The organism is Nonomuraea sp. NPDC049637 (genome assembly GCF_040675235.1).
Classification (GTDB): Bacteria; Actinomycetota; Actinomycetes; order Streptosporangiales; family Streptosporangiaceae; genus Nonomuraea.
The window spans coordinates 111,668-163,136 of the sequence record NZ_JBFAOM010000021.1; the positions used below are offsets into that span (position 1 = coordinate 111,668).

Annotated in this window: 51 protein-coding genes and 1 pseudogene (1 of these 52 only partly in view); 22 read left to right on the forward strand and 30 right to left on the reverse strand. The window is 72.6% G+C overall.

The features are described from left to right. The 3 genes from AB0J71_RS27540 to AB0J71_RS27550 form a co-directional block, all read right to left on the reverse strand. Nucleotides 1-656: the 5' portion of a cytochrome ubiquinol oxidase subunit I gene (locus tag AB0J71_RS27540; protein WP_352328129.1), read on the reverse strand. The gene continues 595 nt to the left of window position 1, outside the view; 656 of the gene's 1,251 nt are visible here — the first part of the coding sequence; its start codon is at nt 654-656; its stop codon lies off the left edge, out of view. A gap of 97 nt (nt 657-753) precedes the next feature. Continuing rightward, nucleotides 754-1,422: a response regulator transcription factor gene (locus tag AB0J71_RS27545; RefSeq protein ID WP_352328128.1), complete on the reverse strand. Its 669-nt coding sequence runs from the start codon at nt 1,420-1,422 to the stop codon at nt 754-756. Continuing rightward, entirely contained in the window at nt 1,419-2,540 is a 1,122-nt protein-coding gene (locus tag AB0J71_RS27550; protein WP_364416682.1) for a sensor histidine kinase, read from the reverse strand. Before AB0J71_RS27550 ends, AB0J71_RS27545 begins: the two co-directional genes overlap by 4 nt. 47 nt (nt 2,541-2,587) lie before the next feature. On the opposite strand from AB0J71_RS27550, the gene AB0J71_RS27555 reads away from it, so the two are divergent. After that, on the forward strand, nt 2,588-2,803 hold the full coding sequence (locus AB0J71_RS27555) for a hypothetical protein (protein ID WP_352328126.1): 216 nt from the start codon (nt 2,588-2,590) through the stop codon (nt 2,801-2,803). Between the two features lie 3 nt (nt 2,804-2,806). Here AB0J71_RS27555 and AB0J71_RS27560 read toward each other — a convergent pair whose 3' ends face one another. The 6 genes from AB0J71_RS27560 to AB0J71_RS27585 form a co-directional block, all read right to left on the reverse strand. Then, nucleotides 2,807-3,823 (reverse strand): acyl-CoA desaturase, encoded by a 1,017-nt coding sequence (locus tag AB0J71_RS27560; protein ID WP_364416684.1) that lies wholly within the window; start codon nt 3,821-3,823, stop codon nt 2,807-2,809. 172 nt (nt 3,824-3,995) lie between these two features. Continuing rightward, complete coding sequence (locus tag AB0J71_RS27565) at nt 3,996-6,941, reverse strand: BTAD domain-containing putative transcriptional regulator (protein WP_364416686.1); 2,946 nt, start codon at nt 6,939-6,941, stop codon at nt 3,996-3,998. 86 nt (nt 6,942-7,027) lie between these two features. Beyond that, the gene (locus tag AB0J71_RS27570) at nt 7,028-7,240 is read right to left on the reverse strand and encodes a hypothetical protein (RefSeq protein WP_352323140.1); all 213 of its coding nucleotides are present in this window, start codon (nt 7,238-7,240) and stop codon (nt 7,028-7,030) included. Nucleotides 7,241-7,322: 82 nt separating this feature from the next. Beyond that, the gene (locus AB0J71_RS27575; protein WP_352323139.1) at nt 7,323-7,640 is read right to left on the reverse strand and encodes a DUF3140 domain-containing protein; all 318 of its coding nucleotides are present in this window, start codon (nt 7,638-7,640) and stop codon (nt 7,323-7,325) included. 29 nt (nt 7,641-7,669) lie between these two features. Continuing rightward, nucleotides 7,670-8,326, reverse strand: coding sequence for a response regulator transcription factor (locus tag AB0J71_RS27580; RefSeq protein ID WP_352323138.1), 657 nt, complete (start codon nt 8,324-8,326; stop codon nt 7,670-7,672). Then, nucleotides 8,323-9,492 carry a histidine kinase gene (locus AB0J71_RS27585; RefSeq protein WP_364416688.1) on the reverse strand — a complete coding sequence of 390 codons (1,170 nt, stop codon included), beginning with the start codon at nt 9,490-9,492 and terminating at the stop codon, nt 8,323-8,325. Before AB0J71_RS27585 ends, AB0J71_RS27580 begins: the two co-directional genes overlap by 4 nt. Nucleotides 9,493-9,823: 331 nt before the next feature. Between AB0J71_RS27585 and AB0J71_RS27590 the strand changes: the two genes are divergently transcribed. Further along, nucleotides 9,824-10,570, forward strand: coding sequence for an SRPBCC domain-containing protein (locus tag AB0J71_RS27590; protein WP_364416690.1), 747 nt, complete (start codon nt 9,824-9,826; stop codon nt 10,568-10,570). A gap of 92 nt (nt 10,571-10,662) precedes the next feature. On the opposite strand, the gene AB0J71_RS27595 is transcribed toward AB0J71_RS27590, so the two are convergent. Together AB0J71_RS27595 and AB0J71_RS27600 are read right to left on the reverse strand one after the other, a co-directional pair. After that, entirely contained in the window at nt 10,663-11,451 is a 789-nt protein-coding gene (locus tag AB0J71_RS27595) for an alpha/beta hydrolase (protein WP_364416692.1), read from the reverse strand. 271 nt (nt 11,452-11,722) lie between these two features. Next, nucleotides 11,723-12,919 (reverse strand): MFS transporter, encoded by a 1,197-nt coding sequence (locus tag AB0J71_RS27600; RefSeq protein ID WP_364416694.1) that lies wholly within the window; start codon nt 12,917-12,919, stop codon nt 11,723-11,725. A gap of 72 nt (nt 12,920-12,991) precedes the next feature. On the opposite strand from AB0J71_RS27600, the gene AB0J71_RS27605 reads away from it, so the two are divergent. Then, nucleotides 12,992-13,963, forward strand: coding sequence for a helix-turn-helix domain-containing protein (locus tag AB0J71_RS27605; protein WP_364416696.1), 972 nt, complete (start codon nt 12,992-12,994; stop codon nt 13,961-13,963). 16 nt (nt 13,964-13,979) lie between these two features. Here AB0J71_RS27605 and AB0J71_RS27610 read toward each other — a convergent pair whose 3' ends face one another. Continuing rightward, a complete protein-coding gene (locus AB0J71_RS27610; RefSeq protein WP_352323132.1) occupies nt 13,980-14,255 on the reverse strand; it encodes a sulfurtransferase TusA family protein in 276 nt (91 codons plus the stop codon). Between the two features lie 163 nt (nt 14,256-14,418). Here AB0J71_RS27610 and AB0J71_RS27615 point away from each other — a divergent pair, with 163 nt between their 5' ends. Further along, a complete protein-coding gene (locus tag AB0J71_RS27615) occupies nt 14,419-16,521 on the forward strand; it encodes a sensor histidine kinase (protein ID WP_364416698.1) in 2,103 nt (700 codons plus the stop codon). 115 nt (nt 16,522-16,636) lie between these two features. After that, complete coding sequence (locus AB0J71_RS27620) at nt 16,637-17,443, forward strand: hypothetical protein (RefSeq protein WP_364416700.1); 807 nt, start codon at nt 16,637-16,639, stop codon at nt 17,441-17,443. 22 nt (nt 17,444-17,465) lie between these two features. Here the strand turns inward: AB0J71_RS27620 and AB0J71_RS27625 are convergent, their stop codons facing one another. Then, the gene (locus AB0J71_RS27625) at nt 17,466-18,665 is read right to left on the reverse strand and encodes a hypothetical protein (RefSeq protein ID WP_352323129.1); all 1,200 of its coding nucleotides are present in this window, start codon (nt 18,663-18,665) and stop codon (nt 17,466-17,468) included. Nucleotides 18,666-18,808: 143 nt separating this feature from the next. Here AB0J71_RS27625 and AB0J71_RS27630 point away from each other — a divergent pair, with 143 nt between their 5' ends. Together AB0J71_RS27630 and AB0J71_RS27635 are read left to right on the forward strand one after the other, a co-directional pair. Beyond that, nucleotides 18,809-20,623, forward strand: coding sequence for an ABC transporter ATP-binding protein (locus AB0J71_RS27630; protein ID WP_364416702.1), 1,815 nt, complete (start codon nt 18,809-18,811; stop codon nt 20,621-20,623). Next, nucleotides 20,623-22,446, forward strand: a complete 1,824-nt coding sequence (locus AB0J71_RS27635; RefSeq protein WP_364416704.1) for an ABC transporter ATP-binding protein — start codon at nt 20,623-20,625, stop codon at nt 22,444-22,446. The genes AB0J71_RS27630 and AB0J71_RS27635 overlap by 1 nt, the downstream gene beginning before the upstream one ends. 5 nt (nt 22,447-22,451) lie before the next feature. Here AB0J71_RS27635 and AB0J71_RS27640 read toward each other — a convergent pair whose 3' ends face one another. From AB0J71_RS27640 to AB0J71_RS27655, 4 genes are all read right to left on the reverse strand, one after another. Beyond that, nucleotides 22,452-23,663: a PP2C family protein-serine/threonine phosphatase gene (locus AB0J71_RS27640; RefSeq protein ID WP_364416706.1), complete on the reverse strand. Its 1,212-nt coding sequence runs from the start codon at nt 23,661-23,663 to the stop codon at nt 22,452-22,454. Nucleotides 23,664-23,765: 102 nt separating this feature from the next. Then, nucleotides 23,766-23,894, reverse strand: coding sequence for a hypothetical protein (locus tag AB0J71_RS27645; protein ID WP_364416708.1), 129 nt, complete (start codon nt 23,892-23,894; stop codon nt 23,766-23,768). A gap of 8 nt (nt 23,895-23,902) precedes the next feature. Then, nucleotides 23,903-24,463, reverse strand: coding sequence for a hypothetical protein (locus tag AB0J71_RS27650; RefSeq protein ID WP_364416710.1), 561 nt, complete (start codon nt 24,461-24,463; stop codon nt 23,903-23,905). Between the two features lie 53 nt (nt 24,464-24,516). After that, nucleotides 24,517-25,641: a hypothetical protein gene (locus AB0J71_RS27655; protein ID WP_364416712.1), complete on the reverse strand. Its 1,125-nt coding sequence runs from the start codon at nt 25,639-25,641 to the stop codon at nt 24,517-24,519. A 454-nt stretch (nt 25,642-26,095) separates the two neighbouring features. Between AB0J71_RS27655 and AB0J71_RS27660 the strand changes: the two genes are divergently transcribed. After that, nucleotides 26,096-26,392: a hypothetical protein gene (locus AB0J71_RS27660; RefSeq protein WP_352323122.1), complete on the forward strand. Its 297-nt coding sequence runs from the start codon at nt 26,096-26,098 to the stop codon at nt 26,390-26,392. Nucleotides 26,393-26,584: 192 nt separating this feature from the next. Beyond that, nucleotides 26,585-26,899: a hypothetical protein gene (locus AB0J71_RS27665; protein WP_352323121.1), complete on the forward strand. Its 315-nt coding sequence runs from the start codon at nt 26,585-26,587 to the stop codon at nt 26,897-26,899. 19 nt (nt 26,900-26,918) lie between these two features. Here the strand turns inward: AB0J71_RS27665 and AB0J71_RS27670 are convergent, their stop codons facing one another. After that, nucleotides 26,919-27,782 carry a helix-turn-helix transcriptional regulator gene (locus tag AB0J71_RS27670; protein ID WP_364416713.1) on the reverse strand — a complete coding sequence of 288 codons (864 nt, stop codon included), beginning with the start codon at nt 27,780-27,782 and terminating at the stop codon, nt 26,919-26,921. Between the two features lie 152 nt (nt 27,783-27,934). On the opposite strand from AB0J71_RS27670, the gene AB0J71_RS27675 reads away from it, so the two are divergent. The 7 genes from AB0J71_RS27675 to AB0J71_RS27705 all read left to right on the forward strand — a co-directional run bounded on the left by AB0J71_RS27675 (nt 27,935) and on the right by AB0J71_RS27705 (nt 34,324). Beyond that, nucleotides 27,935-28,996: an aldo/keto reductase gene (locus tag AB0J71_RS27675; protein WP_352323119.1), complete on the forward strand. Its 1,062-nt coding sequence runs from the start codon at nt 27,935-27,937 to the stop codon at nt 28,994-28,996. A 14-nt stretch (nt 28,997-29,010) separates the two neighbouring features. Continuing rightward, entirely contained in the window at nt 29,011-29,319 is a 309-nt protein-coding gene (locus tag AB0J71_RS27680) for a putative quinol monooxygenase (protein WP_352323118.1), read from the forward strand. Between the two features lie 291 nt (nt 29,320-29,610). Continuing rightward, nucleotides 29,611-30,426: a trypsin-like peptidase domain-containing protein gene (locus AB0J71_RS27685; protein ID WP_364416715.1), complete on the forward strand. Its 816-nt coding sequence runs from the start codon at nt 29,611-29,613 to the stop codon at nt 30,424-30,426. A 35-nt stretch (nt 30,427-30,461) separates the two neighbouring features. Continuing rightward, a complete protein-coding gene (locus AB0J71_RS27690) occupies nt 30,462-31,439 on the forward strand; it encodes a MoxR family ATPase (protein WP_364416717.1) in 978 nt (325 codons plus the stop codon). A 6-nt stretch (nt 31,440-31,445) separates the two neighbouring features. Further along, on the forward strand, nt 31,446-32,330 hold the full coding sequence (locus tag AB0J71_RS27695; RefSeq protein ID WP_352323115.1) for a DUF58 domain-containing protein: 885 nt from the start codon (nt 31,446-31,448) through the stop codon (nt 32,328-32,330). After that, complete coding sequence (locus AB0J71_RS27700; protein WP_352323114.1) at nt 32,327-33,277, forward strand: VWA domain-containing protein; 951 nt, start codon at nt 32,327-32,329, stop codon at nt 33,275-33,277. The genes AB0J71_RS27695 and AB0J71_RS27700 overlap by 4 nt, the downstream gene beginning before the upstream one ends. Continuing rightward, on the forward strand, nt 33,278-34,324 hold the full coding sequence (locus AB0J71_RS27705) for a VWA domain-containing protein (protein WP_364416719.1): 1,047 nt from the start codon (nt 33,278-33,280) through the stop codon (nt 34,322-34,324). It begins immediately after the preceding gene. A 15-nt stretch (nt 34,325-34,339) separates the two neighbouring features. On the opposite strand, the gene AB0J71_RS27710 is transcribed toward AB0J71_RS27705, so the two are convergent. Continuing rightward, nucleotides 34,340-34,759: a DNA-binding protein gene (locus tag AB0J71_RS27710; protein WP_352323112.1), complete on the reverse strand. Its 420-nt coding sequence runs from the start codon at nt 34,757-34,759 to the stop codon at nt 34,340-34,342. 154 nt (nt 34,760-34,913) lie between these two features. On the opposite strand from AB0J71_RS27710, the gene AB0J71_RS27715 reads away from it, so the two are divergent. Next, nucleotides 34,914-36,080 carry an erythromycin esterase family protein gene (locus AB0J71_RS27715; RefSeq protein WP_352323111.1) on the forward strand — a complete coding sequence of 389 codons (1,167 nt, stop codon included), beginning with the start codon at nt 34,914-34,916 and terminating at the stop codon, nt 36,078-36,080. 80 nt (nt 36,081-36,160) lie between these two features. On the opposite strand, the gene AB0J71_RS27720 is transcribed toward AB0J71_RS27715, so the two are convergent. The 3 genes from AB0J71_RS27720 to AB0J71_RS27730 form a co-directional block, all read right to left on the reverse strand. Beyond that, nucleotides 36,161-38,548: a hypothetical protein gene (locus AB0J71_RS27720; protein ID WP_364416721.1), complete on the reverse strand. Its 2,388-nt coding sequence runs from the start codon at nt 38,546-38,548 to the stop codon at nt 36,161-36,163. A 215-nt stretch (nt 38,549-38,763) separates the two neighbouring features. Further along, nucleotides 38,764-40,371 (reverse strand): beta-N-acetylhexosaminidase, encoded by a 1,608-nt coding sequence (locus AB0J71_RS27725; protein ID WP_364416723.1) that lies wholly within the window; start codon nt 40,369-40,371, stop codon nt 38,764-38,766. After that, nucleotides 40,368-41,612, reverse strand: coding sequence for a Gfo/Idh/MocA family oxidoreductase (locus AB0J71_RS27730; RefSeq protein WP_364393401.1), 1,245 nt, complete (start codon nt 41,610-41,612; stop codon nt 40,368-40,370). Before AB0J71_RS27730 ends, AB0J71_RS27725 begins: the two co-directional genes overlap by 4 nt. A 141-nt stretch (nt 41,613-41,753) precedes the next feature. Here AB0J71_RS27730 and AB0J71_RS27735 point away from each other — a divergent pair, with 141 nt between their 5' ends. Next, nucleotides 41,754-42,932: an ROK family transcriptional regulator gene (locus AB0J71_RS27735; protein ID WP_364416725.1), complete on the forward strand. Its 1,179-nt coding sequence runs from the start codon at nt 41,754-41,756 to the stop codon at nt 42,930-42,932. 163 nt (nt 42,933-43,095) lie between these two features. Beyond that, nucleotides 43,096-43,608 (forward strand): RICIN domain-containing protein, encoded by a 513-nt coding sequence (locus AB0J71_RS27740; protein WP_352327529.1) that lies wholly within the window; start codon nt 43,096-43,098, stop codon nt 43,606-43,608. Between the two features lie 19 nt (nt 43,609-43,627). Here the strand turns inward: AB0J71_RS27740 and AB0J71_RS27745 are convergent, their stop codons facing one another. Continuing rightward, nucleotides 43,628-44,428 carry a response regulator transcription factor gene (locus tag AB0J71_RS27745; protein ID WP_352327530.1) on the reverse strand — a complete coding sequence of 267 codons (801 nt, stop codon included), beginning with the start codon at nt 44,426-44,428 and terminating at the stop codon, nt 43,628-43,630. Between AB0J71_RS27745 and AB0J71_RS27750 the strand changes: the two genes are divergently transcribed. Next, nucleotides 44,401-44,739: a sterol carrier protein domain-containing protein gene (locus tag AB0J71_RS27750; RefSeq protein WP_364416727.1), complete on the forward strand. Its 339-nt coding sequence runs from the start codon at nt 44,401-44,403 to the stop codon at nt 44,737-44,739. The genes AB0J71_RS27745 and AB0J71_RS27750 overlap by 28 nt on opposite strands. A gap of 115 nt (nt 44,740-44,854) precedes the next feature. On the opposite strand, the gene AB0J71_RS27755 is transcribed toward AB0J71_RS27750, so the two are convergent. Then, a complete protein-coding gene (locus AB0J71_RS27755) occupies nt 44,855-45,592 on the reverse strand; it encodes a DUF305 domain-containing protein (RefSeq protein ID WP_364416729.1) in 738 nt (245 codons plus the stop codon). 136 nt (nt 45,593-45,728) lie between these two features. Between AB0J71_RS27755 and AB0J71_RS27760 the strand changes: the two genes are divergently transcribed. Then, nucleotides 45,729-46,271, forward strand: a complete 543-nt coding sequence (locus AB0J71_RS27760; RefSeq protein WP_364416731.1) for a hypothetical protein — start codon at nt 45,729-45,731, stop codon at nt 46,269-46,271. A gap of 134 nt (nt 46,272-46,405) precedes the next feature. After that, complete coding sequence (locus AB0J71_RS27765; RefSeq protein WP_364416733.1) at nt 46,406-46,873, forward strand: hypothetical protein; 468 nt, start codon at nt 46,406-46,408, stop codon at nt 46,871-46,873. A gap of 87 nt (nt 46,874-46,960) precedes the next feature. Here AB0J71_RS27765 and AB0J71_RS27770 read toward each other — a convergent pair whose 3' ends face one another. The 6 genes and pseudogenes from AB0J71_RS27770 to AB0J71_RS27795 all read right to left on the reverse strand — a co-directional run. Further along, nucleotides 46,961-47,431 carry an RtcB family protein gene (locus tag AB0J71_RS27770; RefSeq protein WP_364416735.1) on the reverse strand — a complete coding sequence of 157 codons (471 nt, stop codon included), beginning with the start codon at nt 47,429-47,431 and terminating at the stop codon, nt 46,961-46,963. Nucleotides 47,432-47,444: 13 nt separating this feature from the next. After that, nucleotides 47,445-47,801: pseudogene (locus tag AB0J71_RS27775) on the reverse strand (RtcB family protein); the annotation flags it as partial. Nucleotides 47,802-48,140: 339 nt separating this feature from the next. Then, the gene (locus AB0J71_RS27780; RefSeq protein WP_352327536.1) at nt 48,141-48,557 is read right to left on the reverse strand and encodes an RNA-binding S4 domain-containing protein; all 417 of its coding nucleotides are present in this window, start codon (nt 48,555-48,557) and stop codon (nt 48,141-48,143) included. Nucleotides 48,558-48,735: 178 nt separating this feature from the next. Further along, on the reverse strand, nt 48,736-49,989 hold the full coding sequence (locus tag AB0J71_RS27785) for a trypsin-like peptidase domain-containing protein (RefSeq protein ID WP_352327537.1): 1,254 nt from the start codon (nt 49,987-49,989) through the stop codon (nt 48,736-48,738). 195 nt (nt 49,990-50,184) lie between these two features. After that, nucleotides 50,185-50,499, reverse strand: a complete 315-nt coding sequence (locus AB0J71_RS27790) for a hypothetical protein (RefSeq protein ID WP_364416737.1) — start codon at nt 50,497-50,499, stop codon at nt 50,185-50,187. A 253-nt stretch (nt 50,500-50,752) separates the two neighbouring features. Further along, on the reverse strand, nt 50,753-51,469 hold a 717-nt coding region (locus AB0J71_RS27795), incomplete at its 5' end, for a cation diffusion facilitator family transporter (protein WP_352327540.1).

Sequence of the window (51,469 nt, forward strand, 5' to 3'; positions counted from 1 at the left end):
CGCAGCGACTTCCTGAACAGGTCGTGCTCGGCCGTGCGCCTACGCAGGTGGTAGGCGCTCACCCCGGCCATGAAGAACCCGCCGACGATCATCGCGCCGCCCATGACGTGCCCGAACGCGATCTGCGCGGCCGGGTTGGCGATCAGCGCCCCGAAGTCGGTGAGCCGCAGCCTGCCGCCCTCGACGGCGTGGCCCACCGGGTTCTGCAGGAAGCCGTTGGAGATCATGATCCAGAACGCCGACGCGTACGCGGTGAGCGTGACGACCCAGATCAGCGCCAGGTGCGCCCAGCGGTTCAGCCGGTTCCAGCCGAAGATCCACAGGCCCAGGAACGTGGCCTCGACGAAGAAGGCCACCAGCGTCTCGATCGCCAGCGAGGCGCCGAAGACGTTGCCCGCGTAGTCGGTCAGCCCGCTCCACGACAGGCCGAGCTGGAACTCCATGACCAGCCCGGTGACGATGCCCATGGCGTAGTTGATGATGTAGAGCTGCCCCCAGAACCTCGTCATCCGCAGGTGGACGGGGTCGCCGCTGAACGTGGCCCGGGTCTGGACGACGGCCACCAGCGTCGCCAGGCCGAGCGTCAGCGCGACGAAGAGGAAGTGCGCGCCCGCGGTGAACGCGAACTGCAGCCGGGCGAGGTCGACGGTGTCCATGCCGAGAGCTTGGCGTCACGGCCTGCTCCGGCGCGTCATGCCCGGGTCTGCAATCGGGCGTACAACCCAGGGCCGAAGATCGCTGAAGTCGTACGACTCAGGTTGTAAGCCAGCCCGGCGTGATCATCCCGGCCTCGTAGGCGACCACCACGAGCTGGGCCCTGTCGCGCACGCCCAGCTTGGTCATGATGCGGCTGACGTGCGTCTTCGCCGTGGCGGGGCTGAGCACGAGCCGGGCGGCGATCTCGTCGTTGGACAGCCCGGCCGCCACCAGGCCCATGACCTCCCGCTCGCGCTCGGTGAGCGCGTTGAGCTCTGGGCCCGGCTCCGGCCGCTTGACCCGGCCGGCGAACTCCGCGATCAGCCGCCGGGTCACCGACGGCGAGATCAGCGCGTCGCCCCTGGCCACGACCCGGATCGCGTGGATCAGCTCGGCCGGCTCGGTGTCCTTGACCAGGAAGCCGCCCGCGCCCGCGCGCAGCGCGCCGTAGACGTAGTCGTCCAGGTCGAAGGTGGTCAGGATGATGACCTTGACGCCGTCGAGCCGCGGGTCGCCGGCGATGCGCCGGGTGGCCTCCAGGCCGTCGAGCTCGGGCATGCGGATGTCCATGAGCACCACGTCGGGCCGGTGCTCGTGGGCGCCCGCCACGGCCGCCACGCCGGTGCCGGCCTCGCCGACGACCTCGATGTCGTCCTCGTCGGAGAGAATCGACCGGAAACCGGCGCGGACCAGGGTCTGGTCGTCGGCGAGCAGGACGCGGATCATCGGTCTCCGTTCAGTGGCAGGCGGGCGGCGACGCGGAAGCCGCCCTCGGGGCGCGGGCCGGCCTCCAGGTCGCCGCCGAGCGCGGCGGCGCGCTCGCGCATGCCCTGCAGGCCGAAGCCGCTGCCTTCGGTGTACGTGGCGCCCGGGCCGTCGTCCTCGACCCGGATCAGGATGTTCCCTGCGGAGTTGCTGACCGAGAGGGTGGCCTTCGTCGTGCCGGAATGGCGGGCGACGTTGGTCAGCGACTCCCTGATGATGCGGGCGGCGGCCAGGTCGACCTCGGTCGGCACGGCGTCCAGCGGCCCGGACGGCTCGACGGCCACCTCCAGCCCCGACGCCGCGACCAGCTCCGGCAGCCGCGCGAGGCTGTCCGCGGGCCTGGTGGGCGCGTCCTCGTCCACCTGGCGCAGCACGCCCAGCGTGGTGCGCAGCTCGCGCAGCGTCTCCTTGCTGGTCTCCTTGATGGTCCGCAGCGCGGCCTCGGCCTTCTCGGGACGCCTGGCCAGCCCGTGCAGCGCGGCCGACGCCTGCACGTTGATCATGGAGATGTTGTGCCCGAGCACGTCGTGCAGCTCCCTGGCGATGCGCAGCCGTTCCTCGCTCTCGCGCCGCCTGGCCTCCTCCTCCTTGGAGTGCTCGGCGTCCAGCGCGCGCCGCTGCGCCTCCAGCAGGTACGCCCGGCGGTTCCTGGTGACCCCGCCGAACGCGATGGCGGCCACCACCCAGCCGGTGATCGCGCCGAACGTGCCGTCGTCCACGTGCCTGGACCCGTGGGCCTCGCCGAACCCCATCGCCAGCAGCACGGCGGCGCCGGTGGCGATCGCGGCGGCCAGCCGTCCCTGGTCGGCGGCGGTGTAGAGGGCCACGAACACCAGCACGACCAGCGGTCCGTCGAACCGGGCGAGCGGGTAGTAGGCGGACACCGCCACGACGACCACGATCAGCGACGTGACGGGAAGGCGCCGCCGCAACATCAGCGCGCCGCACGACACGATCGGCAGCACCACGTCGAGCACGCTGGGAGACTGCTCGCTCCTGAGCCCGGCGACCAGGGTGCCGGCGAGCGCGACGGCGACCACCCCGAGGGACACCGCGGTGCTCGCCGACAATCTACGCATGTGCTCCATTTTGTATGGTCGTGCGAGTCATGGGGTAGTTGACCGAGATGAGTACCAAGGATGAGCTCCGGCAGGTCGAAGAGGACCTGGCCCGGCTGAAGGCGGAGAACCAGGACCTGCGCGACCAGGTGGGCACCATGGGCGCGACCGACCAGATCGAGACCTCGGCCATGATCGCCCAGGCCGACGAGCAGTCCGAGCTGATCGCCGACCTCGAACGACGCCGGGCGGATCTGGAGAGGCGGGTCGAGGAGGAGGGCTGAGGCTCAGCGGCGCAGCGGAGCGCCCACCTCGTGCAGGTGGCGCAGGGCCTGGCCGTAGGAGGCGACGAGCCCGGTCTGCAGGTAGCTGACGCCGACCTCGGCGCAGTAGCTCTCGACGATGGGCTGCGCCTTGCGCAGGTTGGGCGCGGGCATGTTCGGGAACAGGTGGTGCTCGATCTGGTAGTTGAGCTGGCCGAGCGCCACGTCGGTGAACAGGCCGCCCCTGACGTTGCGGGAGGTCAGCACCTGCTTGCGGAGGAAGTCCAGCTTGTCGTCCTTGGTCAGGACGGGCATGCCCTTGTGGTTGGGCGCGAACGTGGAGCCCAGGTAGAGGCCGAACAGCCCCTGATGCACGGCCAGGAACACCAGCGCCTTGCCGAACGGCAGCACGGCGAAGACCGCGCCGAAGTAGAGCACGAAGTGCGTGGTCAGCAGCGCCAGCTCGGCCCACGGCCGCTTGGCCGCCGGCGCGAGCAGCGCCTTGAAGCTGGCGATGTGCAGGTGCCAGGCCTCGAGCGTGAGCAGCGGGAAGAACAGGAACGCCTGGTACTTCGCGACGGTCCGCGGCAGGCCCGCGCTCCGCGCCACCTGGTCGTCCGACCAGACGATGACCGCGGGTGAGACGTCCGGGTCGTGGTCCTCGTGGTTGGGGTTGGCGTGGTGGCGGTTGTGCTTGCTGGTCCACCATCCCCAGCCCAGGCCGATGCCGAGGTTCCCCAGCAGGAGACCGGTCACGTCGCTCGGCCGCCGCGTCCTGAACACCTGGCGGTGGCCGAGGTCGTGGGAGACGAAGCCGATCTGCGCGAAGACCACGGCCAGCGCGACCGCGACGAGCAGTTGCCACCACGAGTCGCCCACCCAGGCGAACAACGCCCAGCAGCCGAGGTACGCGGCGACCACGGCGGTCAGCCGCACCGCGTAATAGACCGGACGCCGGTCGAGGAGACCGGCGTCAGAGATGCGGCGGGCTAGTCGGGCGAAGTCACTGCCCCGGGTGTCGACCACACTTGGACTGGCCACAGATCTCCTCACATTGTGGTGGAAAGTTGCCACAACCCTGGCGTATCCGCTGCGAAACCGGAAGGTTTTCCATGGTCGTCCGGGGAGCGGCGGAGAAGGGGTTCGTCGTCGGTTTCCGTGGCCTCTTCCCTGACCATATGGCCCGGCGCCGGGTGCCGCGTACGCGACGGGCTCAGCCGAGCAGCGACAGTGCGTGCCGCTCCGGGTTCGGCAGCGCCGCTCCGCTGGTCAGAGCCTCGTGGAAGGCGTCGGGGCCGAGGGCGGAGCGGCATCGTCCGTCCAGCGCCGCCAGGGCGGGATCGGCGGAGCCGGCGACGCCGCGCAGCGCGCGGGCCGCGCCCAGCAACTCGGCCGCCGGCCGGGGCGGCAGGTGCTCGGCCACGCCTTCCAGCACGGTGGCGCGGGCCGTCCGGTCGCCGCAGGTCTCCATCAGCTCCAGCGCCGTGCGCAGCGGCGGCCCCGGCTCCGCCACGCGGGCCAGCTCGACCCGCATGAACGCCCTGAACTGCGCGGGCCCGTCCCCGTTGTCGAGGGTCAGCGCGCGGTCGAGCAGCCGGGCCGCCCCCGACCGGTCGCCGGTGCGCCGGGCCAGTTCGGCGCGGGCGTGCAGGACCCTGGCCTGGGTCACCGCGTCCTCGGCCCGCAACGCCGACCGCCACGCCTCCGCCAGCGTGGCGGCGGCCCCCTCGTGGTCGCCCGTCCGCGCCTTGAGCTGCCCGAGCCGGAGCAGGAACGTCATCGGGCCGAACGGCGCGTCCAGCCCCGACAGCTCCGCGGCCAGGCGGCCGGGTTCCTCGGCACGGGCGAGCGCGGCGGCGAAGTCACCGCGGTTCTCGGCGACCAGCGACAACCAGTAGAGGCAGGCCCACTGGCCCCAGCGGTCGCCGGTGCGGCGGAAGCCGTCGAGCGCCGGGCCGAGCAGGTCCTGCGCGCCGGCGACCGGGCCGTACTCGAACCGGACGATGCCGCCGACCAGCAGCGCGGCCGAGCGCGTCCACAGGTCGGGGGAGTCGCGCAGGCGCTCGACGACGTCCTCGGTGAGCTCGACGACGTCGGCGGGCGGGCGTTGCGCGCCGCTCATGGCCCAGAAGTTCAGCGCGGCGGGATGGTCGGAGTCGAGCACCGCCTGGGTCGGCTCGCCGCCCGTGAGCACCCGGCACAGCCCGTGCGCCAGCTCGCGCCCCGGCGGCGGCACGTCCCCGACCCGGCGCAGCACGGCCGCCGCCCGCTCGCTCATCTCGCGCCGCCGTCCGCGCATGATCCAGGGCCAGAACCGGGGCAGGATCAGCCGGAGCGGGTCGTCGGAGTGGCGCAGCGCGGCATCGAGGTTGTCCTGCTCGGCGTCCAGCACCTCCAGCCAGGCGAGCTGCTCGCCGGTACGCAGGAGGGGGTCGGCGGTCTCGGCCAGCCGGGTGTAGTAGCGGGCGTGGGCCTGCCGGAGGCCGGGCAGGTCCGCGGCGGCGTACTGCCTGATGGTGGCCAGCATCGAGTAGCGGTCGCCGGAGACCGAGACGAGCGACTTGTCCACCAGCGAGGCGAGGTCGTCCGGGTCGCCGCCGCACACCTGCGCGACGGCCTCGTACGTCGCGCCGCCGGAGAAGACCGTCAGCCCGCGCAGCAGCTCGCGCTCGGACGCCGACAGCAGGTTCCAGCTCCAGTCGACGACGTCGCGCAACGTACGGTGACGCGGCTCGGACGTGCGCCCCCCACGGAAGGCCAGCCGGTCGCCGAGCTGCCGGACCAGCACGGACACCGGCATCGTGCGCAGCCGGGCGGCGGCCAGCTCGATCGCCAGCGGGATGCCGTCGAGCTCCCGGCAGACGCGCTCGGCGTCGGCCGCGCTCACCTCCAGGCCGGGCCTGGCCGCCGCGGCCCGCGCCAGGAACAGCTCCGCGGCCTCGGGCAGCGGCAGGACGGGATGCAGCACCTCGCCGGGGATGTCGAGCGGCTCCCTGCTGGTGGCCAGGACACGTAGCCCGGCGACCTCCGACAGCAGCCACCGCGCGACCGTGGCGGCCTCCTCCACGACGTGCTCGCAGTTGTCCAGCACGATGAGCGGCGACGTGCCGCGCAGCGCGCGGACCACGTCGGTCGTCCGCAGCACGCTCTCGACCGCGGCCCGCACCCCGGTGGCGGAGGCCAGCTCGACCAGCCACACGCCGTCGGGCACGTCGAGGCCGCGGGCCGCCTCCAGCGCCAGGCGGGTCTTGCCCACGCCGCCGGGCCCGACCAGCGTGACCAGCCGCTCGTCCCGGCCGCCCAGCAGGGCGTGCAGCCGGGCGACGTCGCCGGTCCGGCCGACGAACCCGGTGAGCCGGGCGGGCAGGTTGCCCCTCGGCGCGGGAGCCGGGTCGCGCAACGCCGCCACATGGGCCGCGCGCAGCTCGGGGCCGGGATCGACGCCCAGCTCGTCGGCCAGGTCGGCCCTGATCCGCGCGAAGACCTCCAGCGCCTCGCCGCGCCGCCCGCGCGCCACCAGCGCCCGCATGAGCAGGGCGTGGAACGGCTCCCGCAGCCGGTGCGCCGCGACCAGCTCCTCCAGCTCGGCCACGACCCCCGGGCCGCCGTCACGTCCGCCCCGCGCCTGCTCGGCGGCGAGGGCGGCGGGCACCGACTCGGGGGAGAGGGCGGACTCGGGGGTGAGGGCGGACTCGGGGGTGAGGGCGGACTCGGCCGCCAGGTCGGCGGCGATCGCGGCGGCCAGGGCCGTCAGGCGCAGTTCCTCCAGCCGGGCCGCGGGCGCGGCGGCGAACGCCAGCCCGGCCGCGTCCGCCAGGGCGGGCCCGCGCCACAACGCCAGCGCGCCGCGCGGATCACCGGCCCGCACCAGCCGCTCGAACTCCGACGCGTCCACCTCGCCGGGCGGCACGTCGAGCAGGTAGCCGGCCGGGTGCGAGGAGATCAGCCCCGGCGCCTGCCTGCGGGCCCGCGACACCAGCGACTGGAGTGCCGCGGCCGGATGGGCGGGCGGCTCGCCGGGCCACAGGTCGTCGATCAGCCGGTCGGCGGTCACCACCCGGCCCGGGTCGAGCGCCAGACGGACGAGCAGGGCCCGCACCCGGGCGCCGCCGACCTCGGCCCCAGCCACCTGGAGCGGCCCCAAGACCCCGATCCGCATGCCCCCACCGTACGGGCATGCAGCCATGCCGGGTTCCCGGCGGGACGCCCGCCTTCACCCGGTTCGAGCAGGCCGGCGCAGTGGGCTCAGCTCTCCGAGAGCCGGTCGAAGAGGGTGAGCGCCGCCTGACGCACCTCCTCCGGGGTCAACCCGTCGAGGGCCTGCCGCGCGTCGGCGATGTCACGCGTCGTGGCCAGTGTGATGGCCACGGACGAGGCGGCGGCACGGTCGATCGATCCCGTCGGGGCGGCGTCGGCCAGCTGCTGGGCGCTCGCGGCGAGGTCGAGGTTGTCTCTCAACGGATCTCCTCGGACGAAGTCGGCTTCGCACATTTCATCACTTTGCGTCGCCTCACATCCACCATTTGTTGAATTCGGGGCGTTATGCCCTGAGCGGGTCGTGCCCGACGGACATGAGCTCGCGGCGCGAGTCGTCGTCCGTCCGGTCGCCCATGGTCTCGACCAGCTCGACGACCTGACGCATCACGTCGAGGTCGGCCTTGGTCAGGTCGCCCTTCCGCTTGCTCAGGACGTGCAGCACGCCCCTGCCCAGCTCGTCGATGCCCATGTCGGGGTCGGGAGGGAAGCCCTCCTCGTCCGAGGCGTCGGCGAGCAGGTAGCCGCGCAGCTCCTCCGAGTTCATGTTGACCGCCCGGTGGAACTCGTTCCAGAGCGTGTCAGTGTCGAAACCCTCAGTCATATGGGCCGCCTACCCGCCCAACCCTCGCGTTACGCCCCGGGAACGGTCAGCCCCGACTCGTAGGCCGCGATCACCGCCTGCACGCGGTCCCGCAGCCCCAGTTTGCTCAGCACGTTGCTGACGTGCGTCTTCACGGTGTGCTCGCTGACCACCATGGCCTCGGCTATCTCCGCGTTGGACAGGCCGCGCGCGATCAGCTGCAACGTCTCGCGCTCCCTGGCGGTCAGCGACTCCAGCGTGCGCGCGGGGGCGGCGGTCGTCGCGGGGCGGGAGGTGAACTCGGCGATCAGCCTCCTGGTCACCGTGGGCGCCAGCAGCGACTCGCCGGCGGCCACCACGCGCACCGCGGTCACCAGGTCGTCGCGTCGCACGTCCTTCAGCAGGAACCCGCTCGCGCCCGCGCGCAGCGCGTCGAACACGTAGTCGTCCAGGTCGAACGTGGTCAGCATCAGCACCCGGCAGGCAGTCTCGGCGCACACGATCCTGGCCGCCTCGATGCCGTCCATCCTGGGCATGCGGATGTCGAGCAGCAGCACGTCCGGCTCGTGGGCCCGTACGGCGGCCACGGCCTCGACCCCGTCGCCCGCCTCGGCCACCACCGAGATGTCGGGCTGGGCGTCGAGGATCATCGCGAACCCGCCCCTGACCAGCTCCTGGTCGTCGGCCACCACGACGCGCACGCTCACTGGCCGGCCCCCAGCGGCAGCCGCGCCGACACGGCGAAGCCGGGCCCGTCCGCGCGCGGGCCGGCGGTCGCGCTGCCGCCGCAGGCCGCGGCCCGTTCGCGCATGCCGATCAGGCCGTTGCCGCCCGAGGGCAGCGCGGGGCCGCCGCCGCGCCCGTTGTCCGTGACGTCGATCATCAGGTGGTCGTCCTCCCAGGTGAGCCGGATCTCGGCGCGGTCGGCGCCGGAGTGCTTGACGATGTTGGTGAGCGCTTCCTGCGTGATCCGGTAGGCGGCCAGCGCGCTGTCGGGGCCGATCGGGCGGGGCTCGCCGGACTCGGCGAAGCTCACGTCCAGGCCGGTGCCCGCCACCTGGCCGGCCAGCGCGGGCAGCTCCGCGAGCGTCGGCTGCGGCGCCCGCGGCGCCTGCGGCTCGTCCTCCTTCAGTACGCCGAGCATGCGGCGCAGCTGCACCATCGCGTCCCGGCCGGCGGCGGCGATGGCGTCGAAGGCGGCCTCGGCCCTGGCCGGGTTGCTGCGCACCACGACGGGCCCCGCCTCGGCCTGGACCACCATGAGGCTGACCGCGTGGGCCAGGATGTCGTGCATGTCGCGGGCGATCCTGGCCCGCTCGCGTTCGGCCGCGCGCTCGGCTTCCAACTGACGCTCCCTTTCGAGCCGGGCCGCGCGCTCGGCCAGCTCGGCGGCGTGGGCGCGGGACGTGGCCGCCGCGCGGCCGATGGCGTAGGCGGCGGTGAACAGGGCGACCCCGCGCATCGCGGTCTCCCACGAGCCGACGGAGGCCAGGCCGCCGACGAGGGTCACGACGAGCATGACGACCCTGGGCAGGCGGGGTGAGTACGCGGCGACCGTGTAGAAGGCGACCAGGGCGCCGTACCAGATGGGCTGGCGGGCGACGTTGTCGGCGAAGTCGTAGAGCGCGCCCACGACCAGGCTGGCGATCAGCATGGTCACCGGCCACCGGCGCCGCCAGACGACGGGGAGCGAGGCGCCGATCGCGATCACGTACCCCCACCAGTCCCATCTGCCGCCCTGCGAGTCATGGCTGGAGATCAGCGGCCAGACCTGGACGAGGGCGATCAACAGGGCGAGCGCCCCGTCCACCCAGAGGTGGGGGAGCGCTCGAAGCCGGCGACGAAGGACGTCGACAAGCGTCAGATCGGACACAGGGTCCCATTCTTCCTCACGCATGGACGAGCGAGGGCCGGGCGCCGTCCTGGCCCCGGCGGCGCAGCGGGGCGGCCACGAACGCGGCGCGGGTGTTCATCGGGGGTTCTCCTCAAAGGGGCGGGGCGATGCACTCATCCTGCGGTTTTCCGCTCCGGATGGGATCGCCGGGACGGGCGATCCCGCGCCTCGCTCTCAAGAGGGATGCCCCTCGCTGCCGCGCCCCACCTGCCACGGCGCGCGGGCCGACAACAGGAGTCGGCTTGACAACCGATATTGTCGGTGCGATCGTCGGCCGCACACCGCGCCGGGCCGTGACAGGGAGACCGCCATGCCGCACGAGTTCGAGATCCGCCACGAGATCCCGCTGGACGCCGCCCCCGACGTCGTCTGGCGGGCCATCGCGGAAGGACCGGGCATCGACTCGTGGTTCATGGGCCGCACCGAACTGGAACCGCGCGTGGGCGGCCGGGGCACGCAGACCTTCGGCGAAGACGTCGCCACCGAGTCGGTGGTGACCGCCTGGGAGCCGGGCAGGCGCCTGGCCCACCGGGGCGTGGAGAACCCCGACGGCACCTTCATGGCCTTCGAGTACCTGCTGGAGGCCCGCGGCTCGGGCAGCACCGTGCTCCGCTTCGTCCACAGCGGCTTCCTCGGCGACGACTGGGAGTCGGAGTACGACGACCTTGAGCGCGGCGACCTGCAGTACCTGTACAAGCTGGCCGTCTACCTCAGGCACTTCCCCGGCAGGATCTCTGCCCACAACCTGTTCCTGGCCAGCCCGTGCGCGTCGGAGGAGCGGTTCTGGGCCGCGCTCGGGGCCGCGCTCGGCGTCGCGGGCCGTCCGGTGGCGGGGGAGAAGGTGACGGTCGCGATCGAGGGGCGTTCGCCGGAGCCGGGCGTCGTGGAGTGGGTGACCGCTCCGGGCACGTTCGTGGCGGTCCGTACGGACGACGGCCTGTACATGTTCGTCCAGGGACGCGGCATGGCGGTGGTGGAGCACCACGCCTACGCGCCGGTGGACGGCGAGGCCCTGGAAGCCGCCTGGACCCACTGGCTCGCCACCGTCTCCCCCTGACCGCCGGCCCTCAGGCGAGGAACTCCACGGTGTCCGTCTGACCCGCGGCCCTCAGGCGAGGAACTCCGCCGTCTTCGCCTGACCGCCGGCCCTCAGGCGAAGAACTCCCGGAGCACCGGCGCCAGGGCCTCCGGCTTGACGATGTGGGTCTGCCCGTCGAGCGTGCGGTGGTCGGCCGCGGGCAGCGCCTTCGCCAGCGCGGCCACGGAATTGCGCATCCACGCCGGGCTCTTCCCGCCGTCGGCGACGAGCGTCGGGACGGTCACCGACGCCCACGCCCCCTCCGGGTACGGCAGGCCCCGCTGGTACGGGAAGACGAGCGCGGTGTCGTACGGCAGGGTGTGCGCCACCGCCTTGAGCCTGCCCCACGCCGGCATGAACCGCATCATCGCCACCACGACCGCCGGCAGGCCGACCCCCTCGCGCATGAACATCCTGACCACCTCGGCCCGGCGGCCCGCGGCCACCAGCGCCGCCAGCCGTCGCGGGTAGTCGTCCTTGACCGGGGCGCGGGTGCCGTCCACGACGAACGGCGGCTCGTACAGGGCCAGGCGCTCGACCGGCAGGCCGTTCTGCACCGCCGCCAGGGCGAGGGCGGCGCCGGACGAGGTGCCGTACAGGCGGACCGGGCCGCCGGCCTCCTTGACGAGCGCGGCCAGGTCCTCGACCTCCCGTTCGATGGCGTACGGCCCGGTGTCGCCGCTCTCGCCCCGTCCGCGCCGGTCGTAGGTGTAGACCGTGAAGTCGGGGGCGAGCGCTTCGGCCAGGCCGCCGTTGATGCTGGAGCCGCGGAAGCTGAGTGCGCCGTCCACGAGGATGACCGCCGGGCCCTGGCCTGCGCGTTCGTACGCGATGGGGGTGCCGTCCGCGGAGTTGATCATGCTGCTCATGGTGTTCCTCCCGTTTCGTGGTGCCCACGGTAGCTACCGACAAATAAAATTGTCAAGAAAACTTTGCGGGAGGACGTACTGATACGGGTACCTCTGCGCTCTTGTCTGGTGGAGTCGTCCTGAGCGCGGGGGACGCTGGGGCGGCTCCCACGTCGCGTGCCGCGAAGAGGAGGGGACGGCACGTGCCGCAGACGGGGGCGGACGGTCTGCCAGCCGCCCGCCCCGGCCGCGGCACGTGCCGTGGGCGCCACCCCGGCATCGGTCACGTCGCCGGGACCGTGACCTGCCCGCTCCCGGACGCCTGCGACCTGCGGCCGAGCCGCCGCACCGGCCCGATCACCAGCAGCGCCGTCACCACGCCGACCGTCACCAGGGCGGACACCAGCATGAAGGCGCGCGGCTCGACCAGCGCGGTCACCGGTCCGGCCAGCGCCTGCCCGACCGCCATGCCCGCGACCGACCCGGCCACCTGGTAGGCGTTGACCCGGTTCAGCACGTCCGGCGCGACCTGGGTCTGCACGGCCGTCGACCACATCACCGACCAGAACGCCATCGCGCACCCCCCGGCCAGGTGCCCGGACATCAGCAGCGGCAGCGGCGCCCCGAGCGCGACCGACAGCGGCACGGGCACGTACCCGATCAGCGCCACCGCCCCCGCCGCCAGCGGCCTGCGCGGCTTCAGCCGGATCGCCACCAGCCCGCCCAGCACGGTCCCGAGGCCGAGCGCCGCCATCACCCACCCGTAGTCGGCCCCGATGACCTGGGACGACAGCGGCACGGACGGCCCCACCACCAGCACCCCCCAGAACACCCAGACCAGGATGACCGACCACATCCAGCTCCTGGCCTTGAACTCCTCCCAGCCCCTGCGCAGGTCGCTCAGCACGTCGGACGGCTCCGGCCTGGGCACGGCGACCCGCACCAGCACCAGGCACACCGCGCTGACCAGGAACGTCGCGGCGTCCACGGTGTAGACGAAGACCGGCCCGGTGGCCACGATCAGGACCCCGGCCAGCGCGGGCCCGGCGAGCTGGGTGACCGCCTCGGCGATCTTCAAGGTCGCGTTGGCCCGCTGCGTGTCCTCGGCGACCAGCGGGACCATGCCGTTGACGCACGGCTCGAACACCCCGGCGGCCATGCCCGACAGGAACGCCATCGCCAGCAGCAGGACGAACGGCGGGGCCCCGTCGAGGAAGGCGACGGCCACGACGGCCTGGGTGACCACCCTGACCACGTCCGCGCCGATCATCAGCCGCCGGGGCCCGATCCGGTCGGCGACGACCCCGCCGAACAACATGACCAGTACGGCCGACGCGGTCCAGAGCGCGAGCACGAAGCCGACGCCGGCGATCCCGTAAACTTCGCCGATCGCCAGCGCCGAGGCGACGGGCATCATCGCGTCGCCGAGCAGCGAGATCGTGCGGGCCCCGAAGTAGAGGGCGAAACTCCTCGTCCACATGAGCCCCAATTCTGGATTTCTCCAGATCAAAGCACCGGTGTCCCAAATGACATCATTGGGTACATTTGCGCCATGCCCCTGGACTGCCCGGAGACGCCTCCGGCCCCCGTCAGCCCGCACCGCGTGGTCGCCCTGGTCGCCCCCAACCAGGAGCTCTACCCCGTCACCTCGGCCTCGGCCGTCTTCGGCTACCAGGGCCCCGACATCCCCCAGCACTACAGCTTCACCCTGTGCGCCGAGCGGCCGGGCTCGCTCTCCACCACCCTGGGCGTCCCCATGCAGGTGGACAGCGGTCTGGACGCCATGGACGAGGCCGACACCGTGATCGTCGCGGGCTGGACCCTGGTCCCCTCGCCGGCCGTGCTCGACGCGGTGTCCCGGGCCCATTCCCGCGGGGCGCGGATCGTCGCCGTCTGCGCGGGCATCTTCATCCCCGCCGCCCTGGGCCTGCTGGACGGCCGCCGCGCGTCCGTCCACTGGGAGCTGTCCGGGGGGCTGGCCGCCCGTCACCCGCGCGTCATCCCCGACGACACCGTCATCTACGTGGACCACGGCGACGTCGCCACCGCCGGAGCCTCGGCCGCCACCCTCGACCTCTGCCTGCACCAGGTGCTCCAGGACCACGGCGCGGCCCACGCCATGCGCATCGGCCGTCAGCTCGCCGCCGGGCCGCACCGCGAGGGCTGCCAGCGCCAGTATCCGCCGCTGCCCACCGCGGGGCCCATGCCGGACTCCCTGGCCCCGCTGCTGGAATGGCTGCTCGGCCGCCTGCCCGACCACGTCACCGTCGAGGACATGGCCGCCTACTCGGGGGTCTCCGCGCGTACCCTGACCCGGCAGTTCGCCGACCAGCTCGGCGTGCCGCCCGCCCGCTGGCTGCTGGAACGCCGGCTGGCCGCCACCCGCGCGCTGCTGGAGGAGACCGACCTGCCGGTCGAGACCATCGCCACCCGCGTCGGCCTCTCCTCGGCCGTCAACCTCCGCCGCCGTTTCCACACCGCGCTGCGCACCACTCCGGCCGCCTACCGGCGCTCCTTCCGCTGACGGGCGGCGACCGCCGTCAGGCCGCGTGCCAGGGACGGGTGGGCTCGGTCTCCTTGGCGGCGTCCGCGACGCGCACCGCGTACGTCGGGCGCCCGGCGCCGGGCACCGGCCCGAGGTAGGAGTGGCCGGTCAGGTGGCACCAGGCGGGCAGGTCGACGGGCGCGGCGGGGTCGGTGGCGATCAGGTGGATCACGGCGCCGGGACCGGCGCGCAGCACGTGCCCGCGCAGCTCGATGAGCAGTTGCACGCACATCTTGTCGCCGCCGTCGATCACGAGATCAGGTTCGGGCATGCGTATAGGAAACCACGCGCCGCCGTCGAGTAGGTTGAGGCCTGTCCTGGCCCCGTGAGGGGCCGGAGCAGGCGTCGGACGGTAACGGCCCGGACACAACGGGCGGATTATCCCAGTAAAAAGGTCATAATCCTGTTCAAGTGTTGGGGAAGGCGGTGATGAGATGACCGGGTTCACCGAGATCGCCGAAGAGGCCGGGCCGGCGGAGAGCCGCGGCACCGGGCGCGGCTCCGCGGGCCGGGGTGTGCGGCTCGCGCGCGTCACGGCCGTCGTCCTGGCGGTGGCCTCGCCGGTTCTCACGGTCGCCGCGCTGCTCATCTACGCCCGGCTGCCGGAGGCGTGGACCCCGCTGCGGACCGCCTCGCCCCAGACGGCCGCCGCCCTGACCTTCCCCGCGGTCGGCGCGTTCCTGATCTTCCACCGGCCCCGGCTGAACATGGCATGGCTGATGGTCGCGGGCGGCATCGCCGCAGCCGTCAGCGACCTGTCCAGCGCGCTGATGTTCCGGCTGGCCGCCGACGGCGAGCTCGTCGCGGCCGGGCTCGTGCGCTTCCCCGCCCAGGTCGGGTGGGCGGTGTGCGGCCTGGCGCTCACCATGCTGCTGCCGCTCTACTCGCCCGACGGGCGGCTGCCCTCGCCGCGCTGGCGGTGGGTGCTGCTGCTGGGCGCGTTCTCGCTCGGGCTCGACCTGGCCCGCTCGGTGTTCCGGCCCGACCCCCCCCCCGGCAGCTACCCCTACCCCGCCGTCATCCCCAACCCGCTGCAGATCCGCGCGCTCGGGCCGTACGTGGAGGCCGTCTCCACCGTCGCCTGGACCGGCATCTACGTCGCCATGGCGCTGACGGCGCTCTCCCTGGCGCTGCGGCTGCGCCGGGCCGATCCGGTGGGCAGGCGGCAGATCGGCTGGCCGCTGTTCGCGTTCGCCGGCTATGTCGTGTTCCTGATCCTGGCCGCGTTCGTGCCGGCGCTCCTGTGGCCGAGCGTCGTGTGGGCGGCGCTCATCCCGGTCGCCGTCGCGTTCTCGGTGACCCGCTACCGGCTCTACGGCATCGACACGGTGATCAGCCGGGCCTTCGTCGCGGCCGGGCTGGTGGCCGTGGTGAGCGCGGTCTACTTCGGCGCGGGCGCGCTGTCCAGCCTCGTGGTCTCCGGCTACGACGAGATCGCCGGCATCGCCGCCGCGCTGTTCGCCGGCGCGTTCTTCCAGCCGCTGCGGCACGTGCTGCAACGCGCCGTCGACCACCTGCTGTACGGCAGCGTCGGCGACCCCGCCGTGCTGGCCGAGCGCCTGACCCAGGCAGTCCGGCGCGGCGACCCGGCCAAGGCGCTGACCTCCGTGGTGAGCGTGCTGCGCGACGGGCTCGCGGTCGAGGGCGTGGCCGTGGAGGTCGCCGACGGCGAGCCGCGTTACGTCGAGAGCGGCCGGGTGGGCGCGGAGCCCCGCCAGGTGCCGCTGGTGTGGCACGGCGAGCGCGTCGGCCGCCTGTTCGTCGGGCCGCCCGGCCCGCGCCGCTTCCCCGCCGCCCACAACGAGCGCGTGCTCACCACGCTCACGCCGTACGCCGCCGACGTGGCGCACGCCGTGCGCATGGCCGCCGACCTGCAGCGTTCCAGGGAACGCATCCTGACGGCCAGGGAGGAGGAACGCCGCCGCCTGCGCCGCGACCTGCACGACGGCCTCGGCCAGACCCTCTCGGCCATGGCCATGACCATCAACATGGCCAGGACGAGCCTGAAGAAGTCCCCCGACGCCGCCGACGAGCTGCTGCGCGAGCTGCACACCGGCATGGGCGCGGTCACCGACGACATCCGGGAGCTGGTGTACGGCCTGCGCCCGCCCGCGCTCGACGACCTCGGCCTGGCCAGGGCCGTCCGCGAGCTGGCCGGCCAGTCCTCCCCGGACACCGAGATCGAGGTGGAGGTCGAGGGCAGCCTGACCGACCTGCCCGCCGCCGTCGAGGTGGCCGTCTACCGGATCGTCCAGGAGGCGCTGACCAACATCCGGCGGCACGCCAGGGCCTCCCGCGCCAGCATCGTGCTCCAGCGGGACTCGGTGCTGCGCGTGGTGGTCGCCGACGACGGCCGCGGGCTGCCCGCCGCGTACAGCGCGGGGGTGGGCCTCGGCTCGATGCGGGAGCGGGCGGCCGAGCTCGGCGGCATCTGCGTCGTCAACAGCGGGCCGGGGGCCGGGACGCGGGTCGAGGTCATGCTGCCCCTGGGCTCGGCCGCGAAGGAGCCGGTCAGGCCGCCGCGCGCGGGCCGCTGAGCGCGCCTGCCCGGTGCTGGAGCGCGCCAGGCAAAATCAACCGAGAGTAGTTTTGATCTCACCCTTGGTGTGGAACATGGTGAAGTATCACCTCATTCCTCACGGAGGACGTGCCTTGCCCCAGCACACACCCCGCCTGGTGATGTACTACCGGACCCACTGCGACGGCGGCCTCTACGTCTCCCCGCTGCCCCTGATCGAACGGCGTACCGGCCTGACCCACCTGGTCGTCGCCACCGTGGAGGTCGGCGCGGACGGCGACGTCCGGCTCAACGGCGCCCCGCCCGACTGCCCCGACCTGGCCCAGATGTGGGACGACGTCCAGGTCACCCAGGTGTACGGCGCCCGCGCCCTGGCCATGATCGACGGTCTCGACCGCTTCGACCACGACTTCGAGACCTGCTACCCGCCGCTGCGCCGCCTGCTCGCCCGCCGCCGCCTCGACGGCGTGGACCTCCACCTGACCGAGCCCGTGCCGCCGGCCGCCCTCGGACGCCTGATCGACCGGCTGCGCGCCGACTTCGGCCCGGCCTTCCTGCTCGCGCTCACCCCGTCCGCCGCCGTGGACCACGACCAGGTCTTCCGCGAGCAGGGCGCCGACCTCGCCTGGCTCAACCTGCCGATGTACGGCGGCCCGCGCAGCCTGGCCGACCCGTGCGACTACGACGCCGTGCTCGCCGGGGGAGTGGTGCCGGCGGGCAAGCTGGTGGCCGGGGCGGTCACCAGCCCCGACAACGGGGGCGTCGGCCACGTCGAGATCGACCGCCTGGCCGCCACCGTCGCCGAACTGCTGCACCGGCATCCCGGGATGGGCGGGGTGAGCGGCTGGGAGTACTACAACGCCCTGCCCGGCGGCACGGACGCCCCCTGGCAGTGGGCCGAGCGCGTCGGCGCCGCCCTCAGGCTGACCCGCAGGCCCTGAGCCCCGCTCCGGACGGGCGCGGTCAGCGTCGCCGGCGCTTCTGGGCGCCTGCCGTCTTGCCCGGTTTGCGGGGCTTCCTGGGCAGGCGTCCGCGCTCGCCCGGCGGCCGTACGTGCACCCCGCGCCACCGCTGCAACGCCACGCGCGCGGCCGAGGCCACCCGGGGCGTCGGATGGTGCTCGATGAGGAAGCGCAACATCGGCGTCGTGTAGGGGTGGTCGCTGCACGTCATCATGCCGAGCATGCTGAGCACGTCGTCGACGTCGAGGTTGCCGGAGAGCTGGAGTATCGACTCGGCCGGCCCGCCGATCTCCATCGCGGCCACGGTCATGTCGGCGTACACCCAGGCCACGTCGACGGGCGCGGGCGGCACGTCGTGGTCCTCCTTCTCCCGGGCCCGGATGAGCGCCCCCAGCCGGGGCACCGCGCGCAACGCGTCGGCGATCTCCCGGCCCGGCCGGCCGAGGTCCTCCAGCAACACGGTCAGGCCGACGGCCCGGCTCAGCGGGCTGACGTCGAGCAGGACGTCGGCGATCTCCTCGGCGGCCCGCGCCGGATCCCGCCCGCCCAGCCAGACGCGCACCTCCTCGGCGCGTTCGTCGTCGTCGTAGGTGCGCAGGGCCCGCAGCAGCGTGGGGGCGTCGGCGCCGGCCGTGCCGCCGTGGACCGGGATGTCCTGGCCGATGAGGGTCTTGAAGAGGTCGAGCGCGCTCCAGGTGCCGAGCGGGGTCAGCGACACCGACGAGCCGTCGCGCCGGATCAGCCCCAACCAGGCCAGCTCGTCGGCCGCCTCGTCGGTCAGCTCGGGGATCTGCGCCACCGGCAGGGCGTCGCGGTGGCTGAGCAGCATCAGCAGGGTGCTCGTGCCCGCGTCGAGCGCCGCGGCGTCGGCCTCGGGGGAGAACAGCGAGTAGAGGATGTCGCCCCACGTGTCCAGCACGTCGTCGGCCGGCCCCGACGTCAGGGTCTCGACCGCCGGGCCGGTCGTGGCGGCCCCGTCGCGCACGTCGACGAGCCGGCTGTCCTCGGCCACGCCCCACAGCCGCCCCTGCCCCGGCCCCGCCGCCCCCGGCTCACCGGCGGCGCGGGCCAGGCGCAGCAGCTCGTGGACGACCGGCGTCGCCCGGACCACGGCCGCGAGGTCGTCGGCCGGGAGGAGGCGCACCGGCGGCTGGAGGGTCACGAGCGGCAGCAGGTCCGCTTGATGGAGGAAAGAGTCCACGGTGGGTAAGATTACTGTCTCGTTGCGTGACGCTGCCCGCTCTTTGCCTTCACGGGCGGCCGGAAAACCCCTTCGGATTCTGTCGGTGGCCGGTGATACAAACAGGTCCGATGTCCGCCCGCTCTCGGCCAAGGGGTTTCACCGTGACCAGCGGCAGTTCGGAGTTCTCCGTCGAAGGCCCGCGCTACGACCGGCGCGGGCCGGTCCGCTGGCTCTGGTCCCACCTGCGCCGCCATCCGCTCCCCCTGACGGGCTTCCTCGGCGGCTCGCTGGTGATGGTGGTGCTCAACGCGCTGGTCCCCCAGCTCACCGGCTCGGCCTTCGACGCGGTGCTGGGCGGCCGGGGCACGCCCGCCGCCGCACTCGGGCTGGTCGCCCTGGCGCTGCTGGCGGTGGTGTCGGCCCGCGGTGCGTTCGACCTCGTCGCCCGGCTGAGCAGCGAGACCCTGGCCAAGCGGCTCGAACGCGACGCCCGCGACGAGCTCTACGCCGGCCTGCTCGGCAAGAGCCAGACCTTCCACAACCGGCAGCGGGTGGGCGACCTGATGGCGCGGGCGGCCAACGACATCCGCCAGCTCTCCATCATGATCAGTCCGGGCGTCGACCTGATCGTCGACTCCGGGCTCACCGGCCTGGTGCCCCTGGTCTTCATCGCCGCGATCGACCCGCGGCTGCTGCTGGTGCCCGTGGTGTTCGCGGTGGCGTTCGGGTTCGCGCTGCGCCACTACATGGGGCAGCTCAACCCGGTGGCCACCCGCATGCGCGACGAGTTCGGCGACCTCAACGCCGGGCTGAGCCAGGCGGTGCGCGGCATCGAGGTGATCAAGGTGACCGCGCAGGAGGCGCAGGAGCGGCTGCGCTTCCGCGCCAACGCCCGGCGCTACCGCGACTCGTTCGTGCGCAACGGCCTCGTCCAGGCTCGCTACCTGCCCACGTTGCTGTTCGCGTGCGCCATGGCGGGGGCGTTGTGGCACGCGCTCCTCCTCCACGCCGCCGGCGCCATCACGATCGGCGACCTGGTGGCCTTCATGGGGCTGATGGGCATGCTCGGCTTCCCGACCCAGATCTCGATCTTCACGTTCTCGCTGGTGCAGATCGGCATCGTGTCCTCCCGCCGGATCCTCGACATCGTCAACGCCGAGACCGAGCTGGCGCAGCCGGCCGCCGGCCACGTCCCGCCGATCGGAGGCGAGATCGTCTTCGACGACGTCACGTTCGGCTACGGCGAGGGCGAGCCCGTCCTGCGGGGGGTGACGTTCACCGTGCGGCCGGGCGAGACGGTGGCGATCGTCGGCGAGACCGGGGCGGGCAAGAGCTCGCTGACGAAGCTGGTGCCCCGCATCTACGACGTCACCTCGGGCCGGATCCTGGTCGACGGGGTCGACGTCCGCGACTGGGACCTCGACTCGCTGCGCTCCCAGATCTCCACCATCGAGCAGGACGTCGTGCTGTTCTCGCGGTCCGTGGCCGAGAACATCGCCTTCGGCCTCGGCCAGCGGGCCGACCGCGCGGCCGTGGTCAGGGCGGCCGAGGACGCGCAGGCGGCCGAGTTCGTGGCCGAGCTCGACGACGGCTACGACACCGTCATCGGCGAGCGCGGCCTCACGCTGTCCGGCGGCCAGCGCCAGCGGCTGGCCATCGCGCGGGCGCTGCTGACCGACCCGGCGATCCTCGTCCTCGACGACTCCACCAGCGCCATCGACTCCGCCACCGAAGACCGCATCCAGCAGGCCATCGAGCGCATCCAGGAAGGGCGCACGACCCTGCTGATCACCCACCGGCTCTCCCAGATCCGCTGGGCCGACAAGGTCCTGCTGCTGCGGCGCGGCCAGGTGGCCGGCTTCGGCACCCACGACGAGCTGATCGCCGGCAGCCCCCTCTACCGCCGCATCTTCTCCCACTACGACGAGGTCCCGGTCGATCAGGGCGCACTCGACGAGCAGGAAAGGGTCCACTGATGGGCTTCATCATGGACGGCCTCGACGCCGAGGACTACGACCGCACCTACTCCGACCGTGACCTGACGCGCCGGATCCTCGCCTACTTCCGCCCCAAGCTGGGCGCGATGTTCCTGGTGGCGGCCATGATCGTGCTGGTCTCGGCGGCGCAGGCGGCCCTGCCGCTGCTGGCCAGCAAGGGCGTCGACGCCATCCAGGACGGCACGATCGCCGGCGTCGGCCCGCTGCTCGTCGTCGGCATCCTGCTCGCCGGCGCGCTGAGCTGGGCCTTCAACTTCGTCCGCCAGTGGTACAGCGCGCGGGTCACCGGCGACGTCGTGCTGCGCCTGCGCGAAGACGCCTTCGACGCCGTGCTCGAACGCGACCTGTCGTTCTACGACGAGACCCCGTCAGGCCGCATCGTCAGCCGCGTCACCTCCGACACCGACGACTTCGCCACGGTCTCCACCCTGACGATGGATCTGATCAGCCAGGTGCTGATGGTGGGGTTCGTCACCGTCCTGCTGTTCCTGCGCAGCGTCGAGCTGGCGCTGCTGACCCTGCTGGTGGCGCCGGTCGTGATGGGCATGGCGCTGCTGTTCCGGCGGCTGGCCCGGTCCAGCACGCGGCGGGCCCAGCGGTCGCTGAGCCGGGTCAACGCCAACCTGCAGGAGACCATGGGCGGCATCGCCGTGGCCAAGAACTTCCGTCAGGAGCAGCAGGTCTACGACGAGTTCCGGCCGGTCAACGAGCAGAGCTACCGGGTGACGCTGCGGCAGGGCTTCGTCTTCTCGGCCATCTTCCCCCTGCTGTTCCTCGTGGCGGGGCTCGCGACGGTCGCGCTGGTCCAGCTCGGCGGCACCGCGGTGCTGGGCGGCGGCCTGTCGGCGGGCGACTGGTACCTGTTCCTGCAGGGCGTGTCGCTGTTCTGGATGCCGCTGACCTCCATCGCCGCCTTCTGGTCGCAGTTCCAGCAGGGTCTGTCGGCCTCCGAGCGGGTCTTCGCCCTGATCGACGCCCCGCCCCGGGTCGTGCAGACCGGCTCGGCCGACCCGGGCAGGCTGGCCGGGCGCATCGAGTTCGACGACGTCACCTTCGGCTACGACGCGGCCCACCCCGTGCTCCGCCGCTTCGACCTGGTCGTCGAGGCGGGTGAGACCGTCGCGCTGGTCGGCCACACCGGCGCCGGCAAGTCCACGCTGGGCAAGCTGATCACCCGCTTCTACGAGTTCCAGGAAGGCCGCCTGCTGATCGACGGCCACGACATCCGCTCGCTCGACCTCGGCGCGTACCGGCGGCAGATCGGCGCGGTGCCGCAGGCGCCGTTCCTGTTCAGCGGCACGGTCGCCGACAACATCCGCTACCCGCGGCCCGACGCGGGCGACGACGAGGTGCTGGCCGCGGCGGCCGCGGTCGGCGGCGGCGACTGGATCGAGGCGCTGCCCCACGGCCTGGCCACCGACGTGGGCGAGCACGGGCGGGCCCTGTCCATGGGCCAGCGGCAGCTCGTCGCGCTGGCCCGCCTGCTCATCCAGGACCCGGCGATCGTCGTCCTCGACGAGGCCACGGCCAGCGTCGACCCGCTGACCGAGGCCCAGATCCAGGAGGGGCTCGACGTGGTGCTGGCCGGCCGCACCTCGATCGTGATCGCCCACCGGCTGTCCACGATCGAGCACGTCGACCGCATCATCGTGCTCGACCACGGCCGGATCGTGGAGGAGGGCGACCACGCCTCGCTGCTGGCCCGCGGCGGCCGCTACTGCCAGGTCTACAACACCTACTTCCGCCACCAGTCGCCCGACTACCGGCCCGACACCGGGTTCGTCGCCGTCGGCGAGACCTGACGGGCTCACATGACGAGCCGCTGCTGCCTGCTGCTGCGCCACTCCACCATCAGCACGGTCGCGTCGTCCTGGAGCCGGCCGTGCTGGTGCTCCAGGATGGCCTGCACCAGCCGGCGCAGCGTCTCGGGCGCCGACAGGCCGTCGGCCTCGTGCCGGAGGATGAAGTCGATGAAGCGCTCCAGGCCGAACAGCTCGCCGTCCGGGCTCTGCGCCTCGATGATCCCGTCGGTGTAGAACAGCAGCCGGTCGCCGGGCTGGAGCTGGTAGCGCAGCTCCCCGGTGTACGGCCGCAGCAGGAAGCCCATCGGCGGGTCGGGCTCGCTGGACAGCGTGGCCACCTGCTGGCCCTCGCGGATCACCAGCGGCGGATGGTGCCCCCGGTTCACCCAGGTCAGCCAGCCGGTGTGCAGGTCGAGGCAGGCCAGGATGCCGGTGGCGAAGCGGCCGGTGAACTGCTCGGCGATGGCCGCGTCGATCGCCTCGCCCGTGCTGACGAGATCGGCGCCCTGCCGCCGGTTGTTCCGGCTGGCCCCGACCGCGATGGTCGCCGTCAGCCCGGCGGAGGTGTCGTGGCCCATCGAGTCGAAGATCGACACGTGCAGCGCCTCGCCGTCGATGGCGTAGTCGAAGGCGTCCCCGCCCACCTCGTAGGCCGGTTCGAGCCCGGCGCTGACCACCACGTCGTCGTTGGCGAACGTCCCCGGAGGCAGCAGCGGCACCAGCACCTCGGCCGACAGCGTCATCGGCCGGGCGCGGATCAGCCGCGAGTAGGAGTCGCTGTGCGGCCGCTTGCTGATCACCAGCAGCGCGACCAGCGACGCGAGCTGCTGGGCCCGCCACTCGGCGACCTCGTCGTCCTGCGGCACCGTCACCCCGAGCACGCCGACCCGCTCGGTGCCGTCGAGGAGCGGCAGCCACAACCGCCTGGCCGTGCCGTCGGGCCCGCCCGGCACGTGCACGACCTCGGCGTTGCGGAACGCGACCCCGGCCAGCGTGCCGTCGATGCGCAGGACCGCCAGCGGCTCGCCGGACGCGTCCCGCTGCTCAGAGAGCGGGATGAGCTCCTGCTGCTGCAGGTCGGTGACGTAGATCGCGGTCTCGGTGAAACCCGCCAGCGCGGCGTGCCCGGCGACGACGTGCGGCAGGTCCTCCATCGCGGTCAGATGGTTGGCGGACAGCATGCCGCCCAGCATCAGCTCTCCGCCACTCCGCCGCATCGGCACACCCTTCCTGGAGGTCTGCCTGGGGACCTACCCATTCGAGGGGCGGTTCCTGCCCCGTCCACCGCCGCCGACACCTCCGTGCGGGCCGGGACGGCCTCACCCGGCGGCAGGCGGTCCTTCCGCGCGCTCCGCCTCAGGCGCCCGCCACCGCGCCGCGTCCTGGTACGCCTTCACCACCGCGACGATCATGGCCGCCTGCGCGCCGACCAGCGACAACCAGAACATGCTCCCGCCTACGAAGAGGGGGAACACCAGCAGCGCGGCGACCGCGGACACCCATCCGCCGACCGGTCGATGAAGCCGGTGTCACTCACCAGGAACCGCGCGCCGCCCGGCACCCGTTCGATCGACGTCAGCGGGAAGAGGCCCACCCACTGCTCTTCGCGCCTGACGGCCCCGGTGTCCGCGGCGACCGTCCGGGCGAACTGCTCCAGCCCCGGCTCCGACAGCGCGAACCGGGCGTTGAACGGCGCCCCGGTGAGCACCAGCGCGGTCACGATCACGCCCATCAGCGGCGCGGCCGTCCAGCGGACCCAGTGGCGGCGCAGCCCGGGACGTCCGTCGGAGCGCAGCAGGCCCACCGCGAACCGGGCGACCCAGACGACCGCGGTGCCGACGAAGAGCGCGAGCCCCGCCAGCAGCAGCGTGAACGAACCTCCGCCCGGCACGCTCGTGTAGTTGAGCACGATCAGCCCCACCACGGCGACCAGCGGAAGCAGCACCTTGCCGGGCGGGCCGACCAGGGCCCGGGTGAGCGCCGGTAAGGGAGGCCGCTCGACGGCGTTTTCCGACATGCCCGAGCGTACCGCGATCATGTGGCCCCGGCCCACTGGGCGGCACGGACCGGCTACAGCAGCCGGGAACGGTCCGACGCCGCCCTCTTCCGCACCTCGGCCAGGAAGACCTCCGTGTGGCGGTGGTGGCGGCGCGGCCGGCCGGGCTCCCGGCCGGTCGGGGTGTCGGCGTGCTGGGAGAAGGTCAGCCAGCAGCTGCGGATGCCGTAGAGGAGGTTCTCCAGCAGGTCGAGGGCCGGGCGGGCGGGGTTGAGCGGGGTGATGGGCAGGTAGACCGTGCTGGGGCCGAGGCCGAGCTCGGGATGGTCGGTGCGGGCCTGGGCGATCAGCTCCTCGGCCACGCCGATGCGGTGCTTGGCCTCGGTCACGCCGTAGAGGTGGCCCTCGGCGACGTGCAGCGCGTTGCGGATCATCGGCATGACCGCGGCCCTGGGCGAGCCGCCGCCGCTCATCGCGGAGATCACCTCGGTGAGGCTCTCCTGGGCCGGGGCCTTGATGTTGTCGACCTCGGAGATGGTCTGCATCGGATGCAGGCCGGTGTGCCGGGCGCTGATGGTGGCGGCGGCGTAGAGCCAGTGGGCCGCCGCGATCGCGGCCGCGGTGGGGTCGATCTTGGTGAACAGCGCCTCCGTGCCGAACGGATGCTGGTGCAGCAGGCTGTCGGCCTGGGCGACCTGGAGGGGCGAGGCGTCCTCGCGGCTGAGCATGACGGCCTGCTGGGCGCGCGCGGTCAGGTCGCCGAGCTCGGCGTTCTCGATGGCGGCCAGCTCGGCGGTGACGTCGGTGGCCACGCTGCCGGCCAGCGGGGCGTGGTTGATCGTGTGCAGCGTACGGCCGACGCGGTGGGCGACCTCCTCCACCCGCGTGGAGTAGAGGGTCAGCGCGCCGTTGGCCGGCCGGACGGGCGCCAGCAGGGCCGGGATGACCGAGGCGAACGCGTCGCGCTCGGCCTGCCGCTGCCAGCCGACGCTGTTGGGACCGTGCTGGTCGGCGGCGCTGGACGGGTGGGTGTAGCAGCGCCAGCAGGCGTAGGACAGCTCCGTGAGGCTGGTGGCCAGGCGGAGCACGTCGGGGCTCGAAGGCACCTGTTCCGCCACGGTGGTGGCGATGTCGCCGATCCCCGTACCCCAGGTGGCGATGAGCGCGTGGCGTGAGTGGTCGACGGCGAACCGGGTCACGGAGGCTCCTTACAACGGGGGGTGGGGGAGCGTGATGACATGCTCAGGATGCTTGATCCGGCGTGGCCGCGGAGGGAAATTCGCAGGGTTGCCGGTCCCTGATCTGCGGATTTGCCGTGATATGCGCCAGAAGATTTTTCCAGCGGACGGGCCGCCGCCCGCGCCCGTGGCCGGGGCGGACGCGGGCCGGTGCCGCGGGCCGGTTCGGCCCCGTCGTGGCGGGCCGCCGTCACTGTCCTCCTTCCTCCGGCCTGGCCTGTTTCGGTCCGTCACTTTCGGCGGCCAATATCCGCCGGCAGAAAAGAAACTTGGGCGCCGGTGTAATGGAAACCCACCCGGCGAAATCAAGATCATCCCCACGCGGGCGGCCGATGTGTCACCGTTTTCGTACTCCGGGGCGCCCGCCCGCTCGTCCGGCGCAGGCCCCTGTCCAGCTGCGCGAAGGCGGGAACGTGTGGACCTAGAGACACAGATACTCAAGTTGTTGCTGCGCCTGCGGAAGCTCAAGGCGGGCAGGCCCGGCGGCGACAGCACGGCGACCATGACCGGCATCACCCGGATGCAGGCCGACATCGCCGACATCCGGACGGAGATGCGCCAGGACTTCGCCGCGCTCGGCGACGAGCTGGCGGCCCTGCGCCGCCACATGAACGACCACTTCACCGCCGGCCGGCCGCGCTGCTGCAAGGGCCCGGTGCCCGGCTGCCCGCAGGGGATGCCGGCCTACGGCCCGGACCCGAGAAACAACTGACCTGCCACGCCAGGCCCGGCCTGAGGCCGCCACCCGGCCCGGGCTGAGCCCTCCGCGGACCCGCACCCGTTGCTTGCCGGCGGTCGTGTCGGGTATACACGGGTTGCCACCATGTGCTTACAGCAAGTGGGACCCGGCCGCCCTCCACCACCGGGCCGGTTCCCTACCGACTACCGGCAAAGGTAGGAGTAAGTGGATGTAGAGGCGGAGATCCTGGACATCAGGCTTCGGGTCCAGGCGCTGGAGGCGACACTGTGCGCCGAGGCCGACTGCTCCGAGGCGGTGCTCGGCATCGCCGAGATGCGGGCCGACCTCGCCGAGACCCGCAGCGAGTCGGGCCACGACGTCACGGCCCTGACCGACGAGCTGCTCGGCCTGCGCGGGCAGAGCGACGAGCACTTCCAGGCGATCCGGTCGAAGATCCGCCGGCGGCTCGACCTGCTGCGCTGCGAGACCCTCGATCTGGCCATCAGGCTCGACCGCCTGCTGGAGCAGGACGGCTCCTAGCGGGCGCACCCGCCGTGGGTCAGGGGGCGGCGTGGGCCCGGCGGGTCCAGGCGGACAGCAGGCGCAGAGCGGTCTGGGAGGGGGATCCCTCCTCGGTGGTGTGGGCGATCAGCGCCTGGTGGGGGTCGTCGGGCAGGCGGAGGGTCTCGAAGCCGAGGTCCAGCCTGCCGACCACCGGGTGCAGGTAGACGTAGCGTCCGTGGGTCTTGTCCTTGAGCCGGTGTTCGGCCCAGAGCTCACGGAACTCCGGACTGGCCGCCGACAGCTCGTCGACCAGGGCCGACGTCCGGGTGTCGGCGGGGTGGCGGCCGGCGTCCAGGCGCAGGTAGGCGGCCACGTCGGCGGCCTTGGCGGGCCAGTCGGCGTACAGGTCGCGCATGCCTTCGTCCAGGAACACCAGGCGGGCCAGGTTGCGCTGCTCGGGCGGCAGCGCGCCGAAGTCGGTGATCAGCGCCGCCGCCAGGTGGTTCCAGGCCAGGACGTCGGTGTTGCGCCCGACGACGTAGGCCGGCACGTCGGCCGACGCGTCCAGCAGGCGCTGGAGGCCGGGCCGGACGCGTTGCAGCGGGGGCGCGGCCTGCGCGTGGTCGCTGTCGTTCCAGGGGCGGGCCAGGCGGTGGAGGTGCGCGCGCTCGACGTCGTCCAGGCGCAGGGCGCGGGCGACGGCGTCCAGCACCGCTTCGGAGAAGTGCAGGGTACGGCCCTGCTCCAGCCGGACGTAGTGGTCCACGCTCACCCCGGCGAGCTGGGCCAGCTCCTCCCTGCGCAGGCCGGGGACGCGTCTGCGGCTGCCGTACTCGGGCAGGCCGAGCTCCTCGGGACGCAGCCGGGCCCGGCGGGATCGGAGGAATTCGCCCAGTTCTGCGCGTCTGTCCAATGCCATGGGACCAGTATCGCCGCCCGGCGTCGTCGCCAGCCTGGTCATGCCGTGCCTAGGCAGCGGCGGGCACTGGGTGGGCCGCGGACGGCGCGCCAGAGTGAGCTGCACCGGACGTCCACAGGGGATGCCCGGTCACCCACAGGGAGCAACGCGACATGAGCACCACCCACCTGCCCACCCGTCCTCTGGGCAGCACCGGCATGGACATCACCCGCCTGGGCTTCGGCTCCTGGGCGGTGTCGGGGGCCGGCTGGAAGTTCGGCTGGGGCACGACCGACGACGCCGAGTCGATCGCCGCGATCCGGCACGCCGTCGCCGGCGGCGTCAACTGGATCGACACCGCGGCCGTGTACGGGCTCGGCCACTCCGAGGAACTGGTCGGCAAGGCCATCGCCGACCTGTCCGAGGCCGACCGCCCGTACGTCTTCACCAAGGTGGGCCTGGTCTGGGACCCCGAGGACCCGCAGGCCGCCCCGCGCCGGATCATGAAACCGGCCAGCGTCCGGCGCGAGCTGGAGGACTCGCTGCGCCGCCTGAACGTCGAGCGCATCGACCTTTACCAGGTGCACTACCCCGACACCGGCGAGTCGCTGGAGTACGCCGGCGGCGGCTTCGGCGCGGTGTCGCCCAACGCCACGCCGCTGGAGGAGTACTGGCAGGTCATGGCCGACCTGAAGGCCGAGGGCAAGGTCCGCGCGATCGGCCTGTCCAACCACTCGCCGCAGGAGCTGGCGGCCGCGGAGCGCATCGCCCACGTGGACGTCGTCCAGCCGCCGTTCTCGGCGATCAACCGGTCGGCGGCGGCCGAGATCGCGTGGGCGCACGCCCACGGCACCGGCGTGATCGCGTACTCGCCGCTGCAGTCGGGCCTGCTCACCGGGACGTTCTCGGCCGAGCGCGTCGCGAGCCTGCCCGCCGGCGACTGGCGCACCGCCCACCACGACTTCACCACGGGCCTCGCGGCCAACCTGCGGCTGGCGGAGGCGCTGCGCCCGGTCGCCGCCCGGCACGGCGTCGGCGTCGCCGAGGTGGCCATCGCGTGGGTCCTGGCCTGGCCGGGCGTCACCGGAGCCATCGTCGGCGCCCGCCGGCCGGAGCAGGTGGACGGCTGGATCGGCGCCGGCGCGGTGGACCTGACGCCGGCCGACCTGGCGGAGATCGCCGCCGCGATCACCGCCTCCGGCGCCGGCGCAGGCCCCGCCCAGCCCCTCGCGTGAGGACGGCGCCGGAGATGTCCCTCATCGTGCTGGCCCAGTACGTGGCCGCGGCCGGGCAGGAGGACCGGCTGCGGACCGCGCTGGAAGCGATGATCGAACCGTCGCTGGACGAGCCCGGCTGCCTGGCCTACCGCGCCTACGGCGACCCGAACCATCCGGCGAGCATGGTCGTGGTCGAGGAGTGGGCCGGCGCCGGGGCGCGGGCGCGGCACCTGACCACGCCGCATCACCGCCATGCGGCGCAGGTGCTGGCCCTCGTCCTGGCCGAGCCGATGGTGGTGCGCACGCTCGTGGCCGCCGCCGGCGCGGGCGGAGAGGTCTAGCAGCGCTGCCCATTGACGTGGTCGATCCCCGGGCTGTGCGTCACCGTCTGGCAGAAGTAGCTGCCGGACGGGATGGTGATCGTGCCGTAGGTGCCGCTGCCCGATCCGGTGCAGCCGCCGGCGACGATGATGTACCCGATCAGGCCGGGGGTGCCCGCAAGAGGCCAATGCGGGGGCCCCGCGGTGAGGAATCGGTCCTGCCGTATGGGTTGCGGATCGGCCCCGTCCCGTCCGGGGGGGCGGCAAGTGGTGCGTCCGTCTTTATGGCAGTTTTCGGTGCGATTGCTGAGTATGAGCGGTATGGAGCGCGTGCCGCAGGAGGACGGTGCGACCGGGGCTCGGGAAGCCGGTCGGGCCAGGGCCGGGAGGGTTCGGCGGGTCGCCGTCGGGGGCGGGGTGCTGGTCGTCGTGGCGGTGCTGGCGTACTGGCTGGGCGGCAGCGGCAGCGGGGAGAGGGCGGCAGGACGGCCGGCCGCCACGCCGACGCCCGCCGCGACGCTCACGGTGCCGGACGTCTTCCGCAGGGTCGGGCCGTCGGTCGTGGTCATCCAGGCGGGCGAGTCGCTCGGCACGGGGGTCATCGCGGCCGAGGACGGGACGGTCCTGACGGCCCACCACGTGGTCAAGGCCGCGAAGGACATCAACCTCACGTTCGCGGACGGGACCAGGGCGAAGGCCGTCGTCGCCGCCGCGAACCGCAAGCGGGACGTCGCCGTGCTCAAGCCGGTGAAGCTGCCGGAGATCGTCGTGCCCGCCACGCTCGGCGGCGCCGTGGCCGTGGGGGCGCCGGTCGTGGCGATCGGCAACCCGCTGGGCCTGACCTACAGCGTCTCCACCGGGGTGGTGTCGGGCCTCGACCGGACCACCGGCCGGACCGGCAAGGACGCCGGCCTGAACGGGCTGATCCAGTTCGACGCCTCCGTCAACCCGGGCAGCTCCGGCGGCCCCCTGCTGGACGCCCGCGGGCTGGTCGTCGGGATCGTCGTCTCGATCGCCGACCCCGGCGGCGACGACGCGTTCGCCGGCATCGCGTTCGCGGTGCCGATCGGCGCGGCCCTGGGCGGCGACGATGGCGACGGCCCACCAGGCGACGGACCCCAGATCTGACCGGCACCGCCCACAGCGCCTACAGAAGGGACACCATGCCCCCGGCCCAGGCTCATCCGCTCGAACAGGTTCTCTTCGAGGTCAAACGCACCATCGTCGGCCAGGACGTCCTGCTCGAACGCATGGCCGTCGCGCTGATCGCCGACGGCCACCTGCTGGTGGAAGGCGTGCCGGGCCTGGCCAAGACCCTGGCCGTCCGGTCGCTGGCCGCAGCGATCAGCGGCGGCTTCCAGCGCGTGCAGTTCACCCCTGACCTGGTCCCCGCCGACCTCGTCGGCACACGGGTCTACCACCAGCACTCCGGCGAGTTCAGGACGGAGCTCGGCCCGGTGTTCACGAACCTGCTGCTCGCCGACGAGATCAACCGCGCCCCCGCCAAGGTGCAGAGCGCCCTGCTGGAGGTGATGCAGGAGCACCAGGTGACGATCGGCCGCGAGACGTTCCGGGTGCCGGAGCCGTTCCTGGTGATGGCGACGGAGAACCCGATCGAGTCGGAGGGCACGTACCCGCTGCCCGAGGCGCAGGTGGACCGGTTCATGATGAAGGTGGTCGTCGGCTATCCGGCCCAGAACGAGGAGCAGGCGATCGTCGAACGCGCGCTGCGTCCGCCGGATCCGCCGCAGCCGACGGTCACGACCGCCGAGCTGATGGAGATGCGGGCCCGCGCCGGGCAGGTGTACGTCGATCCGTCGATCGTCGACTACGCCGTGCGCCTGGTCGCCGTGACCCGTTCGCCGGGCACGGCCGGGCTGGGGGAGCTGGAGCGGTACGTCACGTACGGGGCCAGCCCGCGTGCGTCCATCGCGCTCGTCACGGGCGCCCGCGCGCTGGCGTTCCTGCGCGGCCGCGACTACGTCCTGCCGGACGACCTGTCCGAGCTCGCGCTCGACGTGCTGCGCCACCGGCTCGTGCTGTCCTACGAGGCCCTGGCGGACGACGTCGACGCCGACACGATCATCAGCAGGGTGCTCGGGGCCGTCCGGACGCCCGACGTCGTCCTGCGGAACCGCTGAGCCGTCATGGCCACCGCCCCCGAGAGACTCCTGCTGCGCCTGGAGTGGAAGGTCGTCCGCCGGCTGGACGGCCGCCTCCAGGGCGCCCACCGCACCGCGCACCGCGGCTCCGGCGTCGACTTCACCGGCCTGCGCCGCTACGCCGACGGCGACGACGCCCGGCACATCGACTGGAACGTCACCGCCCGCCTGGACGAACCCCACCTGCGCGTGTTCACCGAGGACCGCGAGCTGACGGTGTGGCTGGTGCTCGACCGGTCGGCCTCGATGACGGCCGGGCGGCCGGGCCGCGGCAAGCACGACGTCCTGGCCGAGCTGGCGCTCGTCCTGGCCCGGCTGTTCGGGCGGGGCGGCGACCGGGTCGGCGCGCTGCTGTTCGACACCGGGATGGCGCGGGTCGTGCCGCCGGGCACGTCCCGGCGGCACGCGCTGCGGATCGGCGCCGAGCTGGAGCGCACCGCAGCCCCGCGCGCCGGCGCCACCACCGACCTGGCCCTCATGCTCGACGCGGCCGGACGGCTGGCCCGCCGCCGCGCGCTCGTCGTCGTCGTGTCGGACTTCATCGGCGAGGGCGACTGGGAACGCTCGCTCCAGCGCCTGGCCCGGCGACACGAGGTCGTCGCCCTGCGCATCGTGGACGCGGCCGACGACGTGCTGCCCGAGGCCGGGCTGATCGTCGTCGAGGACGCCGAGACCGGCGAGCAGCTCGTCGTCGATTCCGCCGACCCGCTGCTGCGGGTCCGCTTCCGCGAGGCCGTGGACGCCCGCGACGCCCGGCTCGCGGCGGGCATGCGCCGGGCGGGGGTGCCGGTCCATCGCGTCGGCACCGACCGTGACCTGACCGACGCGCTCGTCGAGATCGCCGCCCGCACGGGGGAGCGGCGGCCATGACACTGTCGTCCCCGTTGTCGCTGGTCGCCGGGCTGCTCGTCACGGTGGCGCTGGCCTGGGCGGCCGTCGTCTCGGCGCGCCGCCGGAGGTCGGCGCTGGCCGCGGCCGGGGTCGCCGGGCCGGGCGGGCGCGGCGCGTACCTCGGGACCGGCCTGACGATCGCGGCCGTCGGCGTGCTCGCGGTCGCCGCCGCGGGACCGGCGGCGATGGTGCCGGTGCCGCGGACCGCGGGCACCGTGATCCTCGCCGTCGACGTCTCCAACAGCATGGGCGCCGGCGACGTCGCGCCGACCAGGCTGGCCGCCGCGCAGCGGGCGGCCCGCGCGTTCGTGGCGGCGCAGCCCGACAGCGTGGACGTCGGGGTCGTCGCGTTCGAACGCGGCGCGCTCACCACCGCGCGGCCCGACGCGGACCATTCCGTCGCGCTCAGGGCCATCGACCGCCTGAGGATCACCGGCGGCACCTCGCTCGGCGCGGCCATCACGGCCTCCCTGACGGCCATCACCGGCCGGCCGGTGGTGATCGGCCGCGACGGGACGCCGCCCGACCTCGGCTACTGGCCGTCGGCCACGATCGTGATGTTCTCCGACGGCCAGAACCGGGGCGGCGACGTCGAACGGGCCGCCGCCGCGGCCCAGAAGGCGGGCGTGCGCGTCCACACCGTGGGGGTCGGCACCGCGGCCGGGGCGGCGGTGCAGGTCGACGGCTACCACCTGCAGACCTCGCTCGACGAGGACACCCTCACCACGATCGCGCGGACCACCGGCGGCGCCTACCACCCGGCCGCCGACGCCGCCCGGCTCGACGGCATCGCCGACACGATCGACCTGCGGCTCACCGTCTCCGACGAGCCGCTGCCGCTCGCCGGCGGGCTGATCGGGCTCGCCCTCGTGCTGCTCGCCGCGGGCGCGGCGGTCACCGTGTTCCGGTCCGGGCGGGTGATCTGAATGTCGTTGTCCTGGCCGTGGGCGCTGCTGTCGGCGCTGGTCATCCCGTTGATCTTCGCGTTCCGCTGGTGGGCGGGCCGCCGGCGGCGGCGGGCCGTCGTGCGCGTCACCTCGATCGCGCTCGTACGGGCCGCGCTTCCCGGGCGTACGCGCTGGACGCGGCGCATCCCCGTGGCGCTCTTCGTCGCCGGGCTGGCGCTGCTCGCGGCCGGGGCGGCGCGGCCGCAGGCGTCGGTGCCGGTGCCGATGCGGTCGGCGACGATCCTGCTCGCGCTCGACACCTCCGGCTCCATGTGCTCCACCGACGTCGATCCCAACCGCCTCACCGCCGCCAGGAAGGCCGCAGCCGGCTTCATCGAGTCGCAGCGTGGCGGGCCGCGCATCGGCCTGGTCACCTTCGCCGGCACCGCGGGCCTGCTCGTCCCGCCCACCGACGACACAGACGCCCTGATCAAAGCCCTGGACGGGCTCACCGTCGCCCGCGGCACCGCGATCGGCCAGGCCATGCTGACCTCGATCGACGCGATCGCCGAGGTGGACCCCTCCGTCGCCGCCACCGCCGCCACGCCGCCCGCCGCGGCCTCCGGGTACGCCGGCGCCGCGATCGTCGTGCTCACCGACGGCGCCAACACCCAGGGCGTCGACCCGCAGCGCGCCGCCCAGGAGGCGGCGTTGCGCCGCGTACGCGTGTTCACCATCGGCTTCGGCACCACGAAGGTGGTGCCGATGGTGTGCGACAACTCGCAGTTCGACGGCCGCGGCTTCGGCGACTGGGGCGGCGGGTTCGGCGGCGGCTTCGACCGGAGCCGCAACCCCCGGGTCATCGACGAGCCCGCACTCCGGCAGATCGCCCGTACGACCGGCGGCTCCTACCACCGGGCCGAGAACGCCGGCCAGCTCGCGACCGCCCTCGACGCCCTGCCGGGCACCTTCACGGTCGTCCGCGAGCGGGTGGACACGGCCGCCGCCTTCGCCGGGGCCGGCGGCCTGCTCGTGGTCGCGGCGCTGTCGCTCTCCCTCTGGTGGAACCGCCCGCGCCGCGCCTGACCCCTGGCGGGCGGCCTAGTCGAGAGCCGTCCGTTCGGCGAGCCGTTCGTGGCGTTGCCGGGCGGCCTGCGCGGTGCCGAGGCCGAGGCCGAAGGCGATCTCCTGCCAGGTCATGCCGCGCCCACGGGCCATCGCCAGCAGCCCGGCCTCCAGCGCGTCCAGCTCGCCGCGGACCAGCGGGACGAGGCTCAACGCCGCGGTGATGTCGGCCTGGTCGACCTCCGGCTCGCCGTCGTCGAGCTGCGCGGCCCCGCTGAGCAGGAACGACACCAGCCTGACGGCCTCGTGCGGCCCGATGACGGACGGGTGCGCCTGCCTGAGCCGCTGCTCGCCGGTGGCGGCGTGCCGCTCGGCGATCCGGAACAGGGACGCGTGCACCCGCTGGGCGCGCGCCTGCTCGGGGTCCGGCGGGGAGAAGGGGTGATCGATCGACATGGAGGCAACGATGCCGCGCTGAACCAATCGGTGTCAACAGTTCGTTTTGAACAGATCGTTCAAGATGTGACGTGCCGATTGAAGGTTACAAGGGTGATATGCAGGTAACGAAGAGAAAAGGTTCCACCGAAAGTTCAACGATAGCGTTGAAGGCATGGACATCAAGGAAATCGCCTGGCCGGTCGACGGCGCGGGTGTCTCGGCGTTCCTGGGGACGCTCCCCGCCAGGCCGCTGCTGCTCGGCCTCGGCGAGGCCCGGCACTTCGTGGGGGAACTGGGCGAGCTGCGCAACGAGATCTTCCGGCACCTCGTCGAGAACGAGGGCTACCGGTCGTTCGCCATCGAGAGCGACTGCCTCAAGGGCCTCCTGGTGGACGACTACGTCACGACCGGCGCCGGCACCCTCGACGACGTCATGGACCGCGGCTTCAGCCACGGTTTCGGCGCCCTGCCGGCCAACCGCGAGCTCGTCCGCTGGATGCGCGCCCACAACGAGGAGCACGACGAGAAGCTGCGCTTCTTCGGCATCGACGGCCCGCTGGAGTACTGGGCGGCGAGCCCGCGCGAGGCGCTCACCGGCCTGTACGACCTGCTCGACGGCCCGCTCCCCGCCGCGGTGGCGACCAGGGAGACCCTCGACACGCTGCTGGGCCAGGACGACCGGTGGTCCGACGAGGCCACGGCCATGGACCCGGCGAAGTCGATCGGCCAGTCGGCCGACGCCCAGCGGCTCCGGGTGATCGCCGACGACCTGGCGGCGCTGCTCGACACGCAGTCGCCGCAACTCGGCGCCCGGGACAGGGAACGCGCGCACCTGTACGCGCGCACCGCCACCGGCCTGCTGCGCTACCACCACTGGATGGCCGACGCCTCCCCGGCGCGCTGGACCCGCCTGTCGGCCCTGCGGGACGCGATGATGGCCGCCAACCTGCGTGCCGTCGCCGAGCACGGCCCGGCCCTGGTCTTCTCCTCCAACCTGCACCTCCAGCGCGACAAGACGTTCATGCCGTTCGGCGACCAGCGGCTGGAGTGGTGGAGCGCGGGCGCGATCGCCGCCGCCCACCTGGGCGACCGGTACGCCTACCTGGCCTCCGCCTTCGGCACGACCGGCGACGACACCCCGCCCCCGGACACCGTCGAGGGCGTGTTGTCCGGGCTCCCGTGGCACCGCTCGGTGATCGACGCCCGCCGCCTGGCCCAGGCGGTCGCCGACCCGGCGCGGCGCGTGTCGCCGGATTTCGCCTACTTCCCGCTGGACCCGTCCCATCTCGGCAGGATCGACGGCGTCGTCTTCCTCAAGGAGGTCGGCGCCTGGGGGTGACCGTCCGGGGGCGGACAGCACGATGGTCCCTCCCCGCGGGGAGGGACCATCAGGTTGACGCGGATGGGAAGACGGGTGACCTACTCGGAGGTCTCCCAGGGCATCGGCATGTCGCCCATTTCCCGGTAGGAACGTTCCATGTACGGGTCGTCCATCATGTCCTCAGGCCGAGGCTCGTAGGACTCGTCCATGGAGCGGCCCATGTCCCGCTCGTCCTTGTCCGCGTGCTCCGGGACGCATCCCGATTCGGCGGTCCTGCCGTCGTACGGCATCTTGCCGGGCGGGCACTGGTGGTCGTAGCCGTGGTCGTACCTGTGGTCGTACCCGTGGTCGTGACCGTGGTGACGGCCGTGGCCGTGGTGGTGGTGCGGCTTCTTGCCCGGACGGCAGTGGTGGTTCTTCTTGCCCGGCCGGCACGGCGGCCGCGGGTGCTGCGACTTCTGCACGACCCGGATGGTCGCCGTCGCCGGAGCGGAGGTCAGGCCGTCCGCCCGCGCCACGGCGGTGTTGGCGATGGTGAAGCGGCAGCCCTTCCGGCAGTCCTTGCCGGAAGGACGGTTCGGCACGACGAAGACCCCCGTGCACGTGGTGGTCTCGCCCGGCTCCAGAGTGGTGGTCCGGCAGACGATGTTCGTCACCCGGTTGTCGTCGATCCGGAGGTTCTCCACCGTCTCGGCGGAGTTGTTCCTGACCTCGTAGCGGTAGGTGACCCGCTCGCCCGGCCGGTACGTGCGGGTGTCGTCCACGGTCTTCTCCAGCAGGAGCGTCCCGCGCTCACCCATGACGTCGATGGTGGCCTCCGACGGCGGCGAGCTCACCTCCGTGTCGTCGATCAGGCCCACCGCGGTGGCGGTGTTGGTGACCGAGCCGTGCGCGGCGTCCTCCTCGGTGACCGTGTAGGTGCCCGTGCAGAGCGTGGACTCGCCGGGCTCCAGCGTGGTGGTCTCGCAGACGATGTCCGACACCCGGTTGTCGTCGATCCGCAGGTCGGTCACGATCTCGTCGAACGTGTTCCGCACGACGTAGCGGTAGGTGACCCGGTTGCCGGGACGGTACGTGCGGGAGTCGTCCACGCGCTTGTCGAGCTCCAGCATCCCGCGCTCGTCCGTGACGCCGATGGTGACCTCGGACGGCGGCGAGCTGACCTCCTCACCGTCGGCCCGGCCCATCGCGGTGGCGGTGTTGGTGACCGAGCCGCGCTCGGCGTCCTCCTCCGTGACCGTGTACGAGCCGCGGCAGATGACCCGCTCGCCCACGTTCAAGGTGGTCTGCGGGCAGACGACCTCATCGACGACGTCGTCGTCCACCATCAGGTCCGTGATGTTCATGTTGCCGGTGTTGGTGACCACGTACTCGTAGGGCACCTCCGTGCCCACCGGCACCGGGTCGGGCAGGTCGGCGTCCTCGGCGACGCGCTTCCTGAGCGACAGCTCGGGCCGCTCGGCCACCGGACGGACGACCACGTTCCGGATCAGGTGCACATCGCTGAACAGACCGGTGGACGCACCGAACCCGAACTTGTAGGTCTCCGGGACCGGCTGCGGCGCGGGCAGGGACAGCACCTCCTGCATCCCGTTGCCGTCGTTGAAGTCGATCGAGACGGTGACCTCGGGGTTCGGCGCCGGCGTGATCCGGACGTTGACCGTGCGCTTCGACTCCTCCAGCACGGCCTGGGCCGCCCGCGGGTCGTTGGGCACGGTCCGCGTGGGCCCCTGCAGGTCGCCCGGCAGCGTCGAGGGCCACGGCCCGGTCGTGGTGAAGTTGCTGGTGGTGGCGGTCAGGAAGCAGTAGCCCGCGGTGCCGTTGCCGGGCCCGCGCACCGTCACCATGTTCGGCCCGGGAGCCGGGACGCGGAACCCGGTGCCGGCCGGTGAGCGCTCGGCGCAGGTGCGGCCGCGCTGCTCCCAGTCCCCGAAGTAGTTGCCGAGGACGTCCAGGCCGACGCCGATGTACCCCTGGTTGACGCCCGGTTCGAACGGGTTCGCCGGGTCGTCGTCGGGCAGCTTCTGGGCGTAGCCGAGGCTGCCGCCGAACGCGCCCGGACGGTCCAGCGAGGCTTCCCCGTTGATCAGGAAGAAGGAGATGCCGTCTGCGGGCACCGCCGTGGTGTTGCCGTACTGCCACTGCTCGAACGTCACGTCCAGGCCCTCTTCGGCCGGGATCGGCTCGTTGTAGAGGGCGGCCGCCGTCTGGTCGAGGTCGGCGCTGGTGAGCTGGAGGTAGCCGTACGGGGCTGCTCCGGTCGGCGGGACGGGACCCGCCGCGTTGGCGGGGCAGCCCCCGAGCGGATGGTCGCCGGGCCCGGCGGGCGGAGCCGCCGGCGCGCCGGTCAGGCAGGCCGATCCCACGCCGATGAACTGCGGGATCGCGGTGGCCCCGGTGAAGTCCTCCTCGACCAGCGGAACCGGTTGCGCGGCTGCCGGACGGGCAGGTTGCAGCGCGACAGACACCGCGCTCAGAAGGAGCATGGTGGAGATGGCCGCACGTTTAGGGCCACATGAGCTGTTTCCCGGCCCCGCAGGGCCAGATCGTATCTTCACGAATACCGAAGGTAACCATGCGCACTTGTGAACAGCTCGATCGACATAGCAAATGATCAACCAGGAATGACTACAGGGATTCCGGGACGCGGTGGCAGCACGTCCGGCCTGGTCCCGGCCCGGCCCGCCGGTCGGCGGCCAGTTCAGAGACGCAGGTTCGACGTCCAGCGGGCGAGCTGGGCGTCGATCTCCGCCCTGGTCCGGGGATGACCGGGGGCGTCGGGACGTCGTTGCCAGGGGTGCGGGCCGGCCGCCGGCCGGTACTCCACGCCCAGCGCGTCGAGACGTCTTTCGTGCACGGCGAGCCGCGCCAGGAAGTCCTCGAAGTCGCGCTCGCCGCTCCACATCGCCTCGGCGAAGGCGGCCAGCCGCGGGAAGGCCATGTAGTCGAGCAGCCTGGGGGAGTCGATGTGCTCGGTCCACAGGGCGGCCTGCGCGCCGAGGATCCTGCCGCGCTCCCCTTCGCCCAGGCCGCCGGGGACGGGGTCGAAGGCGTGGACCGCGCGCAGGGACGTCACGCTGCCGATCGGCACCGGCTCCTGGTCGCCGTCGGACTGGCGGAAGTCCAGGTAGGTCTCGCTGAACGGCGAGACGACCACGTCGTGACCGGCCCGCACGGCCAGCACCGCGCACTTGTCACCGCGCCAGGCCGCGACGGTGACGCCGGGCGGCAGGCCGCCCTCCAGCAGCTCGTCCCAGCCGAGCGGCTTGCGCCCGCGGGCCAGCAGGTAGTCGGTGAAGTGGCGCATGAGCCAGGTCTGCAGCTCGTCGGCGTCGTGCAGGCCGAGCTCCCGGATGCGCTCCTTGGCCGGGACGCTCTCGTTCCACTGGGTCTTCGGCACCTCGTCGCCGCCGACGCAGACGTACTGGCCGGGGAAGAGCTCCAGGACCTCGTCCAGGACGTCGGTGAAGAAGGCGATCGTGCCGTCGGCGACGTTGAGCACGTTCTCGCCGACCCCCCACTCGGTGCGGACCGGCAGGCGGTCGTCGAGGTTGCCGAGCTCGGGGTAGGCGGCGATGGCGGCCTGTGTGTGGCCGGGCAGGTCGATCTCCGGCACGACCGTGACGAACCGGTCGGCGGCGTAGGAGACGATCTCGCGGATGTCGTCCTGGCTGTAGAAGCCGCCGTGCGGGCGGCCGTCGAACCGCCGGTGCCGCGCGGCGCCCACCGGCGACTCGCGCCGCCAGGCGCCGACCTCCGTGAGCCTGGGGTACTTCCTGATCTCCAGCCGCCAGCCCTGGTCGTCGGTCAGGTGCAGGTGCAGGACGTTGAGCTTGTGCGCGGCCAGCAGGTCGATGTACCGCAGCAGGTCGTTCTTCGGCAGGAAGTGCCTGGCCACGTCGATGAGGCAGCCGCGCCAGCCGTGTTCCGGAGCGTCGGCGATCTCCGTCGCGGGGATGCTCCACGCCCTGTCGCCGGTGCGTCCGGCCCGGAAGGCGGCGGGGTCGAGCAGCTGGCGCAGCGTCTGCGCCCCGTAGAAGGCGCCGGCCGGGCTGCTCGCCTCGATCAGCACCGACTCGGTCGTGGCGGTGAGCCGGTACTCCTCGGGCCCGAGGCCCGCGACGAGCCGGATCTCCACCCCGCCGGGCCCCTCCGGGAGCGGCAGGCCGGTGGCCGGGGTGAGGGCTCCGCGAAGCCATTCGGCGGCCCTGGCCAGCGCCGGGTCGGCCGACAGCGGGGTCGTGGCGGTGAAGGCGAACCGGCCTTCGCCGGGCGTGCGGCGGGCGGGCGCCGGGATCGTCGCGTTCACAGGGCCTGCACGGTCCGGGTCTCGCGAGCGCGCTCGGCGGCCCAGACCACCAGGTGCCCGGCCAGGGCCTCGGCCGGGCCGGCGCCCAGCGGCGCCTGGTCACCGGCGGCGACGGCGTCGATGAACGCTTTGGTCAGGCCCCCGTCGCCGCCGCCGTGGCCGTCGGCGAGCGACGCGCCCGCCGTCGTCTCGGTGTCGATCCGCTCCTCGGCGCCGGTCACGAAGTCGACGACCCTGATCTCGCGCCCGTCGCCCTCGGCGTACCCGCGGGTGCCGAAGATCCGGGTCCTGCGGTGCTCCAGCGGCGTGAACGCCGTCATGGTGAACGACACGGTCGTGCCCTTCGCGAACTCCAGCGTGACGACCTGCTGGTCGACCACGTCGTTGTCGCAGTCGTAGACGCAGCGGCCGTACGGGCCGGTCTCCAGCGCGTGCGTGACGCCCGCCACGGTGGCGTCGGACGTGACGGCGCCGAGCGGCCAGAACTCCCGGCGCGCGTCGCCGAGGCAGCTCAGGTAGAGACGCTTGGCGGAGTAGGCGCAGTCCGGCTCGACGGCGCAGCTCACGCACCGCGTGCTCGCGCCCGCGGGCCGGTTCTCCGGCCGGAAGTGGGTCAGCGAGCCGAAGGACGACACCGCGACCGGCTGCTCGCCGAGGATGTGGAGCAACCAGTCGATGTCATGACAGGACTTGGTCAGCAGCATCGGCCCCGATTCGGCCGCGTTCCGCCAGGCGCCCCGCACGAAGGAGTGGGCCATGTGCCACCAGCCCACCGGCTCCAGGTGCTGCACGCTGGAGATCGTGCCCAGCCGGCCGCTGTCCAGGAGCTCCTTGAACGCCCTGGTGTAGGCCGTGTAGCGGAGCACGTGACAGACCGCGAACACCACGCCGTTGCGCTCGACCGCCTCGACGATGCGGCGGGCTTCCGGCTCCGTCGGCGCCATCGGCTTCTCCAGCAAGATGGCGTAGCCGAGGTCGGCGAAGGCCACGGCCGGCTCGACGTGCAGCCGGTCCTGGGTCGCGATGACCACGGCGTCCGCGAGCTTCGGCACGGCGGCCAGTTCGTCCCATCCGGTGAAGCAGGCGCTGTCCGGCAGGCCGTGTTCGGCGGCCACCTTGGCCCGGCGGGCCGGGTCCGGATCGGCCACTGCCACGATGCGTGCCCGGCCGTCCGCGGCGGCGGCCCTGGCGTAGATCTGGCCGCGGGATCCGGCCCCGACGATGGCGATGGTCACTGTCATTTCGCAAACTCCTTTATGAAGGTCTCCATAGATAGTCACGGAAATGACCTTGCCGTCAACCCTCTTCTCGCGCGGCACATGCAGCTGGAAGTGGGGATGGGCCAGAGGGATATAGTTCAGAGACCAGCGATAGTGAGGAGTGTGACCGTGCAGGTCAGTGGTGGCGACCTTCAGCGGCTACGCCAGCTGAACTCCCTGAGCAGCATCCGTGCCCTGCGTGAGGCGCGCGAGCCACTGACGCTCACCGAGCTGTCCGCCCGCACCGGGTTGTCGCGGGCCTCCGTCGGGGACGTCGTCACGGATCTGGAGCAGCGCGGCTGGATCGCCGAGGTGCCGCCCGCGCCGGGCGCCATGGGCCGGCCCGCCAAGCGCTACCGGTTCCGCACCGACGCGGGTCACGTGCTCGGCATCGACGTGGGCGTGCACAAGGTGCTGGCGGTGATCACCGATCTGGCCGGCCGGATCGTGGCCAGCGGGCGGGTCGCCGTCGATCGGCACACCGCCCAGCGGGAGCGGCTGGAGGCGGTGTGGCGGGCCGTGGACGCCGCGCTCGTCGCCGCCGGGCTGAGCGCGTCCGACCTGTGGGGCGTCACCGCGGGCAGCACCGGCGTCGTCAACCGCGAAGGGCTCGTCACCAGGGTCAACGACCTGCCCGACTGGCCCGGCGTCGACCTCGTCGGTCACCTCGGGCAGCGGCTGGCCTGCCCGATCATCATCGAGAACGACAGCAAGCTGGCCGCCCTCGCCGAGCAGCGGCTCGGGGTGGCCGCGGGCGTCCAGCACCTCGTCTACCTGCACGTCGGCCGCCGGACCGGCGCTGCGCTGATCATCGACGGGCGCCTGCACCACGGGTTCAGCGGGGCCACCGGCGAGGTCGGGCTCATGGAGATCACGGGCTGGAGCACCATGGCCGGCCGGCTGGAGAGCGGCCCGGCGGCCAAGGGGGCCGCGCCCGAGGAGGCCGCCCGCCAGGTCTTCGGCGCGGCCCGAACCGGCGACCCGGAGGCGCGGGCCGCGGTCGAGGCGTACGCCCGCCATCTCGCGCTCGGCACCGCCGCGATGGTGCTGACGCTCGACCCCGAACTGGTCGTGCTCGGCGGCGGCTTCTCCCGCTCGGCCGACGTCCTGCTGCCCGCGCTGCGCCGGGCGCTCGAACCTCACTGTGTACGCGTCCCCGACATCCGGCCCTCGACGCTCGGCGAGGAGTGCGTCGCCCTGGGCGGAGCCTGCCTGGCGCTGGACCACGTGGACGACCGGTTCTTCTCCCCGGAGGGTTCCATCTCCAGCCCCGCCGCTCCGCAGCGGACGCGGCCGAGCTGACGGCGACCGCCTCGGCGGTGGACCTCTGACCTCCCGGGCAGTTCGGAGGCCTTCGACACCGGCCAGTGATGCGTCACCTTTCCGCCAGATCACTTTACGCAGTCATAGGATTACTTTCTGTATGCGTTGTTCATGGTCGTCACCGCATCAGTGGAGGTAATCCATGCCCGCCAGCCCCGTCGCCCGTCTGATGGCCGTTTCCGCCGTCGCCCTGGTGGCCGCCGCCGTCGCCCCCGCCTCGACGGCCCACGCCGCCCAGGCCGGCCCGCCGGTGTGCCTGGACGCCACCAACAGCCGCGCCGACAACACTGTGGTGCGTCTGTGGACGTGCCTGAACCACCCGAACCAGAAGTGGGTGATCCAGGGCGGTCAGATCAAGGTCGAGGACACCGTCGGCACCGGCCGGGAGGTCTGCCTGGACGCCACCAACAGCCGCGCCGACAACACCAACGTGCGCCTGTGGACGTGCCTGAACCATCCCAACCAGAAGTGGGTGATCCGAGGCGGCCAGATCAAGGTCGAGGACACCGTCGGCACCGGTCGCGAGGTCTGCCTGGACGCCACCAACAGCCGCGCCAACAACACCGTGGTGCGGTTGTGGACCTGCCTGAACCACCCCAACCAGAAGTGGGTGATCCAGGGCGGCCAGATCAAGGTCGAGGACACCCTGACCTGACCCCGGGGCCGCGCTCGGGTCACGGGCGGGTCGTGGAGGATCTCGCCAGCCCCTCGCGGAACGCGATGGCCGCCGCCTCGGTACGGGTGGCCGCGCCCAGTTTCGCCAGGATGTGGGAGACGTGCACGCCCGTCGTGCTGGGCGAGATGTGCAGCCGGGCGGCGATCTGCCGGTTGCTCAACCCGTCGGCGATCAGGACGAGCACGTCGCGCTCGCGCTCGGTGAGCCCGTCCTGCGCCGGTCGGGGCCGTCCGAGCAGGGCGATCTCCCTGGCGAGCGGCGCGGCGCCCAGCTCGTCGGCCAGCCGCGCGGCCTCCCCGAGGCGGGCCGTTCCGCCGGGCCGGTCGCCCGCCGCCAGCGCGGCCCGCGCGCCGTGGAACAGGCTCAGCGCCAGCTCGTACGGCTGCCCGAGGTCCCGCCAGGCAGCCGCCACCTCGTCCCAGCCGGCGTCCTCGACCAGCGCGCGCAGCATGATCTGCCAGGCCCGGTCGAACGGCCCGTCCACGCCGAGCGTCGCATCGACCGCGGCGAGCTCGGCCTGCCGCGCCGCGACCCGCTCGCGGGGCGCGCCCCGGGCCAGCCGCATCCGCTGCACCAGGGCGCCGGCGACCAGGACCGGCCGGGCGTCGCTGCTGTAGATCCGGGTGAGCGCCGGATCGGCCAGCGCCCGCTCCAGCAGCAGGTCGGCCCGCTCCGGGTCGCCCTGCGCGACGGCGAGCAGGCAGAGCAACTGGTGGCGGGAGAACAGGTCGCCGCTCGCGGCGTGCCCGGCCGCCGCGGCGGGTCCGCCTGGTGGACGTCGACCGGGCGCTGGCGGCACGCCGCTACTCGACCCCCCTGGACCTGGTGCTGGAGGTTCAGGACACGTTCTGCCCCTGGAACGCCGGGCGCCACCGCCTGCTGGCCGACGGCGACTCCGTCACCTGCGAACGCACCCGGGCCCAGCCCGACCTGCGGCTCACCTCCGCCGAGCTGGGGGCGGCCTATCTGGGCGGCACCACGCTGGCGTCGCTGGCCGCGGCGGGCTGGGTCGAGGAACTGCGGCCGGGCGCGGTCACCGCAGCCTCGCTCGCCTTCCGCGGCGAACGCGCGCCCTTCCACCCGTCGGGCTGGGCGTTCCCGGCCTTCTGACGGCCCGTGCCCTTTCAACCCTCGGGCTGGGCGATCCCCTCGGGCTGGGCGATCCTCGCCTTCTTCGCGGCCCGCGCCGTTCCTTCCCCGCACCGGCCGAGCGGCCGGGATGTCGTCAGGACGTTTCGGTGGTGGGTGTCATGTTGGACATGTGCGGCTCTGGTGTCATCTCGGACGTGGGTGGCTCTGGTGTCTCGGACGGGGGCGGCTCTGGTGTCTCGGACATGTGTGGCCCTGGCGTCATGTCGGGCATGTGTGGGATGCAGGGCATGCTCTGCTCCCCGAACCACTGGACCAGGTACCGCCGCATCGTGGCGACCTCGGCCCGCTGGTCGTCGCGCACCTTGCGGGCGAAGGCGGCGACCTCGGGATGCACCGCCTCGCCGTGCACGAGGAGCTGCTCCGACGTCATGATCGCCATCATGTGGTGCGGGATCATGTGCTGCAGGAACGCCTTGTCGAGCTGATTCCCCGAAAGCCCCGACAGGTCGGGCATCGTGGTCGCGCCCGGGCTCGGCGCCGGGCTCTGCGGGTACCACTGCCGCAGCCAGCCCTTCATCGTGCCGACCTCGGCGGTCTGCGTCGTGACGATCGACTGCCCGAGCCGCCGCATCTCCGGCCTGCTGGACCGCTGCAGCTGACGGGCTGCGGCGATGGCCTCCTCGTGGTGCGGGACCATCTGCGACAGGTAGTCGTACTCGCTGGTCACGGCGTGCATCTGCCCCATGCCGGGGCACGTGGGCTGGGTGCCCGCCGGGCTCGGGCTCGGGGACGGCATCGGCGAAGATGCCATGGCAGCCGTGGCGGCCCCCGACGCGGTGGTGACGGCGGCCAGGAATGCCCCGGCGGCCATCGCTGTCATTGCGGAGCGTCGCTTCATGCGTACCCCCAACGCCGATTCGACACCTACTCCAACGGTAACCCGCCCCTGAAATGTCACCGCGTACGCCCGTACGTGGAGGATTTTCGACCTTTAGGATGATCCACCTATGCGCGGAAAAATCGTGATAGTCGCGTTCTTATTGCTGACGGGCTGTTCGACGAACGAGCCGAAGGACTGGGTGCTCAAGGATCCGAGCCACTGGCCGCTGGCGTCATTGCCGGCCGCGGCCGCCAAATCAGGCGTGCCGGAGGGGGCGGACAAGGTGCTGGCGCGGATCCAGGTCGCGGAGTACGACATGGTCCCCTGGATCAACGACAAGGGCGTGTGCGGGCTCGCCGACCAGGGGTCCTCCAGCGTGCTCTTCAACATGAGCCAGGATCTGACGAAGTCCGAGGGCAACGTCGTCACCGCGGAAGAGGGCTTCGCCGGGCCGAAGGAACCCATGGTCGGCACCAGTTCGGAGAGCACCGTGACCCTGTGGTGCACCCCCACCCGGATGTTCGTCACCGTCCAGGCAAAAAACCTCGGAAAGGTGCAGCTTTACGGAAACGCGGCGGCAAAGAAGACCAAGGAAAAACTGACGGTCGTGGTGGGCACGCCGGAGGCGGTCAAGGAGTCACTCCCCGGCGCGACCCTGATCGGCCGCTAGCCCCGCATTTCATCAGGTCGCCGCGGGACCGATCCCTTTCTGTCCGCTCGCCTGAACCGATGCTCAACCGATCCTCAACACCGCCGCCGTCACCCTCGACCAGAGATCCGAGCCACCTGAAGGGAGTCGCGCACATGACGCACATCCTCGGAAACGCCGCGGCCTCGCTCGCCGGGGCCGGCCTGACCCTCGCCCTGCTGACCTCCACCGCGCACGCCACCACCCCGGCCACCACGGCCGCTCCGGCGCACAGCGTCAGGTCGAGCTGCACGATGAGCGATGGCGAGAAGGCGCGATTCGAGATCAAGTACCGGACGACCGGCGGCTACCACCGCGTTTCCGACATCATCTACCGCTGGAACACCGAGGCGCCGGTCCGCCTGAAGACCGCACACCTCAACCTGATGGTCGAACGCCGCGGCAAGGACGGAAAGGTCCACGAGGAGACACTTCACGAGAAGAAGGCATTCGACGACGTCTCCTACGACATCGTCGTCGACCTCAAGGTCCCGGCCAAGAAGAAGCTTTACCTGGCCGTGGACGCCACGTTCGTGAAGAAGGGCGAAACGCTGCGCTGCACGGGACGCACATCCGGCGTCTGACGCCTCCTGAACGCCACTCCCGCAGCCGGACCTGCTCACAGGGGCGCCGTCTTCCAGGCGGTGCGGCAGCCGGCGGGTGGACGACGGTCACGGCCGCCCCCGCCTGCGGCGGTCCTTTCGGGAGGCCGGCCCGAGATCGGGGGTCTTGTAGGTGACCAGGGGGATCGTGGTGGCCACGGGCGTGGCCAGACCGTGGTCGACGAGGTCGTTGATCACCTGCTCGATGCGCTTGTAGGCCGTGGGCGCCTCCTCGAAGAGGAGCTGGCGGTCGCCGCACACCACCACCGACCCCACCGGCGTGCGGCGCAGTTCCTCGACGGTGTGCTTGGCCCGGCCGCGGCGCAGGGCGTCCGCGCGCGACATCTTGCGGCCCGCGCCGTGCGCCACGGAGTGGCCGGCGTCCGGACCGGCGTGCGCGGCCACGAGGTAGGACGGGGTGCCGCGGGTGCCGGCGATGAGCACGTCGCGGCCGTCGCCCGGCGCCGCACCCTTGCGGTGCAGGTAGCCGCCGTTCGCCCAGCCCCCGTGAACCGCTGTGGACGACGAGAACCAGGTCACCGGCGTCGAGGCCGAGCCGAGCGGCGTGGCCCGGTTCGAAGACCGTCCCGATCCGGGCCAGCTCGACGAAGTGATTGCCGCGGCCAACCGTCCCGAGGCCCTCGACGTGACCGGCGGGGATGTCGCCCTTCATGACGGCCCAGGCGGGATCGTCGGCATCACGTACGGGATCCAGCGCACGATCGAGGTCGGGGAAGCGGGCGGCGAGCTTCTCGGGCACGGCGCGCTTCAGCCTGACCGGGAACACGGCGATGCCGCACCCGATGTCGGAGCCCACCAGGAACGGGTAAAGGACGGCCGACGCCATGGCGGCCCCGACGGGCGCGCCCTTGCCGGGGTGCAGGTCAGGCATGGCGGCGACGTGCGTCATGCCGTCGAGGGCGGCCACCTGACGGCACTGCGCGACGGCGTCGGACTCGATCCAGCTGGTGGGGGAGGCGAACACGGTGACGGTGGCCCCGGTGACCGGAGCGGGCGGGGCCGGGTGCTGCTGAGACAAAGACGTTCTCTTCCCTGCAGAAGGGCTGTCCCTGGAGAGGGCATGGACAGGCGGCAGCACGACGCGAACCGGCGTCGCGGCATCTCGAAGGGCGGGGTGTCTTCCGTCAGAGCCTCATGGGGACCACGTTCTCGAACCCCCGCCGCCCCAGGCAACCGATTTTCGGCCCGGCGCCGCCTCCGCGCGTCGGGTGCGGCGGGACGTGCCCGGTCAGTCCGGGCGAGCCCGGCCGCCCCGCCGCTCCTCCACCACCGGGCGCGCGAGCAGCCTGTCGATGCTGCGGCGCTCGCGTTTGGTGGGACGCCCCGCGCCACGAGCCCGGACGGCCACCGTCACGGTCTCCTCGCGGGGAGGTGGCGGAGGGCTCTTGTCGACGTAGCACTCGGCGGCCACGGCGGCGCCGACGCGCTTGGTGATGACACGGGAGACCACCACGATGCGTTCGCGGCCGTCGTGCCGCAGCCGGATCTCGTCTCCGACCCGTACGGCGTGCGCAGGCTTGACCCGCACCCCGTTGACCCGGACGTGCCCGCCCCGGCAGGCGTCGGCCGCGACCGAACGGGTCTTGGTGAGCCGTACCGACCAGATCCAGCTGTCCACCCGCACACTCAGCTGCTCACCCACCACCCCGACACTGTACTGAGAACCCCGCACCGGCTGTCGTCCGCCATCCGTCCTCCACCTCGGTGACGAGAAAGTCGGAGCCCTGATGAATGCGCAGGCTGTCGTGAGCGCTCCCGCGGAGGACTGCCATGAGGATCCGCCTTTCCTGCCTTGGGGGAGAGGCCCCGGCGTGGACGTCGGGTCAGGTCTTCTCCTGGAGGGTGACGTTGACCTCGCGCGCCTGGCCGTCCCTCAGGTAGGTGATTCTGAGCTGCTGGCCCGGCTTGGAGCCTCTGACCTGTCCGACGACGGTCTCGCCCGCGTCGACCGGGGTGTCGCCGATCTTCGTGATCAGGTCGCCCTGCTTCAGTCCGGCCTTCTCCGCCGGGCTTCCTGCTATGACCTGGCTGATCAGGGCGCCGGGCACGTCGCCGGTCGCGTCGGTGACGCTCACCCCGAGGACCGCGTGACGGACCTTGCCGGTGGCGATGAGCTGGTCGGAGACGTGCTTGGCGGTGTTGACCGGGATGGCGAAGCCCACACCGCCGCCGGCGGCGTTCGAGGCGATGGCGGTGTTGATGCCGACCAGCTCGCCCTTCGCGTTGACCAGCGCGCCGCCGGAGTTGCCGGGGTTGATCGAGGCGTCGGTCTGGATGGCGCCGCCGATCGTCGTGCCGGCGCTTTGGGGGCTCTGCTCCTGTCCCCAGCCGGGCGGGAGCTGCTGCCGCTGGTCAGGGCCGGTGGTGAGGGTACGGTCAAGCGCGCTGACGATCCCCGCCGTCACGGATCCGTCCAGGCCGAGGGGGCTGCCGATGGCCAGTACGGCTTCGCCGACCTTGAGCGCGTCGCTGTCGCCGAGCGTCGCCTTGGTCAGCCCGGACACGCCCGCGGCCCTGATGACGGCCAGGTCGGTGGCCGGATCGGTGCCGACGATGCTCGCCTTGGCCGTCTTGCCGTCGCTGAACTTCACGCTCATCTGCCCGCCGCCCTGGCTCGCGCCCTCGACCACGTGGTTGTTGGTGAGGATGAGGCCGTCCGCCGACAGCACGACGCCCGAGCCCTCGCCGCTCTGCCCCTGGATCATCACGACGGTCGGCTGAACCCTGGCCGCCACGTCCGACACGGTGAGCGATCCGGAGGCCGGCTTGAGGACGGGGCTGGGCACGTGGCTGGTGGTGGCGACGGGCGCGGGCCGGAAGGAGGTCGCCGCGACGGCGCCGGCCACCCCACCGACGATCGCCATCGCCGCCAGCGCGAGCCCGGCCACCGCCTTCTGGCCGGCGGTGAAACGCGCCTTCAAGGTCGGCGCCGGCGGAGGCGGGGGCGGCGGCTGCTCCGTGACGATCGGGTCGCGGCGGGGGAAGCCTCCGGCGGTCGGCGGCGTGGTGCCGAACTGGCTCCACCCGCCGTTTCCCTGTGTTCCAGGGTCCTGCTCGTGAGGCTCGTGCGCGTTCATCTGTCATCTCCCTCAAGTTCTGCTGCCTCACGGTGCCAACTCCGGCGTAAGACCCGGCTAAGCCCTTGATCCGGAACCGGGCCCGCTCCTCATGGCGGCCTTATCGATCCAGGTCGGGGCGGGTGTGGCTCCCAGAAAACCATTTTTTACGCGCTGTCGAACCACGCCGCCCGAACCGGCGTACGAGAGGTCGTCTCAAGGGCGCGGGGTCGGGAGCGCGTCGCCGAGGGAGGTGAGCAGGAGGTGGCGCTGCAGCAGGGTGAGCTCGCCGACACTGGTGCCGGGATCGATCCTGGCCTGGCGCAGGGTCCGCGTGATCTGGTCGGGGGTGTGCTCGGGCAGGGCGCGCAGGAGGGCGGTGGCGTCGGCGGTGATGGTGGTGGCGTCCCGGCGCGCCAGGAGTTGTTCGAGGGTGAGCCGTCTGGCGGTGGGCGGGACGGCCACCGCGAGGGCCGCGGCGAGTGCGAGCGGGCGCGCCACCGCCGACGCGCGCGGCGATCTGTGCCTCAACCGCCTGTCCCTGGACGGCGCCCTCACCGGAGCGATGAACCTGCTGGGCTTCGGGCACGGCGGCGCCCTGGGCGTGCAACACACCGCGGGCGGCGACACCATGGTGTGGACCGGAGCTCGATACTCGCCGCCCAGAAGGCGGAGATCGAGCTGATGCGCGGCATGCTCGCCGCCCGCGGCGCGGCCGGGACCACGTCGCCCTAGACCGGTCGCCGTCGCCGTCCTTGCGAGCGGTTTCGCCCTGAACCGCCGGCTACCAGCCGACCTCGTCGCAGCCGGTGTGTCCGTCCGGCTCCACCTGCAGGGTCGCGTGCGCGACGCCGTGACGGGTGCGCAGCAGGTCCCGGGCCTGATCGAGGACGGCGTGGTTGTCGCTCTGGTCGCCCGTGACGAGGTGGGCGGTGGCGACGTGCATGCCGGAGGTCAGCGTCCACAGGTGCAGGTCGTGCACGTCGCGCACGCCCTCGATGGCCGCCAGGTCGGCCGCCACGACGGAGGCGTCCATGCCCTCGGGCACGTGCTGGCCGAGCACCGCGAACACCTGCCGGCCGAGCGAGATCGCACGCACGGCGACGAACACCCCGATGGCCAGCGCGATGACCGTGTCCCAGAACGTCTGGCCGGTCGCCGTGATCAGCCACCCCGCCGCGATGACGCCGACCGACCCCGCCGTGTCGGCCACCACCTCCAGGTACGCGCCCTTGACGTTCAGGCTCTCACTGGCTCCGGACCGCAGCAGGACCAGGGCGATCAGGTTGACCACCAGCCCGAGCGCGCCCACCACGAGCATCGGCCCGGAGGACACCTCGGCCGGCCCGCCGATCCTGCCGATCGCCTCGGCGACCACGTAGACGGCGACGCCCAGCATGAGGATCACGGCCAGCAGCGAGGCGAACACCTCGGCCCGGTAGGAGCCGTAGCTGCGCCGGCCGGTGGTGTCGGGGCGGGCGGCGATCCTGGTGGCGACCAG

What these genes read in the sequence shown, in the direction of transcription:
- AB0J71_RS27545 (WP_352328128.1), bottom strand. Translation starts at nt 1,422, where the DNA reads ATGATCCGCGTCCTGCTCGCCGACGACCAGACCCTGGTCCGCGCCGGT.
- AB0J71_RS27550 (WP_364416682.1), bottom strand. Translation starts at nt 2,540, where the DNA reads ATGCGTAGATTGTCGGCGAGCACCGCGGTGTCCCTCGGGGTGGTCGCC.
- AB0J71_RS27555 (WP_352328126.1), top strand. Translation starts at nt 2,588, where the DNA reads ATGAGTACCAAGGATGAGCTCCGGCAGGTCGAAGAGGACCTGGCCCGG.
- AB0J71_RS27565 (WP_364416686.1), bottom strand. Translation starts at nt 6,941, where the DNA reads ATGCGGATCGGGGTCTTGGGGCCGCTCCAGGTGGCTGGGGCCGAGGTC.
- AB0J71_RS27575 (WP_352323139.1), bottom strand. Translation starts at nt 7,640, where the DNA reads ATGACTGAGGGTTTCGACACTGACACGCTCTGGAACGAGTTCCACCGG.
- AB0J71_RS27590 (WP_364416690.1), top strand. Translation starts at nt 9,824, where the DNA reads ATGCCGCACGAGTTCGAGATCCGCCACGAGATCCCGCTGGACGCCGCC.
- AB0J71_RS27595 (WP_364416692.1), bottom strand. Translation starts at nt 11,451, where the DNA reads ATGATCAACTCCGCGGACGGCACCCCCATCGCGTACGAACGCGCAGGC.
- AB0J71_RS27600 (WP_364416694.1), bottom strand. Translation starts at nt 12,919, where the DNA reads ATGTGGACGAGGAGTTTCGCCCTCTACTTCGGGGCCCGCACGATCTCG.
- AB0J71_RS27605 (WP_364416696.1), top strand. Translation starts at nt 12,992, where the DNA reads ATGCCCCTGGACTGCCCGGAGACGCCTCCGGCCCCCGTCAGCCCGCAC.
- AB0J71_RS27610 (WP_352323132.1), bottom strand. Translation starts at nt 14,255, where the DNA reads ATGCCCGAACCTGATCTCGTGATCGACGGCGGCGACAAGATGTGCGTG.
- AB0J71_RS27615 (WP_364416698.1), top strand. Translation starts at nt 14,419, where the DNA reads ATGACCGGGTTCACCGAGATCGCCGAAGAGGCCGGGCCGGCGGAGAGC.
- AB0J71_RS27635 (WP_364416704.1), top strand. Translation starts at nt 20,623, where the DNA reads ATGGGCTTCATCATGGACGGCCTCGACGCCGAGGACTACGACCGCACC.
- AB0J71_RS27640 (WP_364416706.1), bottom strand. Translation starts at nt 23,663, where the DNA reads ATGCGGCGGAGTGGCGGAGAGCTGATGCTGGGCGGCATGCTGTCCGCC.
- AB0J71_RS27645 (WP_364416708.1), bottom strand. Translation starts at nt 23,894, where the DNA reads ATGTTCTGGTTGTCGCTGGTCGGCGCGCAGGCGGCCATGATCGTCGCG.
- AB0J71_RS27650 (WP_364416710.1), bottom strand. Translation starts at nt 24,463, where the DNA reads ATGTCGGAAAACGCCGTCGAGCGGCCTCCCTTACCGGCGCTCACCCGG.
- AB0J71_RS27670 (WP_364416713.1), bottom strand. Translation starts at nt 27,782, where the DNA reads ATGGCATTGGACAGACGCGCAGAACTGGGCGAATTCCTCCGATCCCGC.
- AB0J71_RS27675 (WP_352323119.1), top strand. Translation starts at nt 27,935, where the DNA reads ATGAGCACCACCCACCTGCCCACCCGTCCTCTGGGCAGCACCGGCATG.
- AB0J71_RS27680 (WP_352323118.1), top strand. Translation starts at nt 29,011, where the DNA reads ATGTCCCTCATCGTGCTGGCCCAGTACGTGGCCGCGGCCGGGCAGGAG.
- AB0J71_RS27685 (WP_364416715.1), top strand. Translation starts at nt 29,611, where the DNA reads ATGAGCGGTATGGAGCGCGTGCCGCAGGAGGACGGTGCGACCGGGGCT.
- AB0J71_RS27690 (WP_364416717.1), top strand. Translation starts at nt 30,462, where the DNA reads ATGCCCCCGGCCCAGGCTCATCCGCTCGAACAGGTTCTCTTCGAGGTC.
- AB0J71_RS27695 (WP_352323115.1), top strand. Translation starts at nt 31,446, where the DNA reads ATGGCCACCGCCCCCGAGAGACTCCTGCTGCGCCTGGAGTGGAAGGTC.
- AB0J71_RS27700 (WP_352323114.1), top strand. Translation starts at nt 32,327, where the DNA reads ATGACACTGTCGTCCCCGTTGTCGCTGGTCGCCGGGCTGCTCGTCACG.
- AB0J71_RS27705 (WP_364416719.1), top strand. Translation starts at nt 33,278, where the DNA reads ATGTCGTTGTCCTGGCCGTGGGCGCTGCTGTCGGCGCTGGTCATCCCG.
- AB0J71_RS27710 (WP_352323112.1), bottom strand. Translation starts at nt 34,759, where the DNA reads ATGTCGATCGATCACCCCTTCTCCCCGCCGGACCCCGAGCAGGCGCGC.
- AB0J71_RS27715 (WP_352323111.1), top strand. Translation starts at nt 34,914, where the DNA reads ATGGACATCAAGGAAATCGCCTGGCCGGTCGACGGCGCGGGTGTCTCG.
- AB0J71_RS27720 (WP_364416721.1), bottom strand. Translation starts at nt 38,548, where the DNA reads ATGCTCCTTCTGAGCGCGGTGTCTGTCGCGCTGCAACCTGCCCGTCCG.
- AB0J71_RS27730 (WP_364393401.1), bottom strand. Translation starts at nt 41,612, where the DNA reads ATGACAGTGACCATCGCCATCGTCGGGGCCGGATCCCGCGGCCAGATC.
- AB0J71_RS27740 (WP_352327529.1), top strand. Translation starts at nt 43,096, where the DNA reads ATGCCCGCCAGCCCCGTCGCCCGTCTGATGGCCGTTTCCGCCGTCGCC.
- AB0J71_RS27755 (WP_364416729.1), bottom strand. Translation starts at nt 45,592, where the DNA reads ATGGCCGCCGGGGCATTCCTGGCCGCCGTCACCACCGCGTCGGGGGCC.
- AB0J71_RS27760 (WP_364416731.1), top strand. Translation starts at nt 45,729, where the DNA reads ATGCGCGGAAAAATCGTGATAGTCGCGTTCTTATTGCTGACGGGCTGT.
- AB0J71_RS27765 (WP_364416733.1), top strand. Translation starts at nt 46,406, where the DNA reads ATGACGCACATCCTCGGAAACGCCGCGGCCTCGCTCGCCGGGGCCGGC.
- AB0J71_RS27785 (WP_352327537.1), bottom strand. Translation starts at nt 49,989, where the DNA reads ATGAACGCGCACGAGCCTCACGAGCAGGACCCTGGAACACAGGGAAAC.